Annotated in this window: 50 protein-coding genes, 2 tRNA genes, 1 other RNA gene and 6 pseudogenes (1 of these 59 running past the window's edge); 32 read left to right on the top strand and 27 right to left on the bottom strand. The window is 54.3% G+C overall.

Annotation, left to right across the window (positions count from 1 at the left end):
- Positions 1 to 97: 97 nt before the first annotated feature.
- Positions 98 to 2,086 carry a TonB-dependent receptor domain-containing protein gene (locus tag TR2A62_RS04215; RefSeq protein ID WP_050761109.1) on the bottom strand — a complete coding sequence of 663 codons (1,989 nt, stop codon included), beginning with the start codon at positions 2,084 to 2,086 and terminating at the stop codon, positions 98 to 100.
- A 279-nt stretch (positions 2,087 to 2,365) separates the two neighbouring features.
- Between TR2A62_RS04215 and TR2A62_RS04210 the strand changes: the two genes are divergently transcribed.
- The 4 genes from TR2A62_RS04210 to TR2A62_RS04195 are packed head-to-tail and all read left to right on the top strand — an operon-like array spanning position 2,366 to position 6,176.
- Positions 2,366 to 3,415, top strand: coding sequence for a hemin-degrading factor (locus TR2A62_RS04210; RefSeq protein ID WP_009158404.1), 1,050 nt, complete (start codon positions 2,366 to 2,368; stop codon positions 3,413 to 3,415).
- A 3-nt stretch (positions 3,416 to 3,418) separates the two neighbouring features.
- On the top strand, positions 3,419 to 4,285 hold the full coding sequence (locus TR2A62_RS04205; RefSeq protein WP_009157865.1) for a hemin ABC transporter substrate-binding protein: 867 nt from the start codon (positions 3,419 to 3,421) through the stop codon (positions 4,283 to 4,285).
- 3 nt (positions 4,286 to 4,288) lie between these two features.
- The gene (locus tag TR2A62_RS04200) at positions 4,289 to 5,371 is read left to right on the top strand and encodes an iron ABC transporter permease (RefSeq protein ID WP_009159142.1); all 1,083 of its coding nucleotides are present in this window, start codon (positions 4,289 to 4,291) and stop codon (positions 5,369 to 5,371) included.
- Position 5,372: 1 nt separating this feature from the next.
- Positions 5,373 to 6,176 carry a heme ABC transporter ATP-binding protein gene (locus TR2A62_RS04195; RefSeq protein WP_009158645.1) on the top strand — a complete coding sequence of 268 codons (804 nt, stop codon included), beginning with the start codon at positions 5,373 to 5,375 and terminating at the stop codon, positions 6,174 to 6,176.
- 336 nt (positions 6,177 to 6,512) lie between these two features.
- Here TR2A62_RS04195 and TR2A62_RS04185 read toward each other — a convergent pair.
- Positions 6,513 to 6,587 (bottom strand) — tRNA-Asn (locus TR2A62_RS04185).
- A 79-nt stretch (positions 6,588 to 6,666) separates the two neighbouring features.
- Positions 6,667 to 7,554 carry an MBL fold metallo-hydrolase gene (locus tag TR2A62_RS04180; RefSeq protein WP_009158333.1) on the bottom strand — a complete coding sequence of 296 codons (888 nt, stop codon included), beginning with the start codon at positions 7,552 to 7,554 and terminating at the stop codon, positions 6,667 to 6,669.
- Positions 7,555 to 7,599: 45 nt separating this feature from the next.
- Between TR2A62_RS04180 and TR2A62_RS04175 the strand changes: the two genes are divergently transcribed.
- Complete coding sequence (locus TR2A62_RS04175; RefSeq protein WP_009157338.1) at positions 7,600 to 8,913, top strand: ATP-binding protein; 1,314 nt, start codon at positions 7,600 to 7,602, stop codon at positions 8,911 to 8,913.
- 82 nt (positions 8,914 to 8,995) lie between these two features.
- Here the strand turns inward: TR2A62_RS04175 and TR2A62_RS04170 are convergent, their stop codons facing one another.
- The gene (locus TR2A62_RS04170) at positions 8,996 to 9,601 is read right to left on the bottom strand and encodes a YceI family protein (RefSeq protein WP_009159947.1); all 606 of its coding nucleotides are present in this window, start codon (positions 9,599 to 9,601) and stop codon (positions 8,996 to 8,998) included.
- A 152-nt stretch (positions 9,602 to 9,753) separates the two neighbouring features.
- On the opposite strand from TR2A62_RS04170, the pseudogene TR2A62_RS18380 reads away from it, so the two are divergent.
- The 4 genes and pseudogenes from TR2A62_RS18380 to TR2A62_RS04155 form a co-directional block, all read left to right on the top strand.
- Positions 9,754 to 9,971: pseudogene (locus TR2A62_RS18380) on the top strand (IS6 family transposase); the annotation flags it as partial.
- A gap of 145 nt (positions 9,972 to 10,116) precedes the next feature.
- Entirely contained in the window at positions 10,117 to 12,936 is a 2,820-nt protein-coding gene (locus TR2A62_RS17515; RefSeq protein WP_009158867.1) for a DUF1800 family protein, read from the top strand.
- Between the two features lie 75 nt (positions 12,937 to 13,011).
- A complete protein-coding gene (locus TR2A62_RS04160) occupies positions 13,012 to 14,121 on the top strand; it encodes a DUF1501 domain-containing protein (protein ID WP_223296070.1) in 1,110 nt (369 codons plus the stop codon).
- Between the two features lie 180 nt (positions 14,122 to 14,301).
- Positions 14,302 to 14,652: pseudogene (locus tag TR2A62_RS04155) on the top strand (DDE-type integrase/transposase/recombinase); the annotation flags it as partial.
- 106 nt (positions 14,653 to 14,758) lie between these two features.
- Here the strand turns inward: TR2A62_RS04155 and TR2A62_RS04150 are convergent.
- Together TR2A62_RS04150 and TR2A62_RS04140 are read right to left on the bottom strand one after the other, a co-directional pair.
- Positions 14,759 to 15,888, bottom strand: a protein-coding gene (locus TR2A62_RS04150) for an IS3 family transposase (protein ID WP_150103452.1) whose coding sequence is annotated in 2 segments (ribosomal slippage) — positions 14,759 to 15,657 and positions 15,657 to 15,888 — 1,131 coding nt in all. Because the reading frame shifts where the segments join, the coding sequence is not laid out codon by codon here.
- A 153-nt stretch (positions 15,889 to 16,041) separates the two neighbouring features.
- Positions 16,042 to 16,932, bottom strand: a complete 891-nt coding sequence (locus TR2A62_RS04140; protein WP_009157931.1) for an alpha/beta hydrolase fold domain-containing protein — start codon at positions 16,930 to 16,932, stop codon at positions 16,042 to 16,044.
- 209 nt (positions 16,933 to 17,141) lie between these two features.
- Here TR2A62_RS04140 and TR2A62_RS04135 point away from each other — a divergent pair.
- The 4 genes and pseudogenes from TR2A62_RS04135 to TR2A62_RS18005 all read left to right on the top strand — a co-directional run.
- A pseudogene (locus TR2A62_RS04135) lies at positions 17,142 to 17,330 on the top strand (IS3 family transposase); the annotation flags it as partial.
- Between the two features lie 58 nt (positions 17,331 to 17,388).
- Positions 17,389 to 18,085 (top strand): annotated as a pseudogene (locus tag TR2A62_RS18010) (IS6 family transposase).
- Between the two features lie 188 nt (positions 18,086 to 18,273).
- Complete coding sequence (locus tag TR2A62_RS04120) at positions 18,274 to 18,954, top strand: J domain-containing protein (protein ID WP_009158346.1); 681 nt, start codon at positions 18,274 to 18,276, stop codon at positions 18,952 to 18,954.
- 193 nt (positions 18,955 to 19,147) lie between these two features.
- Positions 19,148 to 19,490 (top strand): annotated as a pseudogene (locus TR2A62_RS18005) (DDE-type integrase/transposase/recombinase); the annotation flags it as partial.
- A gap of 46 nt (positions 19,491 to 19,536) precedes the next feature.
- Here TR2A62_RS18005 and TR2A62_RS04110 read toward each other — a convergent pair.
- From TR2A62_RS04110 to TR2A62_RS04095, 4 genes are all read right to left on the bottom strand, one after another.
- On the bottom strand, positions 19,537 to 19,947 hold the full coding sequence (locus tag TR2A62_RS04110; protein ID WP_009160600.1) for a hypothetical protein: 411 nt from the start codon (positions 19,945 to 19,947) through the stop codon (positions 19,537 to 19,539).
- A 53-nt stretch (positions 19,948 to 20,000) separates the two neighbouring features.
- Positions 20,001 to 20,330 (bottom strand): nuclear transport factor 2 family protein, encoded by a 330-nt coding sequence (locus TR2A62_RS04105; RefSeq protein ID WP_040820184.1) that lies wholly within the window; start codon positions 20,328 to 20,330, stop codon positions 20,001 to 20,003.
- A gap of 2 nt (positions 20,331 to 20,332) precedes the next feature.
- A complete protein-coding gene (locus tag TR2A62_RS04100) occupies positions 20,333 to 20,680 on the bottom strand; it encodes a cupin domain-containing protein (protein WP_009158881.1) in 348 nt (115 codons plus the stop codon).
- 91 nt (positions 20,681 to 20,771) lie between these two features.
- On the bottom strand, positions 20,772 to 21,056 hold the full coding sequence (locus TR2A62_RS04095) for a DUF3764 family protein (protein WP_040820181.1): 285 nt from the start codon (positions 21,054 to 21,056) through the stop codon (positions 20,772 to 20,774).
- Between the two features lie 315 nt (positions 21,057 to 21,371).
- Here TR2A62_RS04095 and TR2A62_RS17510 point away from each other — a divergent pair, with 315 nt between their 5' ends.
- Together TR2A62_RS17510 and TR2A62_RS04085 are read left to right on the top strand one after the other, a co-directional pair.
- Complete coding sequence (locus TR2A62_RS17510; RefSeq protein ID WP_223296069.1) at positions 21,372 to 21,845, top strand: helix-turn-helix domain-containing protein; 474 nt, start codon at positions 21,372 to 21,374, stop codon at positions 21,843 to 21,845.
- Positions 21,846 to 22,137: 292 nt separating this feature from the next.
- Entirely contained in the window at positions 22,138 to 22,578 is a 441-nt protein-coding gene (locus TR2A62_RS04085) for a hypothetical protein (protein WP_150103451.1), read from the top strand.
- A 46-nt stretch (positions 22,579 to 22,624) separates the two neighbouring features.
- On the opposite strand, the gene TR2A62_RS19485 is transcribed toward TR2A62_RS04085, so the two are convergent.
- From TR2A62_RS19485 to TR2A62_RS04065, 4 genes and pseudogenes are all read right to left on the bottom strand, one after another.
- Positions 22,625 to 23,161, bottom strand: a complete 537-nt coding sequence (locus TR2A62_RS19485; protein WP_223296150.1) for an HNH endonuclease family protein — start codon at positions 23,159 to 23,161, stop codon at positions 22,625 to 22,627.
- Between the two features lie 177 nt (positions 23,162 to 23,338).
- Positions 23,339 to 23,749 carry a hypothetical protein gene (locus TR2A62_RS04075; RefSeq protein WP_040820178.1) on the bottom strand — a complete coding sequence of 137 codons (411 nt, stop codon included), beginning with the start codon at positions 23,747 to 23,749 and terminating at the stop codon, positions 23,339 to 23,341.
- Positions 23,750 to 24,020: 271 nt separating this feature from the next.
- Positions 24,021 to 24,683, bottom strand: a pseudogene (locus tag TR2A62_RS04070) (transposase); the annotation flags it as partial.
- 340 nt (positions 24,684 to 25,023) lie between these two features.
- A tRNA-Ile gene (locus tag TR2A62_RS04065) sits at positions 25,024 to 25,100 on the bottom strand.
- A gap of 264 nt (positions 25,101 to 25,364) precedes the next feature.
- Between TR2A62_RS04065 and TR2A62_RS04060 the strand changes: the two genes are divergently transcribed.
- The gene (locus tag TR2A62_RS04060) at positions 25,365 to 25,622 is read left to right on the top strand and encodes a hypothetical protein (RefSeq protein ID WP_009158950.1); all 258 of its coding nucleotides are present in this window, start codon (positions 25,365 to 25,367) and stop codon (positions 25,620 to 25,622) included.
- Positions 25,623 to 25,626: 4 nt separating this feature from the next.
- On the opposite strand, the gene TR2A62_RS04055 is transcribed toward TR2A62_RS04060, so the two are convergent.
- Complete coding sequence (locus TR2A62_RS04055; RefSeq protein WP_150103556.1) at positions 25,627 to 26,535, bottom strand: sterol desaturase family protein; 909 nt, start codon at positions 26,533 to 26,535, stop codon at positions 25,627 to 25,629.
- A gap of 113 nt (positions 26,536 to 26,648) precedes the next feature.
- On the opposite strand from TR2A62_RS04055, the gene TR2A62_RS04050 reads away from it, so the two are divergent.
- The 4 genes from TR2A62_RS04050 (at position 26,649) to rnd (ending at position 30,030) form a co-directional block, all read left to right on the top strand.
- On the top strand, positions 26,649 to 27,068 hold the full coding sequence (locus TR2A62_RS04050) for an ABZJ_00895 family protein (RefSeq protein WP_009159510.1): 420 nt from the start codon (positions 26,649 to 26,651) through the stop codon (positions 27,066 to 27,068).
- A gap of 78 nt (positions 27,069 to 27,146) precedes the next feature.
- On the top strand, positions 27,147 to 28,193 hold the full coding sequence (gene purM / locus TR2A62_RS04045; RefSeq protein ID WP_009160310.1) for a phosphoribosylformylglycinamidine cyclo-ligase: 1,047 nt from the start codon (positions 27,147 to 27,149) through the stop codon (positions 28,191 to 28,193).
- Positions 28,190 to 28,795: a phosphoribosylglycinamide formyltransferase gene (gene purN, locus TR2A62_RS04040; RefSeq protein WP_009160222.1), complete on the top strand. Its 606-nt coding sequence runs from the start codon at positions 28,190 to 28,192 to the stop codon at positions 28,793 to 28,795. Before purM ends, purN begins: the two co-directional genes overlap by 4 nt.
- Positions 28,796 to 28,872: 77 nt before the next feature.
- Positions 28,873 to 30,030, top strand: a complete 1,158-nt coding sequence (rnd, locus tag TR2A62_RS04035) for a ribonuclease D (protein WP_009157596.1) — start codon at positions 28,873 to 28,875, stop codon at positions 30,028 to 30,030.
- A 12-nt stretch (positions 30,031 to 30,042) separates the two neighbouring features.
- Here the strand turns inward: rnd and TR2A62_RS04030 are convergent, their stop codons facing one another.
- Positions 30,043 to 30,528, bottom strand: a complete 486-nt coding sequence (locus TR2A62_RS04030) for a hypothetical protein (RefSeq protein ID WP_009159055.1) — start codon at positions 30,526 to 30,528, stop codon at positions 30,043 to 30,045.
- Positions 30,529 to 30,658: 130 nt separating this feature from the next.
- Between TR2A62_RS04030 and TR2A62_RS04025 the strand changes: the two genes are divergently transcribed.
- Positions 30,659 to 31,087: a SufE family protein gene (locus TR2A62_RS04025; protein ID WP_009157991.1), complete on the top strand. Its 429-nt coding sequence runs from the start codon at positions 30,659 to 30,661 to the stop codon at positions 31,085 to 31,087.
- 31 nt (positions 31,088 to 31,118) lie between these two features.
- Positions 31,119 to 31,367, top strand: a complete 249-nt coding sequence (locus TR2A62_RS04020) for a hypothetical protein (protein WP_009159310.1) — start codon at positions 31,119 to 31,121, stop codon at positions 31,365 to 31,367.
- Between the two features lie 46 nt (positions 31,368 to 31,413).
- Here the strand turns inward: TR2A62_RS04020 and TR2A62_RS04015 are convergent, their stop codons facing one another.
- From TR2A62_RS04015 to bmt, 5 genes are all read right to left on the bottom strand, one after another.
- Positions 31,414 to 31,830: a VOC family protein gene (locus TR2A62_RS04015; protein ID WP_009158233.1), complete on the bottom strand. Its 417-nt coding sequence runs from the start codon at positions 31,828 to 31,830 to the stop codon at positions 31,414 to 31,416.
- Positions 31,827 to 32,459 carry a DUF1638 domain-containing protein gene (locus TR2A62_RS04010; protein ID WP_009157913.1) on the bottom strand — a complete coding sequence of 211 codons (633 nt, stop codon included), beginning with the start codon at positions 32,457 to 32,459 and terminating at the stop codon, positions 31,827 to 31,829. The genes TR2A62_RS04015 and TR2A62_RS04010 overlap by 4 nt, the downstream gene beginning before the upstream one ends.
- A gap of 72 nt (positions 32,460 to 32,531) precedes the next feature.
- On the bottom strand, positions 32,532 to 33,233 hold the full coding sequence (locus TR2A62_RS04005; protein ID WP_009158733.1) for a cobalamin-binding protein: 702 nt from the start codon (positions 33,231 to 33,233) through the stop codon (positions 32,532 to 32,534).
- 154 nt (positions 33,234 to 33,387) lie between these two features.
- Entirely contained in the window at positions 33,388 to 33,810 is a 423-nt protein-coding gene (locus TR2A62_RS04000) for a hypothetical protein (RefSeq protein WP_009159564.1), read from the bottom strand.
- Between the two features lie 41 nt (positions 33,811 to 33,851).
- The gene (bmt, locus tag TR2A62_RS03995) at positions 33,852 to 34,868 is read right to left on the bottom strand and encodes a betaine--homocysteine S-methyltransferase (protein WP_009160380.1); all 1,017 of its coding nucleotides are present in this window, start codon (positions 34,866 to 34,868) and stop codon (positions 33,852 to 33,854) included.
- Between the two features lie 246 nt (positions 34,869 to 35,114).
- Between bmt and purC the strand changes: the two genes are divergently transcribed.
- From purC to TR2A62_RS03965, 6 genes are all read left to right on the top strand, one after another.
- On the top strand, positions 35,115 to 35,876 hold the full coding sequence (gene purC / locus TR2A62_RS03990; protein ID WP_009158161.1) for a phosphoribosylaminoimidazolesuccinocarboxamide synthase: 762 nt from the start codon (positions 35,115 to 35,117) through the stop codon (positions 35,874 to 35,876).
- 11 nt (positions 35,877 to 35,887) lie between these two features.
- A complete protein-coding gene (gene purS / locus TR2A62_RS03985; protein WP_009157942.1) occupies positions 35,888 to 36,118 on the top strand; it encodes a phosphoribosylformylglycinamidine synthase subunit PurS in 231 nt (76 codons plus the stop codon).
- A 12-nt stretch (positions 36,119 to 36,130) separates the two neighbouring features.
- Positions 36,131 to 36,799, top strand: coding sequence for a phosphoribosylformylglycinamidine synthase subunit PurQ (purQ, locus tag TR2A62_RS03980; RefSeq protein ID WP_009160809.1), 669 nt, complete (start codon positions 36,131 to 36,133; stop codon positions 36,797 to 36,799).
- Positions 36,800 to 36,835: 36 nt separating this feature from the next.
- Positions 36,836 to 38,605, top strand: a complete 1,770-nt coding sequence (locus TR2A62_RS03975; protein WP_009159393.1) for an ATP-binding protein — start codon at positions 36,836 to 36,838, stop codon at positions 38,603 to 38,605.
- 8 nt (positions 38,606 to 38,613) lie between these two features.
- Positions 38,614 to 39,948, top strand: a complete 1,335-nt coding sequence (locus TR2A62_RS03970; protein ID WP_009158746.1) for a sigma-54 dependent transcriptional regulator — start codon at positions 38,614 to 38,616, stop codon at positions 39,946 to 39,948.
- A 516-nt stretch (positions 39,949 to 40,464) separates the two neighbouring features.
- Entirely contained in the window at positions 40,465 to 43,128 is a 2,664-nt protein-coding gene (locus TR2A62_RS03965) for a ribonuclease E/G (protein ID WP_009159120.1), read from the top strand.
- Between the two features lie 59 nt (positions 43,129 to 43,187).
- On the opposite strand, the gene TR2A62_RS03960 is transcribed toward TR2A62_RS03965, so the two are convergent.
- Entirely contained in the window at positions 43,188 to 43,415 is a 228-nt protein-coding gene (locus TR2A62_RS03960; protein WP_009158553.1) for a sulfurtransferase TusA family protein, read from the bottom strand.
- Positions 43,416 to 43,509: 94 nt separating this feature from the next.
- Between TR2A62_RS03960 and TR2A62_RS03955 the strand changes: the two genes are divergently transcribed.
- From TR2A62_RS03955 to TR2A62_RS03945, 3 genes are read left to right on the top strand one after another with little or no spacing between them, the layout of a single operon-like run.
- Positions 43,510 to 44,262, top strand: coding sequence for a cytochrome c biogenesis CcdA family protein (locus tag TR2A62_RS03955; RefSeq protein ID WP_009158191.1), 753 nt, complete (start codon positions 43,510 to 43,512; stop codon positions 44,260 to 44,262).
- 56 nt (positions 44,263 to 44,318) lie between these two features.
- Complete coding sequence (locus TR2A62_RS03950; RefSeq protein ID WP_009160188.1) at positions 44,319 to 45,563, top strand: hypothetical protein; 1,245 nt, start codon at positions 44,319 to 44,321, stop codon at positions 45,561 to 45,563.
- Entirely contained in the window at positions 45,560 to 46,918 is a 1,359-nt protein-coding gene (locus TR2A62_RS03945; protein ID WP_009159812.1) for a cytochrome P450, read from the top strand. The genes TR2A62_RS03950 and TR2A62_RS03945 overlap by 4 nt, the downstream gene beginning before the upstream one ends.
- Here TR2A62_RS03945 and TR2A62_RS18000 read toward each other — a convergent pair.
- The 4 genes from TR2A62_RS18000 to TR2A62_RS03935 all read right to left on the bottom strand — a co-directional run bounded on the left by TR2A62_RS18000 (position 46,896) and on the right by TR2A62_RS03935 (position 49,237).
- Positions 46,896 to 47,114, bottom strand: coding sequence for a ribbon-helix-helix domain-containing protein (locus TR2A62_RS18000; RefSeq protein ID WP_083791025.1), 219 nt, complete (start codon positions 47,112 to 47,114; stop codon positions 46,896 to 46,898). The genes TR2A62_RS03945 and TR2A62_RS18000 overlap by 23 nt on opposite strands.
- On the bottom strand, positions 47,111 to 47,287 hold the full coding sequence (locus tag TR2A62_RS17995; RefSeq protein ID WP_009160937.1) for a DUF4169 family protein: 177 nt from the start codon (positions 47,285 to 47,287) through the stop codon (positions 47,111 to 47,113). Before TR2A62_RS17995 ends, TR2A62_RS18000 begins: the two co-directional genes overlap by 4 nt.
- On the bottom strand, positions 47,284 to 48,672 hold the full coding sequence (gene fumC / locus TR2A62_RS03940; RefSeq protein WP_009159326.1) for a class II fumarate hydratase: 1,389 nt from the start codon (positions 48,670 to 48,672) through the stop codon (positions 47,284 to 47,286). The genes TR2A62_RS17995 and fumC overlap by 4 nt, the downstream gene beginning before the upstream one ends.
- A gap of 100 nt (positions 48,673 to 48,772) precedes the next feature.
- Positions 48,773 to 49,237 carry an SspB family protein gene (locus tag TR2A62_RS03935; protein ID WP_009160100.1) on the bottom strand — a complete coding sequence of 155 codons (465 nt, stop codon included), beginning with the start codon at positions 49,235 to 49,237 and terminating at the stop codon, positions 48,773 to 48,775.
- 376 nt (positions 49,238 to 49,613) lie between these two features.
- Here TR2A62_RS03935 and TR2A62_RS03930 point away from each other — a divergent pair, with 376 nt between their 5' ends.
- Positions 49,614 to 50,060 (top strand): hypothetical protein, encoded by a 447-nt coding sequence (locus tag TR2A62_RS03930; RefSeq protein ID WP_009158476.1) that lies wholly within the window; start codon positions 49,614 to 49,616, stop codon positions 50,058 to 50,060.
- Between the two features lie 98 nt (positions 50,061 to 50,158).
- On the opposite strand, the gene ssrA is transcribed toward TR2A62_RS03930, so the two are convergent.
- Positions 50,159 to 50,242, bottom strand: a transfer-messenger RNA (tmRNA) gene (gene ssrA / locus TR2A62_RS17990) (it continues 265 nt past the right edge of the window).

Here is a 50,242-nt window from a genome sequence, read left to right as displayed (position 1 = left end):
CCCCTCTTGTTGCGCAATTACCGGGGCAGGGGCAGCCACGAGGACAGCCGCCACAATGCCCATGATTTGCGCATCTGTTGTTTTGGAATGTGGCATCTTAAAACTCAAACCCGCGTGTCAGGCTGATCTCATAGGAACGGCCTTGCCCTGCATCACCGGCCAGCGAGTTTTCGTATTGCTTATCAAGCACGTTGTTCACCCGAAAGCCGACCTCGAACCCCTGAAGCGCGCCTTGTTGCGGGGTATAATCAACGAACAGATCGTGCACAGCGTAGCCTGCGAATTCACGTGTGCCATAGCTTATGTCGTCGACTAAATTTCCCTGCCAGCCATATTTCAGGCCGAGGTCTTGGTTGATCCCACCCAATGTGAGGTTCAAAGATCGCGCAGGAATAGACGACAATGTCTCGCCCGTCGCCTGATCTTCGCCGCGCACATCAGAGTAGGCCGCGCGGGCGAACATGGCGTCCGACTGATAGGCTGCTTCGATTTCAAGGCCATAGATTTTGGCCGCATCCACGTTGCGATACAGTGGCGTCCCGACCGTGCTATCCCGCGAAATCAGATCGTCGATTTCGGAATAAAAGAACGTGGCTTTGACATCCAAAGCATCGTTTTGCGTGGCCAGCCCGAGGTAAGACGCGCTGACGCCGAATTCAGCGCTTTGTGCTGTTTCAGTGGTCAGATTTGGGCTGTTAGGTTCGTCATCATCAAAGGCGAAAATTTCATCGATGGTCGGTGCACGCTGGGTTTGGGCCACAGACCCGAACACGCTGTAGACGTCATTGATTTCGTAGTGCACGGCCACTTTGGGTGAGATTGCGGTTTCGTCAAAGTTGGCGAACGTCAGCCCGTTGCCCGCCTCGAGCGATACAAAGTCTGCTCGCAGACCGGGGATGATCGTCAAGCGGTCGTTGAAGATAAATTCACCCTGCACGTAGACGCCGGTGCGCTGGTCTGTGCCCTCTGGGTGGAACGACAAACCGCCTGCGGGGGTGCTGGCGCTGCGATCTTGACTGGACAGCTGAATGCCTGCCGTGATGTAGGCCAGATAATTTGCACCACTGAATTCGGAGGTATTTTCGATTTTCAGGCTAGTCGTTTGATAACCATATTCGGTGTCACAAAACAGCGACGGTGCCGTACAACCAAAGAACGGAAAAGGCGGCTGCGCGTCGGATTGTTCGACCTGCGTGTTGGAATAGGCCAGCACGACATCCAGATCGATTAGGTTGTTGCCCAACATCGGGTTTTCATAGCGGATCGCGATTGTGTCATCGGTGATGTCGCGGTCCACGGTCCCAAAGCCCAGCGTGCCAGTCTGTGAATATTCCGTGTCGTCCAGTTCACTGTTCCAACGTGTGTAGGAAACGGTCAGCGCCTGCGCGAGGTCATCGCCAAACGACAGCCGCGTTTTGACAAGGCCGGAAGTTGCATCAAATTCTGATCCGCCGATTTCGGTGCCGTCGCCGTCTGTGTAATTGCCAGCTTCGCGGTAGTTTAGCGCGAAGACGCTCTCGATCCGTTCGGAGGGGCGTTCAGCGAAGATCACAGATGTTGCGAATTCATCGTTGTTGCTGCCATAGCTAAGGCGGGTGCGGATCGCTTGATCGCCTGTTGTCAGAAAATCGGAAGCGTCTTTGGTTTCAAAGTTGATGACACCACCCAATGCGCCTGATCCGTACAATGTGGATGATGCCGGTCCGCGCAGGACTTCGACCTGACGATACAGTTCTGGGTCTGAGAAAAAGGAGCCTAAGCGATACTGTTCGTAGAATTTTGTCGCCCCGTCGACGGTTATGATGATGCGGGATTCGTCTGAGGCCGCCAATTCGCCGATACCGCGAATGTTAAACGATTCCCCCGCGACGCGACCGGACCCAATTGGTTGAACTCCGGGAACAAGATCAAACAATTCACCGACGGTCGTGGCCTGCGCGCGGTCGATTTCTTCTTCATTGATCACTGTTACGGCTTGAGGCGTGTCAATCGCGACCTCTCCGTCACCACCGATGCCAAGAACGATTCGTCCTAGCGGCGTGCCCGTTTCAAATGCATCTTGTGCGATGGCTGGCAGGGTCATCATGAGTGTTGAAGATGTCAAAAAAGTTGCACCTAGCAGTGCGCGCTTACAGCGTGTCATTGTTTATCCTTTTCCCGAGGCATGTTCGATTGTGTGACTAGCTGGCCCGAAAAAATTGCGGTGACTTGCTGGTTAATGATTTGTGTACTTGCCCTCCCTAGAATACCTGATTAAAACAGTCAAGAAAGCGAATGAGTCTTTATTGACGCAGCCGTACGCCAGCCAAATCTGTTGCCAGCATTTCTGAAATCCCTTTTTCAAAGCTAGAACAGGACAAAAGACATGGCACTGGACGCCAAGATTACACCGGATGAAATCCGTCAGCACATCTTAGAAAATCCAAAAATGCGCGCCCGCGATCTTGCCGATCAGATTGGTGTAGGTGAGGCCGCGTTGGTTGCAGCACAAGGCGCGCGCCGAATAAACGCGTCACCGGATGCGATCATGCCTGCGCTGACGGCGTGTGGCCTCGTGATGGGCCTGACCCGCAACATCAGCGCGGTTCACGAAAAGGTTGGCGTCTATGATAATTATCATTCCGGCGATCACGCCTCGATGGTGCTGAACCACGATATCGACCTGCGTATTTTTGCCAGTCATTGGGTTCACGGGTTCGCGGTCACGACTGAAACTGACGCAGGCCCACGCCATAGTGTTCAGGTTTTTGACGCGGCGGGTGACGCCATCCACAAAGTGTTCAGCCGCGACGGCACAGATCTGCCCGCGTTTGAGGCAATGATGGGTGCGTTGGCCACGGGTGATACATCGGACATGATTGATCTGCGAGCGCGTGCGGCCGTTGAGGTCGCCAAGGCCGACGCCAGCAAGGTTGATATTTTGCGCAAGGAATGGACGCGGATGACGGACACGCATCAATTCATGCGCCTGACATCAAAGTTGAAGATGAACCGCCTTGGCGCCTACCGCATCGCGGGCGCGCCCTTTGTGAAACCGCTGGCCCCTTGGGCGTTGAATGACGCGCTTGTGGCGTTGGGTCAGCAGGACACGCAGATAATGTGTTTCGTCGGCAATCGCGGCTGCATCCAAATTCATACGGGTCCGGTAAACACGGTTAGTCCGATGGGCCCCTGGCAGAATGTGATGGATCCCGAATTCAACCTGCATTTACGAACGGATCATATCGCCGAGGTTTGGGCTGTCGAAAAGCCGACAAAACGGGGACCCGCCATTTCAATCGAAGCCTTTGATCAGCACGGAGCATTGATACTGCAAATGTTTGGTCGTCGCAAAGAAAGCGACACGATTGATGACACGGCAGCCTTTGGCGCGTTGATCGAAACCCTTCCCACCCTTCATTCAGAGGACGCATAGGCTATGATACCTGCATTGAAATTCAATTTTCCCGCCAGCTTGACTGTTTTGGCCATTGTCATGGGCAGCCTTGTGACAACTGCCAAGGCCGATGACGTACCAGCGGACCGTGTGCTATCAATTGGCGGTTCAGTGACCGAAATTGTCTATGCCTTGGGCGAACAGGACCGACTGATCGCGCGCGATACTACGTCGTCCTACCCGGCAGCCACTGCTGGTTTACCCGATGTCGGGTACATGCGCGCACTGTCCCCTGAGGGTATTTTGTCAGTCGATCCGCAACTCATCATCGCAGAAGACGGCAGTGGCCCGCCAGAAACTATCGCTGTGATGGAAGCTGCGGACATTCCGTTCATCACGGTACCAGACGGGTATGATCGCGCGGCAGTGGGGGCAAAAATCCGCGCTGTTGCGGATGCGCTTGGCGTGCCTGAAAAAGGCGAAGCCCTCGCGCTTGAGGTTGAAGCGCAGCTGGCGGCGTTGGATACGGCAGCGGTCAACCCCATGCGTGTGATGTTCATTTTGTCGACACAAGGTGGGCGGATCATGGCCTCTGGTGACAACACTGCGGCCCAAGGGATCATTGAGCTTGCTGGTGGCATAAACGCCGTTACAGAATTTGAAGGTTACAAACCCCTCACCGACGAAGCGATCACAGCGGCCAATCCAGATGTGATCGTCATGATGGATCGGGGCGGGGACCATTCAGTTTTAGATTCTGACCTTTGGGCAAATCCGGCGATTTCAACGACGAGTGCGGCGCAATCGCAGAGCATTGTGCGGATCGACGGTTTGCTGCTGCTTGGGTTCGGGCCGCGCACGCCTGAGGCCGCGATGCAGCTGCACACAGCCCTTTACGGCGATGGCTAGACAATGACCGTGTTTGAGGCATCCGCCCAGATTAGGGAAAAACGCGTGGCCGGGGATCGCCGGTCCCTTGCTATACGTGTCATCTGCGTCAGCGCCGTTTTGCTATGTATCATGTCAATCGCCAGCTTAACTGTCGGGGCGTCGGGAACGTCGCTGCTTGAGGCATTGATTGCGTGGGGCAGTGGCGAAGACATCGGTCTTCGTGAACGTGTGATCCTGTTTGACATTCGTGCGCCACGCACGTTGATGGGTGTCCTCGTGGGCGCGTCGCTTGCGGTGTCCGGTGCTGTGATGCAAGGTTTGTTTCGTAACCCGCTGGCGGATCCCGGGTTGGTTGGTGTCAGCGCGGGCGCGGGGTTGGGCGCGATTCTGGCAATTGTCTTGGGCGGTCTGCTGCCACCTGCAATCGCCGCGTTTGCAGGCATCTATACCGTCCCCATCGCGGCGTTTCTTGGCGGATGGTTGACCACGATGTTACTTTATAAGGTATCAACAAACGGAGGGCGGACGTCTGTGGCTGTAATGCTTTTGGCAGGCATTGCCGTCGGCGCATTATCCGGCGCGCTGTCCGGTGTGTTGGTGTATATGGCCGATGATGCGCAGCTGCGCGATCTGACATTCTGGGGGCTTGGATCGTTGGCGGGGGCCACGTGGACCAAGTTCGCAGTGGCGGCACCGCTGATCATTCTATCCCTCGCCGCGACACCGTTTTTGGCCGAGGGCCTAAACGGACTGACCTTGGGCGAGGCGGTAGCGCAACACCTTGGCATTCGCGTGCAACGGATGAAAAACGTCGCAATCCTGACCGTTGCAGGTGCGACCGGTGCCGCGGTGGCCGTGTCTGGGGGGATCGGGTTTGTTGGTATCGTCGTGCCACATCTTTTGCGCCTTTTAATCGGGCCGGATCATCGGTATCTTTTGCCTGCCTCGGCCCTGCTTGGTGCGTCCCTTTTGCTGGTCGCCGACATGATTTCACGCACGATCATTGCCCCCGCTGAACTGCCCATTGGCATCGTGACTGCAACCATCGGTGGGCCGTTCTTTCTTTATATCTTGCTGCGCAATCGCGGCATTTTGGACATGTAAAATGCTGGACGTTCGTAATTTGTCGGTTGCCATTTCTGCCACAACAATTCTGCATGACGTGTCGTTTTCTGCCGACGCAGGTGCTGTCACAGTCATTGTCGGCCCGAACGGGTCTGGCAAGACGACGCTGCTCAAGGCGATGACGGGGGAGTTACCCTACAGCGGGACGATCAAGTTGGATGGGGCAGACATAAAATCCTATTCCACCGCTGCCCTCGCAGCGCGGCGCGCGGTTCTTCCACAGGCGACTGCGCTGGCATTCCCGTTCACCGTGCTTGAAGTCATCCGTCTGGGCCTTTCGGCGGGTCTTTATGCCGATGACACCAATTTGCCTAAACGCGCTTTGGCACATGTCGGGTTGTCTGGGTTCGAGGGGCGGTTTTACCACGCGCTTTCCGGAGGAGAGCAACAACGCTGCCAGCTTGCGCGCGTATTGGTGCAGGTTTGGCAACCGGTTCGCGATGGCAAACCCGCATCGTTGTTTCTGGATGAACCTGTGTCGGCCCTCGATATCGGGCACCAGCTTGAGGTGATGCAGATTGCGCGAGGGTTTGCGGATGCAGGTGGCAGTGTGGTGGCGGTGATGCATGATCTGAACCTGACGGCGATGTTTGCGGACAGTGTTGCGTTGCTGGCAAAAGGGCGAATGGTGATCCAAGACCGCCCCGCAAATGTTCTGTCAGACGCGCACCTTTCGGCCGCATATCGATGTGATGTTCGGGTGAACAAAGCCCCGCCCAAAAGTCGCGGTATTCCGTTTATTCTGCCGCATATGGCGTCTACGACTGGTACAAAAATAGTCTAGATGCCTATCGCAAGCCTCTTTTCTTTTTGTTCAGAAAGGCTGACCATGACGACGAAACCTCAAAAGGTAACTTTATGAAACTTACGACAAAAGGTCGCTACGCAATAGTCGCCCCTTGGAACCGTAGACCTTCACGAACTGCCTAGCATCACCCCTTGTGTATTCGCTTACAGGCTTCTCACCACAGATAGTGAAAAGGAACTCAAGTGTCTCAAATAATGGCTTAGGATTCAAAGACTTGAGGTCTACGTATTCTTCTACGATAGCCTTTAATTCATATCTCTGGATGCTCATTTCACTAACCTCTTGTTCTAGCATAAGAATCAAGAGTTAGTATGGCTCCGGCGGTAGGGATCGAACCTACGACCAATTGATTAACAGTCAACTGCTCTACCGCTGAGCTACGCCGGAATACCGAGGCTGCTTTTAGCGGGGGTTTGGGGAGCCGTCCAGAGGCTTTTGTCACAAATGTGCAAAGTTTTTTGCAGCTCTACGAAATGCAGTGAAAAACACTGTCAAAGGCGAGGGGACCTGTTTGATCCACTTGATTTTTCTGTTTGAGATCAATGAGGTGCGCAAACACGTTTCGTGCGGCTGCGGGCAGCAGCATGGGGTCGACATCCGTATAGATACGCGCGGCGAGATCGCGAGCCGCCGCAGGCTCCGTCTCGAGGCTGGCAAGAATCTGTGCTTCGCGATTAAGGCGATGCGTTGTGAGCCAATCTAGCCGCTCTACCGGATTCATGATCGGGTCCCCGTGGCCCGGATGATAGATACGGTGCGGGCGTGCGCGCAGTTTGGCGCACGACGCCATAAAGTCAGTGAGATCGCCATCTGGTGGCGACACAAGGCTGCTGGCCCATCCCATGACGTGATCACCGCAAAACAAGTGCCGCCCCCATTCAAGGCAGATGTGATTGCCAAAATGCCCCGGAGTATGCAGCGCGGTCAGTGTCCATTCGGGGGTTTGGATTTGGTCCTGATCGGCAAGGCAGTGATCCGGTGCAAAAGAGGCATCGACCCCTTCGCCCCCACCTGCAAGCCCGCTGTCAGCCAGTTGTGTCATGATAGTGCTACGGCCCGTGTGGCTGTCGCCAAAGGCATAGATCGGCGCACCGGTTCGGTCGGACAATGGTGCCGCGTTGGGTGAATGGTCGAGATGACTGTGCGTGATAATGATGTGGGTGATTTGTTGATCCTGTGTCAGCGCGTCCAAGATGGCGCCCAAGTGATCGGGATTGTCCGGACCAGGGTCAATCACAGCGATATTGCGGTGCCCCAAGAGATACGTGTTGGTCCCTGTATACGTCATAGGCGAGGGGTTGTTACAGCGCAGCATCCGCAAATCGGGCGCGAGCTGGATGATCGGGGTGGTCATGGTTCGTGCTTTCCCTCGTCAGGTGGTCGGGCTAGCCTGTCACATATGTTTGGATGGCTCAAAAACTATATGCCGCGCAGCCTGTATGGTCGGGCCGCATTGATCCTGTTGTTGCCGGTTGTCACGGTGCAACTGGCCGTGTCGGTTGTTTTTATTCAGCGGCACTATGATGGGGTGACCGAACAGATGACACGCGCCGTTATACTAGAGCTCGCCTATCTTCGAGATCAGGTAGATGCGTCCGAGGATGCAATCGCCGCCCAAGAGGTGATGGCAGCACTGGCCGAACCGCTTCAGATTGACGCTGCGATAGAAAAATTTGCGGCCCTTGGGGTGGATGGTCGGTCGTTCTACGATCTGTCGGGGCGCGCTGTGATCCGCACGATGCGGTCTGATTTGGATGGGTTGGCGTGGGTCGATATGCGCGAACGCAAACGGGTCTACGTTGTTATCCAAACCACCAAAGGTTTGATGTCCGTAGAATTTGATCGCCGTCGCGTTTCTGCGTCGAACCCGCATCAGTTGCTTGTTTTGATGGTTGTCTTGGGCGTGTTGATGACCTGTGTGTCCTATGTGTTTTTGCGCAACCAGCTGCGGCCGATCAAAAGAATGGCTGGGGCGGCGGCGGAATACGGCAAGGGTCGGATCGTGGATTACCGCCCGTCGGGTGCGAACGAAGTGCGCGCGGCAGGCAATGCGTTTTTGGATATGCGCAACCGGATCGAACGACAAACCCAGCAGCGTACTATGATGCTGTCAGGGGTGAGCCACGACCTGCGCACGCCGCTGACACGTCTGCGTCTGGGGCTGTCTTTGATGGACGAGGCCGAAGCGGAGCCGCTGGTGCGAGACGTCGAGGACATGCAGCGGATGCTAGACGGATTTTTGGACTTTGCGCGAGGCGATGCAGATGTCGCCCGTGAAGAAGTGGATCCTGCTGAATTGCTGCGTGCCTGTGTAGAAGGGGCCAAGCGGGCGCGGATGAATGTGACACTGGGCGCGGTCCAAGAAGGTGCAATCGTACGGTTGGGGCCAATCGCCGTGCGCCGAGCGGTAGACAATCTGATTGGCAACGCCGTGCGCTACGGCAGCCGCGCCGTTGTTTCCATGTCGCTGGGCGAACGTGCGTTGGTGATTTCGGTAGATGATGATGGCCCTGGCATTCCTGATGATCAACGAGAAGAGGCGAGGCGCGCGTTCACACGTCTTGATCCGTCGCGCAATCAGGATTTGGGCGGCGGCGTTGGTCTAGGGCTTGCTGTTACGTCCGATATTGCGCGGGGCCATGGTGGGCTTTTGCGGCTAGATCATAGTGACGCCTTGGGTGGATTGCGTGCTGATCTAGTGTTGGCACGGTAGGTCCCATGGTGGTCCGGTCGACCGAAAAGGCCGACCGGAATAACTGGTCAGTGCGACATAGCGGCAGCCCTGACCCCACTCGTTAATCCGCGTTAAACACAAGGCGCATCGTCACAGGGCTGACCCGTGTGATGCTGTCGAGGTTGGCCAGTTCCTGAAGCTTGTCGATGCCGTCATCGATGCCGTCATCGAGGCCGGCGTCTTCGGTGCTGAGCATCGCCATTCCGTTGGTGGTGACCAGTACTTGGCTGTCAGTGAGACGCATCACAAAGAATGTGGCATCGACATCGGTGTCCAACCCCAAGTGGTTCAGCGTGCCGTAGGCTTCGACGGTTGTCGCGCCACCGGTTTCAAGCGCATTGAGCGCGTCCATCTCAAGCGCGGCCGTAAGGGTAGCAGAGAGAGCGTTCTGAAAGACAAATTGGCCCAAACGTTCGTTGCGGATGTCGATCATTGTCTCAACCGATGCCAACCCAAGTGTGATTTCTACGGCGCCTTCAACAGAAACCGTGCCTGATACATCGCCAAAACTGTGGCTTTCACCGATATAGTCGTTCTTGATCGATCCAAATGAGACGTTCGACAATGACCCGTCCAGCGTCCAGCTGCTGGCGTGCCCCGCTGCAAAGCTGGTGGTCGCGGTGAGTGCAACAGCGGCTGCTGTGGCAAGAGTTTTGAATTTGCACATAGATGTGGTGCCTTCCGCTTGATAGTATGACACTAAGGAGCACCGAGCCAGACTGCGCATGCAGCGGTCAAATCCGCCGCGCCAAAAGGCGAGGCGGTGTTGTCAGAAGAAACCGGCGAGAGACGTGCCGGGCGGCGGTTTAGCGTTCTGCCATGACAAAACGCTCCTCATTTCGCTGCTTCAAAACTTCTCCCGAAATCATCCGTCTGGTGGTGATGATTTATGTGCGTATCCACTTTCGCTTCGAAATGTGGAGGATCTGCTGCACGAACGCGGCATCGATATCAGCCATGAAGCGGGCCGTTTCTGGTGGAACAGATTTGGCCCGATGCTCGCCGCTGAAATTCGCAAATGGCGCGTCCCGCAGTTACCCGTCACTGGACTTGCGGGCGAAATCCGTCTGGGGTTAGCTGGAGCATCACCATCTTCGGAGTCGTGCAAAAAACCAGTATACTTGCTTCCGCAGTAAATAAGATTAAGCTCTGACTTGATAATTTTTCATATGCGGTTGGAGTATGGCAGCGCTCGTTGGAGTTACGAATTGGGTTAGTCGGCTTCTGTGGATTGTCGTGTTGAAGACGGCCTTACTCGGCTTGCCTGCCCAAGCTCAAGACCAAGATGTGCTGCGGGTGCAGCGCGCGTTAGCCCTCGCGGGCTACGATCCGGGGCCGTTAGATGGCTATTGGGGCATGCTTACGAATTCGGCGCTGTCTGAGTTCGTAGAGGAATTCAGTGTGGAAGCACCCATCGTCGATTCAGACAATCTCTCGGACGCTGTGTTTGATGGTCTAGTTAGAGCCTTCAACTTGCGTAATGAGACAATTGAGGCCGACACGCCTCACCTGCAGGTGGTAATGAGTGTGGATGATGCTCGGCACTTGCTTGAGCGCACTGGCATCGGTGCTCACCCAGCGGAGATAGACGAGTTGGTCGGTCTTTCTCGTAGTCAAGCGATCAGTAAAATCATTTCTGGGCTTGGGGCGGGTGCGCCGTTATTACCGCAACCTGTTTGGGTCAAAAGTGATCAGTTTCCGAATTATTGGATGCGTTGGGATTATGATGAGGAAGAGCGGTCGAGCTTCCGTATGGCGCGTGATCGAGAGTTGAATCAATTACGGCATTGGTGGGTTGATGAAATGGTCGCAACGGGCCGGCCGCAAGCTGAGCGCCTAATCCTGTTTTGGCACAATCATTTCGTAACGGCCTATTCCGCCATTCAAGAAGAGAGCCATGCGATGTACCTACAGCACCAGCTGTTTCGCGACCTTGGCCACCAAAACTTTCGCACCCTCGTGACAGCAATCCTGCACGACCCCGCGATGCTTAATTACCTTGATAACGACCGTAGCCGAGAAGAGCAGCCCAACGAGAACCTCGCCAGGGAACTAATGGAGTTATTTGTTCTCGGCGAGGGGAATTATGATGAGGAGACAGTAAAAGAGGTCGCACGCGCTCTTACAGGATACGGTTATACCCGTATGGGGCGTATGGAATTCCAATTCAGTCCTTGGGACCACGACACAGGCCGTAAAACGATTTTTGGCCGCACGGGGCGGTGGCGTGCAGAAGACGTAGCTGACATTTTACTAGATCAGCCTGAGGTTGCGACATTCATAACCCGCAAGTTTTGGACGGCCTATGTGTCAGAATTCCATTATGATGAGGCTCAGATAGCCTCTGTTGCGCATGCATTTCGTGATACGGATTATGACGTTAAGACGCTCCTGCGTAATCTGCTCGCTTCTGGCTCCTTCTGGGCTGCCGAAAATCGCGGAACGATCGTGAAGAGCCCCGTCGATCTTTTAATTGGTTCGGTGCGGTCGCAAGGCTTGCCATTGGGTGAGGTTGAATCGCTGCCCAACCAGCTGACCGCGCTTGGCCAAAACTTATTCGAACCGCCCAACGTGGCGGGCTGGCCTGGTGCTGGTGATTGGCTGACGCCGTCGCGACTCCTCCTGCGTTACGATATTATCAGCCGTTTGAGTGACTATATGGTAAACTCTCATGGAGAGGAGGCACCGCCCCCCGATCAGATGATGACAGGCTCTGATGAGGTGTCGATGCCTGCTAATAAAGAAATGAATTACGGCTCCATACGCGTGCGATATGCCGCAGAAAATTTTAAGGGCCCCCCGCACTTCCACGTGTCAGTCATGCAGGAAAATAATGAAGGCGTTCTTCGTTCTGACTGGGTGAGCCCAGTAGTCGTCGTCGAAGGTGGTATTGATACTGAGCGCTACGGGCGGGTGATGGAGACTGATCTCCCATGGCGTGAAACAGAAATTCTGGTTCCACGAGAAATAAAGCCAGACGCATTTCGTATCTCCTTCTTGAATGATAGGTGTTGTGGGGTTGGTGGCTCCGACGGTGGGGACCGTAACCTTTATGTTGACTGGCTGTCGTATGACGGCCGCCTCTACCCTGTTTCCTCTGGTGAGCAACGGACCAATTGCACATCCGCTAACGCAGACCGGGAGCCTGGCCGCCTCTACTGTGGCGGACACGTGACACTTACCGAATACGTAACCGGGGAAACGCAACCGGCTTTAGTTCGCACCAGCGACCAGCTGCTAATTGACCGCGTCGCCTTTGAATGGGCCGAGGAAATGCGCGGGAGCGACGACTGGGTGTCATTCGGTCTTGGCTTACTGGCACCACGCCTCGGTGCCGTCGGTGCCGAGGCGATGAAAATCGAGCTTGTCCGCAATAACACGCGTGACGCGGGTCAGCGCTTACTCCTTAAGATCTGGGAACACGATTGTTATCCTAACTGCCTTGGTGCATCGATGCCGTCCGCGGCCTATGTCAACCGAGATACGGGTTGCTGTGAGATGAATTTCGTTCTGATTGGGCGCGAATGGGGTGACGAGCGGCGTCAGTGGAATGCATTAACGGATGAACAGCGCGCGTTTGTGTCATCGCTCTGGATGGCCATGCCCGACCTGTTGCGTCAATCCATGCAGGGGCGAAATTGGCGTCAACGCAATGGACAAGTGGAATATGACACCTGGTCTGAGTGGTTTGCGCGGATGGAGGAAGCCTTGCCACGAAGTCGCTATGCGCAGAACGCGGCCTCCGGAGGCTGGCAACTGAGCAGCAATCAGATCGATCAAAATTCCATGTCAATGATAATGTCTATGATGTCAGAGTCGGCTAGTAGAACACCTCCGATCGTTGCAGGTATGCCTGCCGATGAGGCGCGAAACTACATTGATGATTTATCAACGGTGGAGCTGCCTGCGCAATATTTTTTAACCTCGGAAGTCGGAGCTGAAATGCCCCAAATCCGCATATCAACAGATATTTTTCAACACCCATTGTATCAACTAAAGTGAGGCACTGCAGTGAAAAGGCGTCAAATTCTTCAATCCCTCCTCGCCGGCCTTGCTATTCCCTTAGCACCCCTCAATTTGGCAAAAGCAGCCCAGTCGAGCGGACGAAGAGTAATTCTGGTTGAATTGTCTGGCGCAAACGATGGCCTGAACACTGTAGTTCCCTATCGAGATGAGCGGTATCGTGAAATCCGCCCCAATATATACTTACGGAAGAACGAGCGGTTCACGCTCACTTCTAACCTAGCGCTGCACACGGCGCTTATTCCCCTTGGCGATGCCTGGGAGGCAGGAGACCTCGCTATCATTCAGGGCTTAGGTTACCCTGGTCAAAACCGATCCCACTTCAAATCTATCGCTATATGGGAGACTGGCGGTGACGGCTCTCAAAGTGGTGTAAACGGCTGGCTCACCGAAGACATTATGGACATGCGCGACGCAGCCGAGGTGGACGCGCACGGGATTAGCTTGGACGGTGGCATGGGGGTGTTCGCCGCATCATCGGGGCTCTGGCTGTCGATGACTTCTCTCAACCAATTCGCGACACTGGCTGGTCAGCGCGAGCAAACACCTACCATATCTGGAGGGAATAACCCGGCGCTGGCAATGCTCCTCGACCGAGGCCACAGTCTAAACACTGCGATGTCAAGAATTTCGGCTAAGGTTGAACGCCTCCCGCGTAGTTCCTCATTCCGGATCGATGCTGGTGACTTCGGGCGCCAGGCCGCCATGGCGGCACAGCTCATCGATGCAGGCATTGACGCACCAGTCTTAAAAATGAAGCTTGACGGGTTTGACACACACGAATCTCAGCCTTGGCGCCACCGCGACCTGCTAGGAGATTTGGGCAGGGGGCTTGAGGGCCTGCGCCAAGCCTTGATACAGTCAGGTCACTGGGAGAATACACTTGTCATGACCTATAGCGAATTCGGCCGTCGCGCTGTTGAGAATGCTTCAATGGGTACAGATCACGGTACTGCAGCGCCGCATTTCTTGATGAGTGGTGGATTGAGCGGTGGGATTTGGGGTGTACACCCAGACCTAGGCAATCTTAGTGATGGAGATATGGAATTTACGTTGGACTATCGAACTATGTATCACACAGTCTTACGCGACTGGTTCGGCTTGACCCAGAATAGGTTTGCAAGCCACGTTGATACCGCTTTAGATGGCATTTTACGCACATGAGGGGCGTTGTTAGAAGAAAATCGGTCGAGAGAGGCACGGCGGGCGCCTAGCGTCGCCAGGTGAAAAGACACGACCCATTCAAGTTTTTAAAGATGTCTCGCGAAATCATCCGTCTGGCTGTGGAAATGGATCTGCGTTTTCCGCTTTCGCTTCGCAATGTCGAAGACCGAAAGTATGAGTTTGGCATTGAAATTCCTCAGAAAGTCAATGAAACGCTACGGCCAACCAGAGATCATCGTGACCGACAAAATGAGATCATACGGTGTTGCTCTGAAAGTCATCGGTAATGCCGAAAGGCAGGAAACTGGTCGCGGGCTGAACAGTCGAGCAGAAAATTCCCGTCTGCTGTTTCGACGAAGAGAGCGAGCCATGCAGCGGTTCCGGGGCATGCGAACCTTGCAGAAATTCGTCTCCATCGACGCTTCCGTTTTCAACCAATTTAAACAGGAACGCAGCCTCTCTGGCAGACATCACTTTAAGCTCATCCGCGCCGCCGCTCTTGCCGAGTGGCGCGATCTCTGCGTGGCATAGATCGCAGCATCACTCTCCTCGTAGAGACAAGTTCGAATTCGTCGGACACCACCATAAACGTAGCATCTTGGACCTGTCACGCTTTTGTGCCGCCCCAAGTGCTCGTTTAAGCCGCCTTCCGTTCAAAAGCGACCGGGCTTTTCCAGCCTAATGTTGAGTGTCGGCGGCGCGGATTGTAGAACCCGTTAATGTATTCAAAGATCGCCATCTCTGCCTTCCGCCGTGTTTCCCATGAATGCCGCCAAATCAGTTCTGACTTGATCGTTTTGAAGAAGGTTTCGACTGCCGCGTTGTCATAGCAGTTACCCTTGCCGCTCATCGACACCTTGAACACGTTCTGGCGCAGGATCTTCTGGTAGTCGTGCGAACAATATTGCGACCCGAGATCCGTGTGATGAATGCAGTCCTTGGGTGGTTGTCGGAACGCGATTGCCATTTTCAACGCCCGGATCGCCAGGTCACGTTTCATCCGGTTGCTTACAGCCCATCCAATGACACGACGGGAATGCAGGTCCAGGATCACCGCGAAATAAAGCCACCCCTCGCGTGTCCAGACATAGCTGATATCGCCAGCCCATTTTTGATTGGGCTTGTCGGCGTTGAAGTCGCGATCCAACAGGTTCGGGGCAATGTTGAACTTGTGATCGCTGTCGGTTGTGACCTTGTGTTTGCGCGTTCTCACAACAGATATGCCGTTCTGACGCATCAAACGTCCGACACGACGGTGACCGATATCCAAGCCGATCTCTTTCAGTTCTTCGGTCATGCGTGGCCGGCCATAACTGCCCAGACTGAGACGGGACTGCTCCTTGATGTGGGCCAGCGTGACCAAATCAGACCGCCGTCTGCGACTGGCCGGTCGATTGCGGAACGCATGTAAACCACGTGAACTGACATCCATGACCTTGCAAAGACGCGCCGTTTCGAAAGTCCCCGCGTGTTCTTCAATGAACCTGAACCTCATGGCTTTTGGCTCGCGAAGAACTGCGTTGCTTTTTTTAAGATCTCCCTCTCCTCCTTGAGAATGCGGTTCTCGCGCCGGAGCCGGTCATTCTCTTGGGCGAGGCTCAAATCCTCTTTCGAAACTACATCTGTATCTCGGTGCGCTGTGATCCATTTGTTCAGCGTCGACATCCCGACACCCAAATCATCAGCCACCTGCTTACGCGTTAGCCCACTGGTCCGCGCGATACGCACCGCATCATGGCGGAATTCGTCCGTCCGTTTCTGTCCCATAGTCAATCTCCTTTGTTGCAGTAAATGCTATCAAAGGAGCGGCATCAAACCGCGACAGGTCCATAAATCGTTTGGCCGTGATCGGGTCAATGGGAAGAAGAGCTTGCTGGCGCGGGGCATAGCCGGCGCAGCATTCGCCGCAATGCGGGCAACCTATGCTACCAGAAATGTTGCCGCTAATTCAAGCGAGTGATCCGCCTCTGGCGTGCGGCCAGTATACATTTGATAACAATGGAACAACCCATCCGTTTCGCAAAGCTCCACGGCAACGCTTTGAGCCTTGAGATGTGCGGCCATCGCAACGCTCTGATCATAGAGAATCTCGGAGCGATCGGCCTGTATCTGGATCTTTGGCGCCCCTTCAAAATGTCCAAAAAGAGGCGAAATTTCAGGGTTTTTCGCATTCAAACCGGCTGTGTAGGCAGCATTGCCACGGCGCACGAAGGCTGGGGACAAGAGTGCGTCACTGCGCTTGTTGTTCTTGAAAGATGGCAGTTCGGTGGCGAGGTTTGTCAAAGGCGAAAACAGCGCAAGCGCTTGGGGCAGGGCGCTCTGCTTTGCGATCAGACGATGCAACAGCGCTAGGGCCAGCCCGCCGCCAGCGCTGTCGCCCATAATTCTTATGGATCCGGCGCCATAGGTTGCGGTCAGATTGGTAAAAGCGTCCTCGGCCTGATTGATCGCCGTTGGATAGGGGTGCTCTGGCGCTTTGGCGTATTCAAGGAAATAGACCGGCATGGCCGCCTTTGCGGCCAGCGTTGCGGTCAGTGCCCGATAGCCATGCAATCCGCCCAGAATGAAGCCGCCGCCGTGCAGATAGAGGATTGCGCCCTGCGCCTTCTGTTGGCCGGCACGGACCCGTACGAGGGCGGAATCGTTCGAGACCTCTTCAAACTGGGCCGTGCGGGCCTTGGCATGGAGTATCGTCGCATTGAGGTTGGCGCTTGAGCGCAACATGCGCGGCGACGACAATAGCGACAGAAGGGGTTTTTGCAGGATGCGGGCGTGTCCCGTCAAAAGTTTCTGGCGGATCGAAATCGTCATGGGTTTTAGCTTTGACTGATGAGGAAGGGTGCGGGCATGCGCGACGCCGTTTTTACAGTGCGCGAATAAAGATGCAAGCCGTTCAAGCGGTGTTGTCAGAAGAAACCAGCTTGAAGTGAGCAGGTGCCTGACGTCAGCAGGCGTTGGACAGATTTGAGGATTTGAACAAGGGAGGTTTTCTGGTTCATCTTATCGATTCGGAGATCGAGATGACGCAGAAGCCGACTACATCGAAAGATGCTGCCGACAAGGTGGTCGAGAACATCCGCCGTAAGACGCGCCAAACCTGTTCATCTGAGGAGAAGATCCGCATTGTTTTGGCCGGTCTGCGTGGCAAGGAAAGCATCGCGGTTTTTTGCCGCCGTGAGGGCATTTCAGAGAGCCTGTATTACTGCTGGTGGTGTTGTCAGAAGAAAACTGGTTGAGGCGGGCAGGGCGGCGGTTTAGCGTTTTGTGATGACAAAACGCTCCCCATTTCGCTATTTTAAGACCACCCCAGAGATCATTGGCCTACCGGTAATGCTGTACGTTCGATTTCCGCTGTCACTGTGCATTTTTGACGAACGCGATATTGATATTAGCCATGAGACAGTTCGGTTTTGGTGGGATAGATTTGGCCCGACGTTCGCCGCTGAAATACGCAAACGGCGCGTCCAACAGTTACGGGCACATTCGAATTGGCAATGGCATTTGGACGAAGTGTTTGTGAAGATCAACGGTGAGACGCACTACCTTCTGGCGGGCAGTCGACCATGAGGGCGAAGTTCTGGAAGGCTATGTGACAAAGCGCCGTGACCGCAAAGCAGCTTTGAAATTCCTCAGCAAAACAATGAAGCGTTGCGGCAAACCCGAAATCATCGTGACCGACCTACTGCGGTCTTACGGTGCCGCGATGAAGGTCATCGGCAATGCTGACAGACAAGAAACCGGCCGCTGGCTCAACAATCGAGCAGAGAATTCACACTTGCCGTTTCGACGAAAAGAACGGGCAATGCTGCGATTTCGTCATATGCGTAGTTTACAGAAATTCGTCTCCGTTCACGCCTCCGTTTACAATCATTTCAACCAGGAACGTCACCACTACTCACGCGCCAATTTCAAGCTCAACAGAACCGCCGCTCTTGCTGAATGGCGCGATCTCTGTGCGGCATAATGCGCAGCGTCACTGTCCTGGCAGAGGCGAGTTCGCATTTGTCTGACAGCACCAAGAAATGGCCTCTAAAGCCCAACTGATCGTCCGTATGAGAGCCCTTTATTAACCGCTTTTTCAGGAAATGCTTGGTTCGATGCAATTTTAGACTTATCCCAATTATAGTTTAAATAACTTACCCGAGGTTCCTGATGCGGCGCAAACTCTCAATCTTTGACACTCTGGGTGTATGTACCACCGATGATCTTGTTTCCATCCGTCAAGCGTGGCGTCGCAAGGTCAAAACTCTGCATCCTGACCTTGCCAAAGATCAAGAAAAGTCTGTGGCCTGTGAGGCTTTGGTGGCCGTCAACGAAGCATTTTATGCACTGCGCGACCATAAACCTTTTGCAGACCGCCGCGCTGCGAACCGCGGCTTGGACCGCCGGAAAAAGGGCAATCGAAGCCGGGTTTGGACGAAAACAGAACGCCAAAGCGTCGCCCGTAAGTCCGCGAACGACCGAAGAGAACAGCAGGCAAGCGACGCAATCCGTACTGCGAACCGCCCTCAGCCAACGAATCAGGAAGCGAAAAACAAGTTTTTTGCTGCAAAAGAGTTTGCCAAACAGGCCCACATCGCGCGCAACAATGAAGCGGCGCTTGCGCAAAGGGAGGAAGCTGCCCGCGCCGCAAGGTGCGCCAAAGCGGCCGAAAAGCTTCCTGCCTGTTCGGTCCTAAAAAATACAGACGCGGCCGGTAAGCCCCAACCTAATATGGCCAACGCAAATCAAGTACATGAGACTACATTGGCAGCGCTGCATGGCTATGCGGTTTCCCTGAATGCAATTTCAGCGAAAAATCGATGCCCAAAGTCTGTATGTATGTGGCGGTAGCGTTAAGATTTGCGGCAGCGATGTTGAAAAATGGAATCGCGCAACGAACCGCTTATTTGAGTGGATGAAGGTGTGATAAAGCAGGTTTGAGGCACTGTCAGAGCAAATCGGCTTGAGGCGAGCAAGGCGGTCTCCTAACGCCAGCTCATGACAAAAAGATGGGCCATTCAAGTACTTCAAGACGAGCCCCGAGATCATCTGTTTAGCCGTTATGATCTATGTGCGGTTTCCGCTTTCGCTGCGGATTGTTGAGGATTTGCATCACGTATGCGGCATCGACACTAGTCACGAAACGGTTCGGTTCTTGTGGAACAGATTTGGCCCACTGTTCGCATCTGAGATCCGCAAAAACAGTGTAAGCTGGATGCGGCCTACTCGAACTGGCGGTGGCACCTCGATGAGGTTGTTGTGAAGATCAACGGTGAAACGCACTACTTGTGGCGCGCCGTTGATCATGGGGGCGAGGTGCTTGAAAGCTACGTGACCAACGCTGGGATCACAAAGCGGCATTGAAATTCCTCAGAAAATCAATGAAAGGAAGTGTCCCGAGAGTCTGTACATACGTACAGTATATGACTGAGGTTAGCCGTAGAGGATATCACCCATGTTCAAGAGTAATAAGCTGTTCAAGATTAGGAAAACGATTGGGGCTATGTAACCCTCGGCTGTCGCCTTGACGCCTTCCACGTTCGCCCATTCGCCATTCACAGTCTGGTACCCAAATATCGAAGCCAGTAAAGATTGCGTCCATCCCCATGCCACAAATGCCCAAGCACCTTGCGGTCCAACAAACAGTAATGCGAGCGAAATTATCGCTGATGCACCTACTTGAGTACCAGCAAAACGTGTCATGAAAATTGCGCTATCACCAAATCCATATTGATCAACGAATGCTTTTGTTTGGAACAGGCATCTGTAGCTGTAATAGAGCGCACCTATTAAAAGAACGGTCCAAACTATAAAGTTTAAGCTTCCACCAAAACTTTCCACCATTTTGATTCTCCCTTAATTATTGTTGCATCTTGTCTCGAATAAGTGCGGCCAAATTATTTGAGTGGTGTCGCACCAGTTTCGACGCGAATTATTTTCCCATCTTTTATGTGATTAACCACCATCACAGCTTCAGATGTCCCATCTGGAAATTTCATGACCGAATGCTCAACCATGATTTCATCATTTTCATAAAGGCATCTCTGATCATGGAACTGTAGAGCATCGCTTTGCATCATTTGAGTAACCGTTGGAGTCCAATCTGCCTTACTAACTTCAGTACCTGATTGATGGCGGACAAACACAAAGTCTTTATGCAAACAGGTCAAATACATATCAATATCTTTGGAATCCTGCGCAGACTTAATTTTTTCATACAGCGACATCTCTATTCTCCCCACATCCCTGCAAATTCGTAAACAACGGCACGATTACCACCGACACACCAAGCATCGTGATTAGGCGAAATGGCGTAAGCGTCACCAGCAGAATAAGTTGCTTCGGAACCATCATCACAGACGCAATGGATCGTACCTTCAACAATAATACCGGTGTGTGTTGCTTGACAGCTGGGGGTCCCAACTATCGGTTTAATATCAGTGGACCATTTCCAGTCTGGTGCCAGTGTCAGCTTCATTACACGCTGACCCAGAACGTTTACTGCCTTCATCTGGGCGTTGGGCATTTCCTTGGCTTCGTCTGCCTGTGTTGCAAAGTTTTTAACTTCAATTGGCATGATTATACTCCTTATTTTGTCTTTAAACGAGCAATTTGGGGTAAAATAATGCAAACGATCGCTATTTAGTTTATCCCAATTAGTCGATGCGTCATCGAGTGAAAGACTCTCCACTCATCTGTGTTATCACTGTAGTTTCCAAAATAGCGCCTGCGGCGGCTCTTTTTTCCTTGAGTTCCTCGTGGCCACCAAAAGCTTTCATAGCTTCGATAGATTCAAAATCGATTATGACTGTTAACTTGTTATCATTATCTTTCTCAGTTCCGGCGAAAACAAGAGTCGCTCCAAGCGCATTTAACGTTGCCTCATTCTCGTAGAACATATCTTTCCAAGGTTGGAACCCATGAGATAAATCCTGAGTTAGTCTTACTATCATGACTGGTACTCCCGCGTCGTTAGCCGCTCACTTGATTTTCTGAGCTATGTACTGTTAACTTATTTAACGGACTAAGCCCCCATACAGCAAAGCGGTGCATAAGAGGGCCGTTACCCGAGCAGCGTTTCGGAGCCAAGAGATCCCAAAAGCATAAAATGCGACATTCGCAATTCGAGCTAGTAAAAACGTTAGCATTAGCTGATCAGTCAAATCAGTAGCTGCATCAGATAGGTGGCTCTTAAGGCTATGCCTTCAACGTTGACACCGTGCGGATTGGCAATCTAGTCTGTATATCAAAGTGGTTTGGGGGCTAATATGATAGACATAAATATTGTAGAAAAGGAGATGTGCCCGATTGGCCTGGCGGGGCATCTTCTAGTTGATAAATGGGTTCCGGTAATTATTCGCGACATAGCGTTGTTTGACAGGCGTGGCTTCAACGAGATTTTAAAAAATAATCGTGAAGGAATTTCTTCAGCATCGCTTTCGTCACGCCTGCAGTACATGGTGCAGCTGGACCTGTTGAATGTCCAAAAATCGGACGATCATGCACAGAAGAAACTTTATTTTCTCTCTGAGGCTGGAATAGCTTTCGTGCCTATTCTGTTTCACTTGGCTAGTTGGACTGCCGAATTTAGAAACCCATCGCCGGACATTGTTGAACTCACCAGCCCATTTCATTCTGCACAAGGTGACTTGCAAGAGAAGTTAATTGATCGATTGCGCCAGATTCATGTGACTAAGACAATTGAACCAACGCCTCTGTGGTGGCTGGCCGACAAGCTTTAAATTTGCAGTCACACTCGGTTGGTGGTCGAAAATTTCAGCTTAGGCGCTAGTTTAGGCAGCGGAGGTGTGCATCGCTGATCCTCCAATTTGGGGGACAAAACTATCCCAGATGGTGGGCCACTTTCAGGCGGCTATTCTGGACCATGTTTTTACTAGATAGTGTGTCAGACACGTTTGATCGCCAAGGTTCTTGCCAACGTCTAGCCTCAAAATGAGAAATTTCTGGATGCGCTGTTTAGCCTTTGCCCTCCTAGCTTTTTTAATAAGCACAGCATCTGCCACAGCGCAGGGCGTGTTTCCCACTGTAACTGCTGACGATCTGAATGGACGCAGTGCGACGCTGCCTCAAGGGTTTCCGGGAGAGACGACAATTGTCTTCATTGCCTACAAACAGAACCAGCAACCCCTTGTGGATGGCTGGGTGCGTGCGCTTGGACTTGACCCGTCAATTGGGGCAGAATTTGTGGAAATTCCAGTCGTCGGTGTCGGCGCCCGCCTGATCCGGCCTATCGTTGATAACGGGATGCGGTCCGGAATTGTTGACCCAGCTTTGCGAGCACGGACCATCACGCTTTATGAAAGTCCGAAACTGGTGAACACTCCGCTCGGGTTTTCAGGGCGTGGCACAATCCGCGTTTTGGTTGTGCGCCGCAATGGACAGGTGCTTTGGTCGACATCGGGTGGGGTAACCGCTGCAGGTATAGCTGCCGTGTTAGCGGCGTACGGCGCCTAAACCTCCACTTAGGTTCCAACCATGTCGATTATTAGCATTCGTCGTGCTAGCTACAAACCTTCTCACGCTGTTCCGCTAGTGCCATTTGCTCATCGTCGCCGATCTCAAGATTGTACATTCGGGACACCCGCCAAAAACGAAGAACGTATTGACACTGGTAAGCGTCATTTGGAGGCAACCAATCGAGTGGCCCATTAGCGCCTTTTGAGCGATTGGTGGCGTCATCAACAGCAATTAGGTTTATGGGGTCATTCGCAAATGCTACTCGATGTTCGCGGCTCCAACTCCACGCCCCTCTCTGCCAAGCCCAATGCAGGGGTACCAAATGATCCACGTCAAGATCACTCGCATCCATAAAAATAGTGTCAGTATAGGGGTCAATCCAACGACCACGCAGAACCCGACAACCATTATCTGAATATGACAATGCTCCAGTAGTCAGCGCGGCCAGCAACTCATGCCGCGTGTTTAGGCAATCGCTGTCACGGTCTATCCAGCGTCCGAACTCTTCTCTGTCATACGCTGTAATCCTGGATTGCTCTGCAGAACACGGTTGGACTATCGCTACGATGCATAGCGTCATTATGAGTTTGTGAAGCATATCGAATTTGGACCCATAAGCGCTGACGTCAGACACTGAATAGTTTGCTCCAAAGGGTGTTAGTTCTCTGGTCCTCAAGTAAAGTCACAACTTTCGCCATATCTAAACTTAGTGATCGCCCAGCGCATTTAGAATTCAGGATGATGCTATCTTGGTCAGTTATGCGTATATTATTCCGCTCATCGCTGACATGATGTATAAGTGAACGACAAGTATAATCCCGCTAACTATGATTGGCTCATTAGTAGGATTTACCCCTTCTATCTCAGCCCATGCGCTATTCTTGGTTGTATAGCTAAAGTATAAAAACAAAGCCGCCCAGATCGTTGAGAAAGCAAAAAGTTCCCAAGCACCTGCTGGTGAGGTGAACAGGATAATCGCATACAATACGCCCTGACTTAGAGCGTAACATCCACATATCTTAACCATGTTCTCGGACGCTGCACCAATGCCCCACTCAGCAATCGCAGCATCAGTCTGGAACAGGCATCTAAACCCATAATACAAAGACATGAGTGTGGGGATTAAGATCGCTATAAAATTAATCACTCCGCCACTAGCTTCAATCATCTTACTACTCCTTGTTGTTGGTAGAAAGAGCTTAGCACACAACATGCTGATTACCTAATCGTACCAGAAGGTACCTAAAATGCTGCACCAAAAGATTTCACTGCCAGAGAACCAAAAGGACTATCCATGTTTGTAGAAGAGTGATTGTAAGCGGTTCCGCATCATACGCTGCAAAGACTGTCTGCAGAATATAGTGCTGTCCGTCGTCAGGGTTTTTGGAACCAATGGCGGCCTAAGCTAAGAGAGAGTTTGGCTCATCTGGTTGGTTTGATTATGCGGCGTGCTGGCGGTGATGCAAGCGTCGCGCTTCGAGTGTCATTCGTTTGATCCTTTCACGTTGCTGTAGAATGGCTTTGTCTCGGCCAAAGTAGACGTCGGCCGGTGTGACGTTGTTGATGCTCTCGTGATAGCGTTGATGATTCTAGTGATGGACGAAGGCTTCTATCTGGGCTTCGAGATCACCCGTTAGAAAGTAGTTTTCCAGCAGGATGCGGTTCTTGAGGGTTTGATGCCACCGCTCGATCTTGCCTTGAGTTTGCGGATGATATGGCGCACCGCGCGAGTGCTTCATGCCTTTGTCCTGCAACCATTCCGCCAGATCCCCTGAGACGTAGCTTGATCCGTTATCACTCAGCAGGCGTGGCTTGTGGACGATATGCACCTGATCGCAACCAGATGCCCGAAGAGCGAGGTCCAGTGTGTCCGTCACGTCTTCAGCCCGCATGTTAGTGCAGAGCTTCCAGGAGACGATATAGCGGCTGTAATCGTCGAGGACCGTACTGAGATAGAACCAGCCCCAGCCCAATACCTTGATGTAGGTGAAGTCGGTCTGCCAAAGCTAATTGATAGCAGTTGTTTTATCTTTGAACTCACTGGCTGCCTTGATGACGATGAACGCAGGGCTGGTGATAAGATCATGGGCCTTCAGAACTTCAACCTGCCGTAACTGCACGACTATCTCTTCGGGCTTGGGTCTCTTAATCGCCATCTCTGGTCCTCCTCTTTCCTAACTATAGGGGCGGACCACTTCAAAGGGGGAGGCTCAACCTCTTGGCTGCGGCCGGAGCAACTCAATATGAGATCATGTGCTTGATGGCGCACACAGAGGCCAAGACGTCCGAAGTTTACACCAAAGGAATCGAAAGAGCGGGTTTGGCAGCGAAGGCAATTGAGAAGATGTCGCGGATAGATTTTGAGAATGTGTCCCACAGTGAATAATTCGTGGGACACAAATTACCTGAAACACCAGAAAAATATGGCGGAAAATTGGGGGATGGTAGGCCCGGCAGGACTTGAACCCGCAACCAAAGCGTTATGAGCGCTCTGCTCTAACCAATTGAGCTACAGGCCCGCCACGAGCGTTTGGTATGCACACTGGCCCCAGAGGTCAAGCCACGGCGGCAGCGGTTTGGCACATTGTCGATTTGATGGGGTTGGGACCTGTTTTTGCGGAAGAGAGTTTTTAGGTTCCCGCAGGGGTTGAAAACTGTTGCGCCGAGGCCGCGCGATCCGTCGAAACGGCACAAGATTGGGATGTTTTTCCCACTGAGGTGACGAAATTTCGCCGAAAACATATTACCAGAAGCGAATCGTAAATTTAGAGGAGGGTTCAGGCATGAAATTTTTAAAGACAGTATCTTTGACGAGTTTGTTGGCTACATCCGCGGGTACGGCTTTTGCGGGTATATCGGCAGTTATTAGTGAACCAGAAGTGTCTTCTGGTGGCGGTGTGAATGGCGGAGCAGTCTTGCTGGTTATGTTGGGCGCTATTTTGCTGCTCAATGGTGGTTTCGGCAATCGCGCATCGTCGCGCGGTGTTGATGCACCACAGACTGACGACGCCTCGAAGGGCGACGTCATCATGAAGTTCTAAAATCCTAGCGCGTCGGGCGAAACATCCGACGTACAGGATCGATCAGGACAGGTCCAAGGCGATGCGTCATCAATGGCGCGTCGTCTTTTGTTGTCAGGCCCAAGGTTAGGTTTTCGTTCCCTTTGGTCACGTAGAGCGTCCCGAACATCCAATCCCAAATTGCAAGAAAACTGCCGTAGTTCTTGTTGTAGTGCGCGGGGTCAGTGCTGTGATGCACGCGGTGCATCGTCGGCGAGATAAAGATACGCTCGAGGACCGGTCCATAGCTGATGTTGATATGGGCATGGTGAAAATTTGACATCAGCAAGATCGCAACAATAGTAAAGGCATTGACGCCAAAGATCTGGGCCGTGGTGGCATCTGGGTTCAAGCTACCGATGAGGATACCCAAAACAATGCCCATGATCATGGTTTGGATCGCGGCAATCACCAAAAGCCCCAGTGGGTGTTGGCGGTAGGCGGTAAAGGGCGTCATGACTTCTGCACTGTGATGGACCGCATGAAGGGGCCAGATCGTTTTGATTTGGTGGTGGGCGCGGTGGACCCAGTAGACCGAAAAATCACTAGCAATCCAAAAAATGAACCCCAGTGCGATAGGGGAAAGGTTGGCACCGTCGATGGCATTCCACGGTAGATGGTCTGCGAACATTGCCGCGAAAAGCGGGGTCACAGTAAAGCGGGTGACAAGGCCGAGGGCTGACATGACGCGGCCGATGGCAAAGAGTACCAGATCGAGACCAGTCGACCGATGGGTCCAGATGTGACGCGGCACCAGCCACGCGACAAAGCCGTCGTCTTCGTTTCGAGTTTGGTAAATCAAAAAGGCAATGGCCACGCATACGAACAGATAGATTGGCGATGTTACCGTGCCGAGGCCAAAGAAGCTGTCGAACAGCTCGCGTGCAAAATCCATGTCGTATTCCCCCAGTGGGGCCAACGTGCCGTTGTCGCGACTTGGGGTCAAGCCACGGTCGATAAACAACTGTGGCGAGGTTACGCAGAACCGAATATTCTTGGAGAGTTCTTATGCCTTTTGCCAGCCCCATCTTGTTTCGATTTGTTTGGATGATGTTGCTGCTGATTGTGGTGGTCTTTGCGGTGAGTGTCGCGCTCGAGTATCTTCTGAACTACCAGATCAGTGCTGGAACGGGGATTGTCGTGGTGATCGTGCCCGCAATGGACGCAGGCCAACAGTTTTTCAAGCTGGCTGGACGCGCGCCGGAACAGGGTGAAGCATGGCGCTATGCGGCCGTATTCGTCGCACTGAATATGGTCGTCGGCTGCATTCTGGCGGGTCTGGTGGTATTGGCCTCGGGCGGAATTTTCTTTGGGATAGGTTTGTCCATGCTGTTGATTGTCGGTGTCGTTGTGGCGTTGATCTATGTGTTGGCTCCGCGGCTCTTCTTCGGTCTTGGTGCGCGGCAGGCTCAAAAGGTGGCGGCATAACCCAGTTAATCGGCGTGGCGCGTTGCGATGCGGCGCAGATTGCGCTAGGGGCAGGGCCAACACAGCTTGGGGGCCGATATGAGCGATAAAACTGGACTGACCTACGCGGATGCGGGTGTAGACATCGACGCAGGAAATGCGCTGATTGACCGGATCAAACCTGCGGCGAAGCGGACAAATCGCCCCGGTGTGATGGCGGGCCTTGGTGGCTTTGGCGCTCTCTTTGATCTCAAAGGTGCTGGGTTCACAGATCCTATTTTGGTTGCTGCCACCGACGGCGTTGGAACCAAACTGCGGATTGCGATTGATACGGGTGTGGTTGACGGCGTTGGCATCGATCTCGTTGCAATGTGCGTCAATGATCTGGTGTGTCAGGGTGCTGAACCTCTGTTCTTTCTTGACTACTTTGCGACTGGCAAGCTAGAGCTGGATGCTGCAACACGCATTATCAACGGTATTGCAAAAGGCTGCGAACTGTCTGGCTGTGCGTTGATCGGTGGCGAAACAGCTGAAATGCCGGGCATGTATCCCGAAGGTGACTTTGACCTCGCGGGCTTTAGCGTTGGCGCGATGGAGCGTGGCGCAGATTTGCCAAGCGGTGTCGCCGAGGGCGATATCCTGCTGGGTCTTGCATCGAACGGTGTGCATTCCAACGGGTACTCGCTGGTGCGTGCGATTGTCGAACGGTCCGGTTTGGGCTGGGGTGACGCGTCGCCCTTTGGTGAGGGCACGTTGGGCGAGGCGCTGCTTGCGCCAACGACGCTATATGTAAAAGGTGCTTTCGCGGCGATCCGCGAGGGCGGCATGATCCGCGCCTTGGCCCATATCACCGGCGGTGGTTTGACCGAGAACCTACCACGTGTTCTGTCCGCTGGGCTGGGTGCGGATATCAATCTGGACGCATGGACAATGCCGCCGGTCTTTGGGTGGTTGGCCGCCCGAGGTGGCTTGGACCAAGTTGAAATGCTCAAGACCTTTAATTCCGGTATTGGTATGGTTGCCGTCGTGCCAGAAGACCAAGTCGCGAGCGCCACAAGCATCTTTGAAGACGCAGGCCACGACGTGTCGCAGATCGGCATGATCACTGCGGGCGCAGGTGTGCGGTATTCCGGCACATTGTCATGACAAATCGCGTCGCCATTTTAATTTCTGGCGGCGGCTCGAACATGGTGGCGCTGGCCCAATCGATGACTGGGGATAATCCCGCGCGTCCCGTCTTGGTTGTCTCTAACGACCCTACTGCAGGTGGCTTGGCGAAAGCTCGGGACATGGGGATTGCCACGGCTGCCGTCGATCACAAACCATTTGTGGGTGATCGCGCGGTGTTCGAGGTCGCGTTGCAAGAAACACTGAAGCAGGCGCAGCCTGACATCATTTGTCTTGCTGGATTCATGCGTATTCTGACGCCCTCGTTTATGGAAAACTGGGCTGGTCGGGCGCTGAACATCCACCCGTCGTTGCTGCCTAAGTACAAGGGGTTGCACACCCACCAGCGCGTACTGGATGCCCGTGACAGCATACACGGCTGTTCGGTTCACGAGGTGACGGGTGATTTGGATGACGGTCCTATTCTGGGGCAGGGCCAAATTACCGTCAGGTCAACAGACACAGCCGATACATTGGCCGCACGACTGTTACCTGTCGAGCATGCTCTTTATCCTGCTGTTCTTGAACGGTTCTGTCGCGGCGATCGCACGAGGGTCACGATTGACGGTGACAGTTTGTGATGTGCTTTTCTTTTTGGCACTGATTGTTTAGCGTCTAAACAACCCCAAGGCCCGAACAGAAAAAGAAGCCGCACAGAATGATCACCATCACTACGACACAAGAGCTCGCCGCGTTTTGCCAAGAGGCCGCGGCCCATCCTTATGTCACTGTCGATACTGAATTCCTGCGAGAACGGACCTACTATTCCAAGCTCTGTCTGATCCAACTGGCCTATCCAGGTGAGGGGGATGAGAACGCCGTTCTGGTTGATCCTCTCGAGGATGGCCTGAGCCTCGCCTCACTTTATGATTTGTTCCGTGATCCGAACGTGGTCAAAGTTTTCCACGCCGCGCGCCAAGATCTCGAGATCTTTTTTGTAGACGAGGGGATCATTCCCGCGCCGTTGTTCGACACCCAAGTGGCTGCGATGGTTTGTGGTTTTGGCGAACAGGTCGGATACGAGACGCTGGTGCGCAAGATTGCAAAGGCGCCGCTTGATAAGTCGTCGCGCTTTACCGATTGGTCGCGCCGTCCGTTGTCGGATGCCCAAAAGAAATACGCGTTGGGTGATGTGACCTATCTGCGCGAAATTTACGAATTTCTGGCCGACAAGCTGGCCAAGAACAATCGCGCGAAATGGGTGGCCGAAGAGATGGCTGTTCTGAATGCTCCGAAAACTTACCGCGTTGAGCCGTCTGAGGCGTGGATGCGGATCAAGACGCGGACCAACTCGGGCAAGTTCTTGACCGTTGTGCAGGCATTGGCCGAGTTTCGCGAGCATCACGCCCAAACGCGTAACATTCCGCGCAACCGGGTGTTCAAGGATGATGCGCTGGTCGAGCTGGCATCGACAAAACCGCAAAACGAAAAAGACCTGAGCCGGTCCCGCCTGCTGCTGCGTGAAGCACGGCGTGGGGATATCGCGGCCGGTATTCTTGCGGCTGTGCAAAAGGGCATGAAAGCCGATCCCGCTGACCTGCCAAAGTCGGATCGCAGCCGCGATAAACTGCAAGTGAATCCGGCCTTGGCTGATCTTTTGCGTGTGCTGCTAAAGGCCAAAGCTGAGGGCGAGGGTGTCGCACAAAAGCTGATTGCGACGTCGTCCGAACTGGACGCGATCGCCGCGGGGTTGCGGGATGGTGATGCGCTGCGCGGTTGGCGCCGCGAAGTGTTCGGCAATGACGCATTGCGGTTGTGCGATGGTGAAATCGCACTGGCCGCAAAAGGGTCCGTTGTCAAAGTCGTCGAGATTTAGACCCGTTCGGGTTTAGCGGCGTGTGACACGGCTGTTTTGCGCGGCTTGCACACGGATCTGACGGATACCTGCCAATTCCTGAGTGCTGATTGCCCGCGCGACAGTGATTTCGCGCGATGATGTGCTGCCCAATGCCTGAAATCCTGCTGGCACTTCGACGCGGAATGCGAAGGTCGCGGTACCATTTTCGATCCCCGTTGGAACCAGTTGTGCGTTAAACCCGCCTTGGGTCGCGGCAATCCCTGTGGCGCGGATCAATGCGCCGGATGGTGTACGTTCAACCGAGAGCGCGGTGATCTGAGCGACCAAGGCGCGGGCGTCACCAACTCTTTCAACACGGTTTGTAGGGACCAGAGGGCGGAGGTCTTGGGGTGCGACCGTCTGTTCTTCGCTGCTTTGGCCGAACCAGTTCAGCGGGTTGAACCGCGAGTCAGCAACACGGGCACATCCGGCAACAGTAAGCCCAAGGCACAAAGTCAAAGAGAGGGTCCGCAGCATAGGTCGCGCCTTTCAAATTGGTGGTGTGTTAGTGCTAGCCGATCTGTCGCACCTTGAAAACCCATGCTGGTGTCTGGACGCGAGCCGTGTTGCAGCCTAGATGATGGGCAACACATGGACGGAGTACGACATGGCCACCGATGCCTTTGAAGACATTGCTGCAGATTTCGAATTTCTGGACGATTGGGAAGACCGATATCGTCACGTGATTGAATTGGGGAAGGCGATGCCAGAGCTGGAGGATGCGTTCCGCGTACCCGCAACCAAAGTGGACGGCTGCGCCAGTCAAGTTTGGATTTTGCCCGAAGTGCAGGGGCAGGGGCCAGACGCCGTCATGCAGTTTCGCGGTGAAAGTGATGCGATGATCGTGCGTGGTCTGATCGCTGTGTTGTTGACGCTTTATAACGGTATTCCTGCGTCCGAAGCTGTGGCGATTGATGCCAAGGCCGAATTGGGGCGTTTGGGATTGAACGATCACCTATCAGCGCAACGCTCGAACGGGTTGACCGCGATGATTGAGCGGATTGGTCAAATCAGCCGCAAGACAGCAGATGGCTGATCGATGCGGTTAAGTGCTGGTGGGCATACCTGTGACATTCGAGAATGGCGTGACAGGGCACGCGGATGTCTTTCGCTATGACATCGAAGTGTTTTTCGCCCGCCCCGTGTTGGACAGCGACAAGCGGTTGGAATTGTTGCGCGCGGCGGTGACCATAACCTGTCCACAGACGGATTTAGACGGCATCGAAGCGCGGATCGTCTTTGCCAATGAAAACTATGTCGTCGTCCAAGGTCTGGCCTGTCTTGGCGCGAGAATGAGCTATCCAGCGTCGTTTTGAAACTGACCTAGTAAGACGGTGTATAGTTGGCCGACCAGCCGGTGGCCTAGTCGTGGCGGGTTGGCTCGTCAGGATTGCACGAAAACACCGCGATTTTGTTGCCCTGTGGATCACGCAAATAGCAGACATAGAAATCTGCGCCGTAGCCCGCGCGGAACCCTGGCCGCCCTTCGTCACTGCCACCAGCGGTCAATGCTGCGGCATGAAGGGCTTGGACCTGTGCCTGCGTGGTTGTTTCGAATGCGACCATTGTGCCGTTGCCCGCCATAGCAGGAGCGCCATCAAAGGTCGGTTTGACATAGAAATCGGGAAAAACGGGGCGTGTGCCTTCGGCGACGGGCAAGGCATACCTTATGCCTTCGGCACCTTCGCTGACCGTATATCCAAGGGATGGCAGGAACGCGTCGTAGAACCGGCGGGCGGCTTGGATGTCGTCTGATCCTACTGTGACATACGAGATCATGACGTGGCCATGTTCGCCAGTGGGGTTTCTAGATCGCCATATCCAGTATAGCGCCGCTCGAACGGCAATTGCAGCTTTTCTGCGCAAGCCATTGCTTTGGCTGTTAAATCTGGGTCATCAGTCTGAGCTTGGTAGACGAGTTTGGTGTAGTTCCCAAAATACATGTCGCGCAATTCAGGATGACGATCGAGCCCCATAGGCTTCCACACAAAGGCATCGAATTGCCGCACCAGAAAGTCGGTCAGGAAAAAGGCTGTGAATTCGTCGCGCTCTGCAAATGCGTCGTTTCCTTCAAAGAAGGAATAACAATGAGGGCCGGCGATCATCTCGACACCCAGATCGTCACAGGCGGCTTCGAGCAAGCCACCGGTGCCACAGTCCGCATAAACAACAAAAATCGTTTCATAGTCTGCGCGGTATTTTTCAACGGCTTCACGGATGCCGGGGACGATTTTATCTGGAAAGAGATGAAAGATTGCGGGCAGGCATTTCAGGTCCATATGGTCCCACCCGTTTGTCTGCTTGAGTGCAATGATTTCACGTGCAAGCGCGCCGCACGCCAAAAGCAACACGCGCCCCGTACCGGTTGCGTCCAGTCCGTCGGTTGTCAGCGTTGCATCATCGATCATTGGTATTCCCCAACTAAAAAGGGCCCCGCAGTTTATCCGCAAGGCCCCAATTCTAAACGGACAGGCTAGAGTTTAGCCAGCGGCCATCTGGTTGTGTTTGCGCGCCATGAATTCTTTAGCGGTTTCAACGGCGACAGCCGCGTCACGGCAGTACCCGTCTGCGCCAATGGCTTTGCCGAACTCTTCGTTCAACGGAGCACCACCAACCAATACGGTATAGTTGTCGCGAATGCCTTGCTCGACCATCGTGTCGATAACAACCTTCATATACGGCATGGTTGTTGTCAGCAGGGCGGACATACCGAGGATATCGGGCTCTTCAGTCTCGAGCGCCTCAAGGTAGGCCTCGACCGCGTTGTTGATGCCGAGATCAACAACTTCGAAACCAGCGCCTTCCATCATCATGCCAACGAGGTTCTTGCCGATGTCATGGATGTCACCTTTGACGGTGCCGATGACCATTTTACCAACGCGAGGTGCGCCAGTTTCAGCAAGGAGCGGCTTGAGAATAGCCATGCCACCCTTCATCGCGTTCGCAGCGAGCAGAACCTCTGGTACGAACAAGATACCATCACGGAAGTCGTTGCCAACAATCGTCATGCCACCGACCAATGCTTCGGTCAGGACGCGGTACGGTTCCCACTTGCGTTCCAGCAGGATGTTCACACCTTCTTCGATTTCTTCTTTGAGACCGTCGTAGAGGTCGTCAAACATCTGCGCGACAAGATCTTCGTCGTTCAGTTCGCTCAGGATGATATCGTCTTCGTCTGACATTGAACGGTTCTCCTCGTTCGTGGTGTGAAATTAGATATATTAATGTGCCCAAAGCTGCCGAGCCACATGACGATTTGCGACATGGACGAGAGCGGTACCGACCAAATTTGCCGGATTGGATGAGGCTATTGGCGCGTTTGGGTACATTGACAGGCTATGGTACGATTTTTGGATGCGTTTCGGCGTGGCCTGGGACGTCGCGATCGCCGCGCCACCAGCGCCACATGTCACTGACGTCAAAAAACAGAGAAATCACGTTAACCACCAGTAGCAGAAAGAGAAAAACGCTGTAGCCGTCACCGCCCGCGGGGGTGCGCAATGCGAGGAACACAACAAGTGGGATCCAAGTGACGAGATGGCCCAGTGAAATCAGCCGTGAAAACCCGCGACACCAGAACATGATCGCGGACCCCAATACGAGCCCGCCGACAGCCAGTGTTGCGACCAATGTCCCGTGCGGTTCGGATAGAAACGCCAATGTTACAAGATTGACAGGCACAAGGATCACAAACACCCATGCCTGAACAGGCAGCGGGAGCGCACCAAGAGATCGCCAGATGTCTGAAACCAATGCCATGTGACCAACCTAAGTTGAAAGCCCGAGTTTGTGATGTGTGCTTATGCACTTTTTGCGCGGCGACGTGTGCGGCGCGGCGCAGGGGCCGCACCGTCTGTTCCGTCCGAGGCAGATGAAAACGCGCCCAGCTTTTGCGCAATCTCGTCCAACGATGGACGTGCGGTTGTGGCGCGCGTTTCCAGTGCGGCGCGCATCGCGACTAAATGTTCCGGCGTGGTGCCGCAACAGCCGCCAATGATCGTCGCGCCACTGTCGCGTGCCAGACAGGCATAGTCAGCCATCAGGTCAGGGGTGCCATCATAGTGAATGTGTCCGTCATGATATTTCGGAATGCCTGCGTTTCCTTTGGAAATCAGTGGCAGCGGTGCGTCGGCTTTGGCAAACCCTTGGATCGTGCGAAGCAAGTCTGACGCGCCAACACCGCAGTTCGCCCCAAATGCAATCGGTTGATGGTCTAGCTTGGCCACAGCTTTCACCATGTCAGCCGAAGTGAGGCCCATCATTGTGCGACCCGCGGTGTCAAAGCTCATGGTGCCGCACCATGGCATATCGGCCAGTGCAAACGCCTTGGCTGCGGCTTCGAATTCTTCCGGTGCGCTGATCGTTTCGACCCATGCGACGTCCGCGCCGCCAGCCTTTAGACCTTCGGCCTGCTCGTGGAACATTTCGACGGCGCTTTTATGGGTGAGTGTGCCGAGTGGTGCCATGATGTCGCCTGTTGGGCCCACGGAACCCGCGACAATCACTGTACGCCCACTTGCATCAGCAACCTCGCGGGCGATCTCGGCGCCGACGCGGTTCAGCTCGTGAACCCGCGATTGTGCGTTGTGCAATTTAAGACGCGAGGCATTGCCGCCGAACGTGTTGGTCAGGAAAACATCACTGCCTGCATCCACCGCACCGGAATAGAGCGTTTTGATACGGTTCGCATGATCCACGTTCCACAACTCGGGCGCATCGCCAGATTCGAGGCCCATGTTGAACAAGTTTGTGCCTGTCGCGCCATCGGCCAAGAGCCAATCACGGGTTTCCAACAGCTGGGCGAGTGGGTTTGTCATCGGAGTATCCTATTCATCGGTTGGCGTCCTCATCTCAGCTTTGCTGAGATGATACAAATTCATAATGCGCATGATTATTATGACTTCGACTTGTTCGAGCGCGTTTTTTGACGTTGGTCGCCATTCGAGCCGCACTAATCAAATTGCTGCGCTTGCTCGCATGCTCAGTTTGGCTTATGGCACCTCAGCATGAGGGGTCTGTGGCGCCAATGCCGAAGATGACCCCTGATTGCACGGGGTGACGCAATGGCCAGACGCAAACTGATCTACGAAGGCAAAGCCAAAATTCTATATGATGGCCCAGAGCCTGGCACGTATGTGCAGTATTTCAAAGACGATGCCACCGCGTTCAATGCCGGAAAAAAGGACGTGATCGAAGGCAAAGGCGTGTTGAACAACCGCTTGTCCGAGTTCTTTATGAACGGCTTGCAGCAGATCGGTGTACCGACACACTTTATCAAGCGTTTGAACATGCGCGAACAGTTGATCCGCCAGTGCGAGATTATCCCGCTCGAAGTGATCGTGCGCAACTATGCGGCGGGCACGATGGCCAAACGTTTGGGCATGGAAGAGGGCACGCAGTTGCCACGACCGATCGTTGAGTTTTCTTACAAAGACGACAGCCTTGGTGATCCTTTGGTTCCAGAGGAATACATCGCGGCCTTTGGTTGGGCCTCGCAGCAGGATCTCGACGACATCGTGTCGATCGCGCTCAAGGTAAATGACTTTATCTCTGGCGTTATGTACGGCGTCGGGATCAAGCTGGTTGATTTCAAAATCGAGATTGGCCGCGTTTGGGACAACGATTTCCAACGCCTTGTCGTTGCGGACGAGATCAGCCCTGACAGCTGTCGTTTGTGGGACATCGAGACGGGTCGCAAGCTCGACAAAGATGTATTCCGTCGCGATTTGGGTGATTTGGCTGACGCCTATACCGAAGTTGCGAAACGTCTGGGTGTTTTGCCCACCAATACGGCGCAAATGCCGAAACCAACTCTGATTAACTAAGGACGATCCATATGAAAGCCCGCGTTCACGTCATGCTGAAAAACGGAGTTTTGGACCCACAGGGCGAGGCCGTGCGCCATGCGTTGGGGACCCTTGGGTTCGATGGTGTTGAAGGTGTTCGTCAGGGCAAGGTTATCGAATTAGACCTTGCTGATGGCACATCCGAAGCCACCGTAAACGAAATGTGTGAAAAGCTTCTCGCGAACACTGTGATCGAGAGCTACTCGGTCGAACTGGTCTAAGGGGTTCTTGCGATGAAAGCTGCTGTCATTGTCTTTCCTGGATCGAACTGTGATCGGGATCTCGCTGTCGCTTTTGAGGCGGTTGGTGCGGATGTCACCATGGTTTGGCACAAGGACGCAAGCCTGCCGTCAGATGTCGACATTGTCGGCATTCCGGGTGGGTTTTCGTTTGGGGACTATCTGCGCTGTGGAGCGATTGCGGCTCAGAGCCCGATTTGCAAAGCGGTTGTCGAGCATGCAAATCGCGGCGGCTATGCCGTGGGCATTTGCAACGGTTTTCAGGTGCTGACAGAGACGGGTCTGTTGCCCGGCGCTTTGATGCGCAATGCGCAGCTAAAGTTCGTCTGTAAAACAGTTGGGCTTAAGGTTGAGACATCGAACAGCGCCTTTACCGAAGGGTACAATACGGGCGATGTGGTGAATGTTCCGATCGCGCACCACGATGGCAATTATCTGGCAGACGATGATCTGCTGGCACGCTTGCGTGGCGAGGATCGCGTGGCGTTCAGCTATACGGAAAATCCAAACGGTTCGGTCGGCGATATTGCCGGTGTTCTGTCGGAAAACCGCCGTGTTCTAGGCATGATGCCACACCCCGAACGTGCCGTTGACGAAGGTCACGGTGGTACTGACGGTCAGGCGATGTTCCGTGCTTTGTCAGGTGTTCTAATACCTGCGTGACTTGAGCGTCGCACACATGCGGCATAGATTGGCTCAATGAGCCCGCGCACGTCACCTTCTACTACGTCTTCTGATCCCAACACTTGGGTGCTACGCGGTCTCGCGTTGCTGTTGTTTGTGTTGGTGGCAGCCGTTGTGTGGTTCACGAACGTTTTTCTGACCGAACGGTTTACCGAAACCACGCGTCAGCGGGCCGAAGTTCGTCTAACGCTATATTCCAGCAACCTTTTGTCAGAACTGCAGCAAAGCGCAATTGTGCCGCAGTTGCTGGCCAGAGACCCCGCATTGATTGGTGCGTTGAATTCAGGTGACTTCAGCCAATCGTCACAGCGGTTGTTGTCGTTTGTTGATGAAATTGGTGCGGCGTCTTTGATGCTCTTGGATCTGGACGGTCGTGCTGTTGCGGCGACCGATCGGGCGCGTTTGGGCGAAACCCACCGCAGTAACGCCTATTTTGTTGATGCTTTGCGTGCCTCAGGCACGGTTTTTACGCTAGAACCACGAGAAACCAACGGGTTTGAGTTTACGTATACTCGTCGTGTCGAGTTCGCTGGCGAGCCGGTTGGTGTCATCGTCGTTGAGGTTGATCTCGCCGAGTTAGAGAGAACTTGGGCCGGAGTGTCTGACGCTGTTTTTGTGACCGACGGGGCAGGGACCATCATTCTATCGTCTGAAAACAGATGGCGCGGACTGGAAGAGGCCGAGGCCTTGCGCCGCGAAAGCCCGCCCAACGCAATCGAGCGCGCGATCCGAGCGACGCAAGATTGGACTGCTTTGCCACCAGAGGCATACATCGGCGGTGATGCCGTGATGCGCATGGAACGCCGTGTCGAGTTTCGTGGATGGAAGATCACATCATTTACGACCTATGCGTCGGTTCGCGAACGGGTGAACGGTGTCTTGGCTCTCGAAATTATGGGATTCGCCATTCTGTTGGCGGGCATTTTCTGGCTGTCGTCACGTAAAACCGCGTCGCGGCTTTTGTTCTTTCAACGCGAGTCGGCTGATCTTCGCGCATTGAACGAAAGGCTGCAGCAGGAAATTGCCGAGCGTGAAAAGGCGGAAAAGAACCTAGAAGTTGCCGAACAGACGGTGGCGCAAACCTCGAAACTGGCGGCCTTGGGTGAAATGTCTGCTGCTGTTAGTCACGAGCTGAACCAACCGCTGGCTGCGATGAAAACATACCTCGCTGGGGCCAAGCTGTTATTGCAACGCAAGCGTCCAGAAGAGGCACTCTCATCGTTCCAACGGATTGATGATTTGATCGAGCGGATGGGGGCGATTACGCGCCAGTTAAAGTCCTATGCACGCAAGGGCGGTGACGCGTTTGAACCCTTAGATACAAGGGTCGCAGTGTCGTCTGCCTTGTCGATGATGGAGCCCCAGCTCAAGCAGCGTCGGTTGGCCATCACCAAGGTTCTACCATTCCGACCGGTGATGATTATGGGGGACCGTCTCCGTCTAGAGCAGGTGATTATTAACCTGCTGCGGAACGCGCTAGACGCGACCAAGGGATTGGAAGACCCCAAGATCGACATCATTCTCGCAGCGGGGGAAACCGCGACCCTAACGGTGCGCGACAACGGACAAGGTATCGACGATCTCGATAACCTGTTCGAGCCTTTCTACACCACAAAACAGCCTGGAGACGGGGTTGGTTTGGGGCTTGCGATCTCATCAGGCATCGTCAACGACTTGAATGGGCGGCTAACAGCCCGAAATGGTCAATTGGGTGGCGCTGTCTTTGAAGTGCAGTTGCCGATCCTAGACCAAGACAGTGACGACGCCCGTAACGCAGCAGAATGAGGCCCCAGATGGCACAGTCAATGAAAATCGCAATCGTCGATGACGAACAGGACATGCGGCAATCGATCAGCCAATGGCTGGCGTTGTCCGGATTTGACACCGAGACCTTTCCAAGCGCTGAAGATGCGCTTAAAGGATTGGGGAATGACTATCCTGGCGTTGTGGTCAGTGACATCCGCATGCCGGGCATGGACGGGATGCAGTTTCTGAAAAAGCTTATGGGTGTCGACAGTGCGCTGCCCGTTATCATGATCACAGGTCACGGCGACGTGCCTATGGCAGTCGAGGCAATGCGCATCGGCGCCTATGATTTTCTCGAAAAGCCATTCAACCCCGACAAAATGACCGAGCTCGCCAAAAAGGCGACCCAAGCGCGGCGTCTGACGTTGGACAACCGCGCATTGCGCCGCGAACTGTCGGACGGCTCGGCCCTTATGAAAAAGCTGATCGGGGCGTCGCCCGTGATGGAGCGCCTGAAAGAGGACATTCTCGATTTGGGGCAGGCGGACGGCCATGTCTTGATCGAAGGCGAAACTGGGACCGGTAAAACGCTGGTGGCGCATGCCCTGCATGCTGTTGGCGCGCGGGCGTCCAAGAAATTCGTTCTGCTGTCTTGTACAGCTTACGAAGAGGACGAATTGGGCCGCAAACTATTTGGTCCCGCTGGCGACGACGAGCCTCTGCCCGTGATCGAAGAAGCACGTGGCGGAACGCTGGTTCTTGAAGACGTCGAGGCGCTGAGCCCTGGGATGCAGGCGCGGCTGTTGACCGTAATTAATGAACAAGGCACACCTGCCGAGACGCGTATCGTGGCGATCTGTAACCTGCAAGACGAAGGCAAAACCTGCGAAGATATGCTGCGCAACGATTTGTATTACCGGCTTGCAGCGCTGAAAATCACAGTGCCGCCTTTGCGACAGCGGGGCGAAGACATTTTGACGTTGTTCACGCGTCTGTCTGAGCAATTTAGCGACGAATACGGTTGTGATGCACCCGAAGTTTCGGCCCAAGAAGCCGCGCAGTTGTTGCAAGCCCCGTGGCCCGGCAATGTGCGTCAGTTGATCAATGTGGCAGAGCGCGCTGTGCTACAAAACCGTCGAGGGACAGGCACCATTGCATCGCTGTTGATGGCTGACAACGAAGACACCCAACCTGCCATGACGACTGAGGGCAAACCGCTCAAAGAGTACGTTGAGGCGTTTGAGCGGATGCTGATCGACAACACGATGCGCCGTCACAAAGGCAGTATTGTCGGTGTCATGGATGAATTGTGCCTGCCGCGGCGGACGCTGAACGAAAAGATGGCGAAATACAGCTTGCAGCGTTCCGACTACTTGGAGTGATCGCTGAAAGCGCCCCGTAATTGCTTCTCTGGGCGCGCCTCTGCTAGAGGGACAACGCCCTGTGAACCGCGCGTGTTGGTGTGTTTCAAGCTGATATTCGCGCTAAGGTAGGCGCTGCGGGGCGCAACACACTCAAGTTTGCCATTGTAAATTCTACAAGAAGCACATTATGTAGAGAGTACGGGCGGCCGCAGATGTTTGCGGGACCGCGCGGTTAGTTTCGCTGAGACAGGCGATCCGAGGGCACAGCGCCCCGAACCTTGTTTCAGACCGATTGGGCCAGAAATGGCTTTTGTTATGCCCCAGACACACCTCCCGTTGTCTAGGGTCCTGAATGGGCGGCTCTTTTGGGTCGTCGGAGATCAACGCGATGAAGCGCGCGACAAGATATAGCGACAGAGCAGGAGCCAATTTTGGCCGTCCTCTGCGCCGCGCGTCATCTGCCTTTAAATACGACACTCCCGTTAACTGTGCACCTTCGGGTGCGCCGCCTAGGGTGCTGTCTGAACGGATATTATGGCTAAGAAAATGCTTATCGATGCCACCCACGCGGAAGAGACGCGTGTCGTGGTTGTGGACGGAAACAAAGTTGAGGAATTTGACTTTGAATCTGCATCCAAGCGCCAGCTTGCTGGCAACATCTACCTTGCAAAAGTAACACGGGTCGAGCCGTCGCTTCAGGCCGCGTTTGTAGACTATGGCGGTAACCGCCATGGTTTCCTTGCGTTCTCGGAAATCCACCCTGACTACTATCAGATCCCTGTGGCCGATCGCGAGGCGTTGATCGCTGAGGAGCGTGCCTATGCGGAACAGCAGCGCGCTGATGATGAGGCTAAGGCGAATGCACCCAAGCGCCGTCGTTCGCGCCGCAAGCCCAAGGCTGAAGAGGTTGCGTCAGATGATGCGATCGTCACAGCCGAGGTCGAAGGCGAAACGTCAGAGACTGCGGTCGAAGATGCGCTACTAATCGATGAAACCCCAACAAGCAATGAGCCTGAGGGGATGGAAACCATCGATCTGGAAAGCGGTTCGGACGCGCCGATTGTTGACGGTGACGACGACGAAGACGACGCACCAACGATGTCGGATGCGACTGCCAAAGACGACGGCATTGAATCTGTAGCAGACGAAGACGACAGCGAAGATGTGCGCCCAGTGCGCAAGCCGCGTCCCAAGCGCTACAAGATCCAAGAAGTTGTTAAAGTACGCCAGATTTTGCTGGTTCAGGTCGTCAAAGAAGAGCGCGGCAACAAGGGTGCAGCCCTGACAACGTACCTGTCGCTGGCCGGTCGTTACTGCGTCTTGATGCCAAACACTGCACGTGGTGGCGGCATTAGCCGCAAGATCACGAACGCCGTGGACCGCAAAAAGCTCAAGGAAATTGCGAACGAGATCGATGTACCCGATGGTGCAGGTCTGATCGTTCGTACTGCGGGCGCCAAGCGGACCAAGACCGAAATCAAGCGCGACTATGAATATCTGTTGCGTTTGTGGGAACAAATCCGCGAGCTGACGCTCAAGTCCATCGCACCTTCCAAGATTTACGAAGAAGGTAACCTGATCAAACGTTCGATCCGCGATCTCTATAACCGCGAGATTGACGAAGTGTTTGTCGAAGGCGCTGATGGCTACCGCGTGGCCAAAGACTTCATGAAGATGATCATGCCGTCGCACGCCAAGAACGTGAAGCACTACCAAGATCCGCTGCCACTCTTTGCGCGGTATCAGGTCGAAAGCTATTTGGCGGGTATGTTTAACCCAACGGTTCAACTTCCGTCAGGTGGCTATATCGTCATTGGCGTGACCGAAGCGCTTGTCGCGATCGACGTGAACTCGGGTCGTGCCACCAAAGAAGGCTCGATCGAGCAAACTGCGCTTAAGACCAACCTTGAGGCGTCGGACGAAGTGGCGCGCCAATTGCGTCTGCGTGACCTCGCTGGTTTGATAGTCATCGACTACATTGACATGGATGAGCGTCGCAACAACACCGCCGTTGAGAAACGTCTCAAAGACAAGCTCAAGACCGACCGTGCGCGCATCCAAGTGGGCCGCATTTCCGGCTTTGGCCTGCTCGAGATGTCGCGTCAGCGTTTGCGCCCTGGTATGATCGAGGCGACGACACAGCCGTGTGTTCATTGCCACGGTACAGGACTGCTGCGGTCTGACGACAACATGGCATTGGGTATTCTGCGCCAGCTCGAAGAAGAGGGCGTGCGCGGTAAATCCAAAGAGGTCTTGGTCAAGGCACCCGTGCCGATCGCCAACTTCTTGATGAACAACAAGCGCGAGCATATCGGCCAGATTGAGGGTCGCTATGGTTTGTCTGTGCGGATCGAAGGCGACCCCTTCATGATCTCGCCTGACTTTGCGATTGAGAAATTCAAGACTGCGACCCGTGTGGTGGCACCGGTTGATCACGCTGTGATTTCTGGCAGCGCGATCATCATGGATGATGTCGACGAAGATCAAGCGTCTGAAGAGACCGAGGCAGAAGCGGCAGAAGCCCAACAGAATGCTGAAGGTGAGGACAAGCCCAAGCGTCGTCGTCGTCGCCGTCGTCGTCGTCGTGGTGGTGGAAATGGCGAAAATGCCGAAGGGCAGGGTGAAAACCAGTCCGAAGGTCAAGACGCTGGTTCTGAAGAGGCCGCTCATGACGGTGCAGCCGAGACCGCATCAGATGATGCTTTAGTAGAGGCAGCGCCCACCGAGGCGCCGTCAGAAGAGGCTGTCAAAGAGGACAAGCCTAAGCGCAAGCGCACCCGCAGCCGCAAAAAGGCTGAGCCAGAGGCTGCAGTCGAGGCATCTACCGCTGATACGCCGACAGAAGAGCCCGCGCAGGAGGCAAAGCCTGCGGCTGAGGACGCACCAAAAGCTGAAGAAAAGCCAAAGCCCAAGCGCACACGCCGCAAAAAGGCAGAGCCGAAAGCCGAGGCTGCGGCCCTAGCAGACGCTGTCGTCGCAGAAGCCGCGCCAGAAGCCGCTCCGGAACCAAAGGCTGCTCCGGAACCAGAAGCTGCGCCAGAGCCAGAAGCTGCGCCAGAGCCGAAGCCAAAGAAAACGCGCACACGCGTGTCCAAGGCCAAGCCGGCCGAGCCCGTGGTTGAAGCACCGGCCGCAGAAGAGCCGGCGTCGGATGACGGCAAGCCCAAGAAAAAGGGCTGGTGGTCGCTAGGTCGCTAAGTCTTTGAGATAAAATCGTGAAGACGCCGCGCTCTGGGTTCAGAGTGCGGCGTTTTTGTTTAGGCTTTGCGGATCAAGTAGACTTGGGTCGAACCCTCGTCGATTGTCTCGAGCAATGTGTGACCTGCTTCGGCGCAAAAATGTGGGACGTCGACAATCGCTGCGGGATCATCGGCGGTCATTCGCAACACCTGTCCCACCTCAAGCGCCATGAGACGTTTGCGCGCCTTTAGCACGGGTAGGGGGCACAACAGGCCCACCGCATCGAGATCGTGATCATGTGTCATAGCTGGCCATCTAGGCGTGATGTTACACTAAGTCCACTAAGTTGTGACTATTGGTCAGGTGACGCCGGGCCCGATCGTCGCTAGATATCAACGCATGGAAGCATCATTAATCCTAGACGCCACATTGATCCCTGCCTTGCTCATCGCAATGGTTGCGGGGCTTTTGTCATTTCTTAGCCCCTGTGTTTTGCCAATTGTGCCGCCCTACCTTGCCTATATGGGCGGGGTCAGCGTGTCGGACATGTCCGAAGCGCGCGGGGCACGGCGCAAGGCATTGGTGTCTGCATGTTTCTTTGTGCTGGGCCTCTCAACGGTGTTTCTGTTTCTAGGGCTCGCATTCTCGGCGGCTGGCCGCGCGTTTCTGCAATACCAAGATTGGTTCATCATGATCGCGGGCGGGATCATCGTGATTTTCGGTCTGCATTTTATCGGCCTGATCCGTATCCCGTTTCTGCTACGCGAGGCGCGTGTTGATGCCGGGGACAAGGGCGGTTCGGCCTTTGGCGCCTATGTCCTTGGTCTGGCTTTTGCTTTTGGGTGGACCCCGTGTCTGGGGCCGATCCTTGGCGCGATTCTCGGGATGGCGGCGTCCGAGGGTGATGTTGTCCGTGGCACGACGCTGCTGGGTGCCTATGCAATCGGCTTGGGTATTCCGTTCCTTCTGGTGGCGGCGTTCTTCCCGCGTTTGACGCGGCTGATGGGCTGGATGAAGCGCAATATGGGCGCGATCGAAAAGGTGTCCGGCGCATTACTGATCTTTGTTGGGGTGATGATGCTGACTGGGCAATTCGCCACCTTTAGCTGGTGGTTGCTCGAACAGTTCCCTGCGCTAGCCTTGCTGGGTTAAAACGGCTTAATTTCGCCAAACTGATCGGCTAGAGTGCCTCGCAAGAGGACGGCTGAATGAGCAATCAAACACAACAGGTCAAACGGCGGCGGGTGTTCTACATCCCTGGGTATGATCCGATTCATCCGCGACGGTATCGCGAGCTGTATCGCAAAGAAGGCGCGCTTCAGGCCGACATCTCAGGTTATGACATCGGCCTATCGCCCAAATCTGGCGGAGACAGCTATGGCTGGCATGTCCAAGGGGACATTGATGGCGCTCAGGTTCATGCAGAATTTGATGTGCTGGTTTGGTCGGACATTGTGCGCGACTCGATGGCGACCTCGATCCCCGCGACCTATCTTCAACTTGTCCGGACCGCATGGATCTATATCAGCACTGGCACCTTGCGCCGACTGATGTGGTTGCGAAAAGGGCCAGTGATCGCGGCCCTCTATCCGGTCGGCATGTTGATCCTACAGCTGCTGCTTGCTTTGGCGGCAGGTGCGATCTTGGGGCGGATCGGTTTGGGAACAATTGGACTGACAGGATGGCAGATGCCTAGCGTGTTGAAGTCTGCAGTGTGGTGGCCGATCTTTCTAGGTGTCGCGGTCGTGCTACTGCGGTGGTTCAAATCAAAGGACAACAAGTTTTTCGCATACTACCTGATGCATGATTATTCCTATTCGGCCGCATCCCGCGGGGCGAACCCACCCGAGCTTGAGGCCCGAATGGGCCAGTTCGGTGATCAGATCGCAGCGGCGTTGCAGGGGGATGAAGACGAAGTTTTGGTCATTGGCCATTCATCAGGCGCGCATCTTGCGGTGTCGATCTTGGCTGATTTGGTTCGCGCGGGTCGTGTACCAGCAGACGGTCCAGTCCTTGGGTTTTTGTCGCTGGGCCAAGTTGTCCCGATGGTTTCGTTTCTGCCGCAAGCGCACCGACTGCGCGCTGATTTGCACTATCTGGCGACCACAGATGCGCTGTCGTGGATGGATGTGACCGCGCCCGGCGATGGTTGCGCATTTGCGTTATGTGATCCTGTGGCGGTGTCTGGTGTTCAACCGACCAATGCAAAGTGGCCGCTGGTGTTTTCAGCCGCTTTTACCCAATCGCTAACCCCTGAACGCTGGGCCGAGCTGCGCTGGCGGTTCTTTCGGCTGCATTTTCAGTATCTGTGTGCGTTTGATGCGCCCAAAGACTACGATTATTTTCAGATCACAGCAGGGCCTGTGACCTTGGCTGACCGTTATGCGGATCGTGTCGCGTCTAAGTCGCGTATCGACGTGCCCGCCTCAAAATATACGTCGATGACTGCATGATCCCACCCAAACCCCCATCGCGTCCAGAACGCGTCAGCCTGTTCCGCTATTTGCGCCTATTCCGGCAGGACATTCTGTCTGCGCAACCGGCCAAGCTGTATCGCGCATGGATGGCTGAATTCAAAACGCCGTTCTTCCGCAGCTATATGGTGAATGATCCCAAGCTGGTGAAGACCGTGCTGAATGAACGACCAATGGATTTTCCAAAATCTGACCGAATTGGCGAGGGGCTACGCCCGCTCTTGGGGGACAGTGTGTTCCTGACCAACGGAGCGGTGTGGGAACGGCAAAGACGCATCATTGATCCAGCGTTCGAGGGGGGGCGGCTTAGAGAGGCCTTTCCGGCGATGTGGGAGGCCGCAGAGGCCGCCGTAGACCGGATGCGCAATGCCGGCGCCGATCCCATTGATATCGAGCCTGAGACCAGTCACGCGGCCGCTGACGTGATTTTCCGTACGTTGTTTTCAATCCCGATTGATCATGAAATCGCGTCAGAGGTGTTTCACGAGTTTCGCGATTATCAACGGACCCAGCCGCTGTTAAATATTGCGGCGTTCTTGCCGCGGTTCAAATGGTTGCCACGCGGTTTCAAGGCCGAGACTAAGTCAACCGCACGACGTATTCGGGCGCTTATCACGCGGCTGACTGATGAACGGGCGGCTGCGATCGCCGCAGGGACCGCACCTGATGATCTCGCGACGAAAATAATGACAACTGCCGATCCTGAGACGGGCGAGCGGTTTGATGCAGACGAAATGGTCGATCAGGTCGCGATCTTCTTTCTTGCAGGTCACGAGACCAGCGCGTCGGCACTGGCTTGGACGCTTTATCTCTTGGCCACGCATCCTGAATGGCAAGAGCGTCTCGCGGGCGAGGCTCAGGTTCTTGATAAGATGGACTTCAGTGTCGTCTCAAAGCTCAAGCTGAGCCGCGATGTATTTCGAGAGAGCCTGCGGCTTTACCCACCCGTGCCAATGATGGTTCGCGAGACGACATGCCCCGAGCATTTCCGCGATCGGGACGTTAAGATCGGTAGCCAAGTTGTTGTTTCTCCTTGGCATTTGCATCGACAAGAGCGTCTTTGGGACAATCCGGATGGTTTTGATCCGTCCCGATGGGCGACTGAAAATGGCAAGCAATGTCAACGGGATGCCTACATTCCGTTTTCAAGTGGTAAGCGTGTCTGCACGGGTGCTGGGTTTGCGATGATCGAAGGGGTGTTGCTGCTGTCGATGCTCTTGAAACACTACCGTTTTGACGCCGTCGAGGGCGAAGTCCCAGTTCCTGTCGCGCATCTGACAGTCCGGTCCAAAGATGGAATTTGGTTGCGGGTTACGCCCCGCGATAATGCCTAAGAACATACAGCCGGATAGCCGACGCGAGGCCTAGATCCTCACCACGTTCTGAATCAATTTTTGCAGATAACTCATTGATAGGAATGTCTAATTTTGACGCTATATCACGGAATGCGTGCCAGAACTCATCTTCAAGCGTCACAGATGTGCGGTGCCCGCGCAGGGTCAAAGACCGTTTGCGCGGACGCTGTGTCATTCGTCGAACTTATGCGCATCAAGATGCGCGCGCAGTTTGTCACTTTGGGTCGCTTCCAACAGCCGCTGTGCTTTGGTGCGGCCATGTTTGACCGCATTGGCATCATTGTCTGCCTTTTTGCGTGCCTTGCTTTGGTCTTTGCGTGCTTTGTTCAGATTGATCGGCGTGGTCATTTAGGCCCAATCATCTGTTCAGGACGTACAACACGGTCAAAGGTCTCTTCGTCGACAAACCCAAGTGCGATTGCTTCTTCGCGCAGGGTGGTGCCGTTCTTATGTGCGGTCTTGGCGACTGTTGTTGCGTTGTCATATCCGATTTCAGGGGCCAATGCTGTCACCAACATCAGGCTTTCGCCCATGATTTTGGCGATCCGGTCTTTGTTGGCTTGGATGCCGACCACACAGTTGTCGGTAAACGCCGAGGACGCATCGCCCAACAACTGCATCGACTGCAATACGTTGTAGGCCATCATCGGCTTGTAGACGTTCAATTCAAAATGACCCTGCGATCCGGCAAAGCCCACGGCAGCGTCATTGCCAAAGACATGGGCGCAGACCTGGGTCAGCGCCTCACATTGTGTGGGGTTTACCTTGCCTGGCATGATTGACGAGCCCGGCTCGTTCTCGGGCAACATCAGCTCGCCCAGACCGCAACGAGGGCCAGAACCGAGCAGACGGATGTCATTTGCGATTTTGAACAAGGATGCGGCAACAACTTTGAGCGCGCCGGACATTTCGACCATGGCGTCATGCGCTGCGAGCGCTTCGAATTTGTTCGGTGCTGTGACAAAGGGCAGGCCGGTGATCGTGGCCATGTTTTCAGCGACTGCAGTGTCCCAACCAGGGGCCGTGTTGAGGCCGGTACCAACGGCAGTACCGCCTTGGGCCAACTCATAGATATGGGGCAGAGCGGCTTTGACGCGCTTGATGCCCATGGCGACCTGATGGGTGTAGCCAGAGAACTCTTGGGCCAGTGTCAACGGCGTCGCATCCATAGTGTGGGTGCGGCCAATTTTGATTATGCCATCGAATTCGGCAACTTTGGCGGCCAAAGCGGCGTGCAGTTTTTCCAGCCCCGGGATCAGAACATCGCGCGCGGTCATCGCGGTCGAGATGTGCATCGCGGTTGGGAAGGTATCGTTAGACGACTGCCCCATATTGCAGTGATCGTTCGGGTGAACCGGATCTTTCGACCCGATAACGCCACCTAGGATTTCAATCGCGCGGTTGGCGATGACCTCGTTGGCGTTCATGTTCGATTGGGTGCCGGAACCGGTCTGCCAAACAACAAGAGGGAAGTGATCGTCGAGATCACCGGCGACAACCTCGGACGCGGCTTGGATCACGGCATCGGCCTTGGTGGCATCAATCTTGCCGTTGGCTTTGTTCGCCATCGCACAGGCCTGTTTGATCACACCCAAAGCGCGGACGACCGCGATGGGCTGTTTTTCCCAACCGATTGGGAAATTGATCAGGCTTCGTTGGGTTTGGGCACCCCAATATTTGTCTGTTGGGACTTCAAGAGGGCCAAAACTATCGGTTTCTGTGCGGGTGGACATGTGGTGTCTCCGAAATATTGTATGCTGTTGTATACTGCTTTATGCAGCGCCGCGGCGCGGCGCAACTGTTTGGCCGATTGTTAGCGCAGCCATTTTGAATTTATTTGCGAAAGCTGTCTAGGCTGACGATTTCTGCCTCTTGGGGTGCGTCGTCATCTGGTTCTTCGACCATTTCATCCATCGGGGCTTCGTGCTCGTCCGGCAATTCGTCGTCTTGGCTCTCGAACCGCAAGCCGAACTCGACTGAGGGGTCTACGAATGTCTTGATTGCATCGTATGGGATATACAGCGGCTCTGGTGTGTCACCAAAGTTCAGAGTGACGGAAAATCCATCGTTCGTGACGTCGAGATTGTCGTACCAATGCTGCATTACCACCATCATTTCATCAGGATAGCGGTCTGACAGCCAATCCGCGATCTCAACATCAGGGTGCATCGTGTCGAACGTAATAAAGAAGTGATGATCGCCGGGCAGGCCATTGGCCGCCACGTCATTTAGGACGTTCTGAATGAGGCCACGCATTGCCTGATGCATCAGATTCCCATAGTCGATTTCGCGCGACATTCTGACATCCCCAATGATCGTTCGTCGTATTGCCATTTAGCATACGGGATTCGGTGGGGGATGAAAGGGCCGAAGCGCAGCAGAACGCAGCAAGCGGAAATTCGACCGAAACAGCCATAAATAGTGGCATTTTGCTGAAAAACGTTGATCCTTAGCGCAACCTGTATATAGCAAGAACTAGCAGATATTGCGGCCTGCCTGAAATGAGCCGCAAAATATCGGTGGCGTCTGCCGCGCCGCTTCGGTCACTTTGGGGTGAGCAATGGGACAAATTGGGCGTCTGGCCGGCATTTTGTGTGTCGGTGTTGTTATTGGTTTTGGGGCACCAAAGCTTTTGAATTGGGTCAGTGGTGCTGCGACACCTTAGGTGGCCGAGATGACACCGGCCGAGGGTGATTTTGTCACTCGGGCAAGCTCGGGTCAGATTGGCGAGCTGTCGCAAATCGCAAACGGTCGCCCTTTGTCGCGGACCGAGAACTTGTCGCCAGAGCAAATGGAAATCATGGCTTTCTTCGAGCGGACGGCCCGTGAGCTGAATGCAAACGGCAGCCAGCAGGTCGGCGACGATCTCAAGTTTGATCACTTTGCGATTGATCAGCTAGATGTTCGTTATTTCTACACAGTCGAGCGTGACTATTCGCGGATCAACCCGCGCCTCATCATGCAAGAGCAGCAGCAAGCCATCCAAGCGACCGTTTGTGCGGATGAGACGCTCAAGCTGCTCGCGACGGACTATGGGTTTGTCTACAGCTACAACTATCTGTCGTTAGACCAACGCTTGATCGACCGTCTTTTCCTAACTCCGGATCAGTGCGACGCCTAAGTCGAACACGACACGAATTTTGACAGCCTGTTCCAGCTTGGAGCGGGCCGTTTTCATGTCAGATCCCAACAAAGGCGCCGGAGTGTAGGAGCAGGTGTAGTGCAGGCTTCTGTTGCCAGGTGCCTGCGAACCCCGCCAAACGCTGCTAAGCGAGAGGGCTTAAGTTTTCGATATTACGCACA

It is taken from the genome of Thalassobium sp. R2A62, from assembly GCF_000161835.1.
Classification (GTDB): domain Bacteria; phylum Pseudomonadota; class Alphaproteobacteria; order Rhodobacterales; family Rhodobacteraceae; genus Thalassobium.
Note: the sequence above shows the minus strand (reverse complement) of the source record. Positions and strands in the feature narration are given on the sequence as shown.

Coding starts and splice junctions, on each gene's coding strand:
- TR2A62_RS04215 (WP_050761109.1), bottom strand. CDS start 2,086: ATGATGACCCTGCCAGCCATCGCACAAGATGCATTTGAAACGGGCACG.
- TR2A62_RS04210 (WP_009158404.1), top strand. CDS start 2,366: ATGGCACTGGACGCCAAGATTACACCGGATGAAATCCGTCAGCACATC.
- TR2A62_RS04205 (WP_009157865.1), top strand. CDS start 3,419: ATGATACCTGCATTGAAATTCAATTTTCCCGCCAGCTTGACTGTTTTG.
- TR2A62_RS04200 (WP_009159142.1), top strand. CDS start 4,289: ATGACCGTGTTTGAGGCATCCGCCCAGATTAGGGAAAAACGCGTGGCC.
- TR2A62_RS04195 (WP_009158645.1), top strand. CDS start 5,373: ATGCTGGACGTTCGTAATTTGTCGGTTGCCATTTCTGCCACAACAATT.
- TR2A62_RS04180 (WP_009158333.1), bottom strand. CDS start 7,554: ATGACCACCCCGATCATCCAGCTCGCGCCCGATTTGCGGATGCTGCGC.
- TR2A62_RS04175 (WP_009157338.1), top strand. CDS start 7,600: ATGTTTGGATGGCTCAAAAACTATATGCCGCGCAGCCTGTATGGTCGG.
- TR2A62_RS04170 (WP_009159947.1), bottom strand. CDS start 9,601: ATGTGCAAATTCAAAACTCTTGCCACAGCAGCCGCTGTTGCACTCACC.
- TR2A62_RS17515 (WP_009158867.1), top strand. CDS start 10,117: ATGGCAGCGCTCGTTGGAGTTACGAATTGGGTTAGTCGGCTTCTGTGG.
- TR2A62_RS04140 (WP_009157931.1), bottom strand. CDS start 16,932: ATGACGATTTCGATCCGCCAGAAACTTTTGACGGGACACGCCCGCATC.
- TR2A62_RS04120 (WP_009158346.1), top strand. CDS start 18,274: ATGCGGCGCAAACTCTCAATCTTTGACACTCTGGGTGTATGTACCACC.
- TR2A62_RS04110 (WP_009160600.1), bottom strand. CDS start 19,947: ATGGTGGAAAGTTTTGGTGGAAGCTTAAACTTTATAGTTTGGACCGTT.
- TR2A62_RS04105 (WP_040820184.1), bottom strand. CDS start 20,330: ATGTCGCTGTATGAAAAAATTAAGTCTGCGCAGGATTCCAAAGATATT.
- TR2A62_RS04100 (WP_009158881.1), bottom strand. CDS start 20,680: ATGCCAATTGAAGTTAAAAACTTTGCAACACAGGCAGACGAAGCCAAG.
- TR2A62_RS04095 (WP_040820181.1), bottom strand. CDS start 21,056: ATGATAGTAAGACTAACTCAGGATTTATCTCATGGGTTCCAACCTTGG.
- TR2A62_RS17510 (WP_223296069.1), top strand. CDS start 21,372: ATGATAGACATAAATATTGTAGAAAAGGAGATGTGCCCGATTGGCCTG.
- TR2A62_RS19485 (WP_223296150.1), bottom strand. CDS start 23,161: ATGACGCTATGCATCGTAGCGATAGTCCAACCGTGTTCTGCAGAGCAA.
- TR2A62_RS04075 (WP_040820178.1), bottom strand. CDS start 23,749: ATGATTGAAGCTAGTGGCGGAGTGATTAATTTTATAGCGATCTTAATC.
- TR2A62_RS04060 (WP_009158950.1), top strand. CDS start 25,365: ATGAAATTTTTAAAGACAGTATCTTTGACGAGTTTGTTGGCTACATCC.
- TR2A62_RS04055 (WP_150103556.1), bottom strand. CDS start 26,535: ATGGATTTTGCACGCGAGCTGTTCGACAGCTTCTTTGGCCTCGGCACG.
- TR2A62_RS04050 (WP_009159510.1), top strand. CDS start 26,649: ATGCCTTTTGCCAGCCCCATCTTGTTTCGATTTGTTTGGATGATGTTG.
- purM (WP_009160310.1), top strand. CDS start 27,147: ATGAGCGATAAAACTGGACTGACCTACGCGGATGCGGGTGTAGACATC.
- purN (WP_009160222.1), top strand. CDS start 28,190: ATGACAAATCGCGTCGCCATTTTAATTTCTGGCGGCGGCTCGAACATG.
- rnd (WP_009157596.1), top strand. CDS start 28,873: ATGATCACCATCACTACGACACAAGAGCTCGCCGCGTTTTGCCAAGAG.
- TR2A62_RS04030 (WP_009159055.1), bottom strand. CDS start 30,528: ATGCTGCGGACCCTCTCTTTGACTTTGTGCCTTGGGCTTACTGTTGCC.
- TR2A62_RS04025 (WP_009157991.1), top strand. CDS start 30,659: ATGGCCACCGATGCCTTTGAAGACATTGCTGCAGATTTCGAATTTCTG.
- TR2A62_RS04015 (WP_009158233.1), bottom strand. CDS start 31,830: ATGATCTCGTATGTCACAGTAGGATCAGACGACATCCAAGCCGCCCGC.
- TR2A62_RS04010 (WP_009157913.1), bottom strand. CDS start 32,459: ATGATCGATGATGCAACGCTGACAACCGACGGACTGGACGCAACCGGT.
- TR2A62_RS04005 (WP_009158733.1), bottom strand. CDS start 33,233: ATGTCAGACGAAGACGATATCATCCTGAGCGAACTGAACGACGAAGAT.
- TR2A62_RS04000 (WP_009159564.1), bottom strand. CDS start 33,810: ATGGCATTGGTTTCAGACATCTGGCGATCTCTTGGTGCGCTCCCGCTG.
- bmt (WP_009160380.1), bottom strand. CDS start 34,868: ATGACAAACCCACTCGCCCAGCTGTTGGAAACCCGTGATTGGCTCTTG.
- purC (WP_009158161.1), top strand. CDS start 35,115: ATGGCCAGACGCAAACTGATCTACGAAGGCAAAGCCAAAATTCTATAT.
- purS (WP_009157942.1), top strand. CDS start 35,888: ATGAAAGCCCGCGTTCACGTCATGCTGAAAAACGGAGTTTTGGACCCA.
- purQ (WP_009160809.1), top strand. CDS start 36,131: ATGAAAGCTGCTGTCATTGTCTTTCCTGGATCGAACTGTGATCGGGAT.
- TR2A62_RS03975 (WP_009159393.1), top strand. CDS start 36,836: ATGAGCCCGCGCACGTCACCTTCTACTACGTCTTCTGATCCCAACACT.
- TR2A62_RS03970 (WP_009158746.1), top strand. CDS start 38,614: ATGGCACAGTCAATGAAAATCGCAATCGTCGATGACGAACAGGACATG.
- TR2A62_RS03965 (WP_009159120.1), top strand. CDS start 40,465: ATGGCTAAGAAAATGCTTATCGATGCCACCCACGCGGAAGAGACGCGT.
- TR2A62_RS03960 (WP_009158553.1), bottom strand. CDS start 43,415: ATGACACATGATCACGATCTCGATGCGGTGGGCCTGTTGTGCCCCCTA.
- TR2A62_RS03955 (WP_009158191.1), top strand. CDS start 43,510: ATGGAAGCATCATTAATCCTAGACGCCACATTGATCCCTGCCTTGCTC.
- TR2A62_RS03950 (WP_009160188.1), top strand. CDS start 44,319: ATGAGCAATCAAACACAACAGGTCAAACGGCGGCGGGTGTTCTACATC.
- TR2A62_RS03945 (WP_009159812.1), top strand. CDS start 45,560: ATGATCCCACCCAAACCCCCATCGCGTCCAGAACGCGTCAGCCTGTTC.
- TR2A62_RS18000 (WP_083791025.1), bottom strand. CDS start 47,114: ATGACACAGCGTCCGCGCAAACGGTCTTTGACCCTGCGCGGGCACCGC.
- TR2A62_RS17995 (WP_009160937.1), bottom strand. CDS start 47,287: ATGACCACGCCGATCAATCTGAACAAAGCACGCAAAGACCAAAGCAAG.
- fumC (WP_009159326.1), bottom strand. CDS start 48,672: ATGTCCACCCGCACAGAAACCGATAGTTTTGGCCCTCTTGAAGTCCCA.
- TR2A62_RS03935 (WP_009160100.1), bottom strand. CDS start 49,237: ATGTCGCGCGAAATCGACTATGGGAATCTGATGCATCAGGCAATGCGT.
- TR2A62_RS03930 (WP_009158476.1), top strand. CDS start 49,614: ATGACACCGGCCGAGGGTGATTTTGTCACTCGGGCAAGCTCGGGTCAG.